Consider the following 57,671-nt stretch of genomic DNA (forward strand, 5'->3'; position numbering starts at 1 on the left):
AATGCCAAGTAAAATAAAGACCAGCGGAATCCACATAATTTTAAAATTCCGTGTCATTTCAATCCATTCTTTTTTAAACAAAATCGACCATTGCCTCATGACCTCACCACTTTCATAAATACATCTTCAAGGGACGATTGCCCGATTTTAAACGTCGAGACAGGTACCTTTTTTTGTACAATATCTTGCAGAATAGCAATTCTTGCAGCCTCGAGCTCTGTAACAATGATTGTTGCTGTAGTTCCCGCTATTGTCACGTCTTGAACTGTAGGGATCGTTGTTAAGCTATTTGCCCAGTCTGTGAGATTACTTTCTGACTCTATGATTATCACATCATGCTGGTGCTTTTTTCGCAGACCCACTAACGAATCACTTAGTGCCAGCTCCCCTTTTCGGATAATGACAATGTCATCACATACTTCTTCTGCATCATGAAGTACATGCGTGGAGAAAAGAATGGTCGTTTTCTTTTTTAATTCCCGCATCATTTCAATGACTTCGCGGCGACCAACAGGATCTAGCGCTGAAACGGGTTCATCAAGCATCACTAACTTCGGTTCATGAATCATCGCCTGCGCAATTCCAAGGCGCTGCTTCATCCCTCCTGAAAAACCACCAATCTTCTTTTTCTTTGCATCTGCTAGCCCCACTAATTCTAGTAATTCATCTGCCTTCTGCTGAGATTCCTTTTTCGATAAATGGGCAAGCTCCCCAACATAGACTAAAAATTCACTTGCCGACATCCAATTATAGAAAACAGGGTGCTGCGGAAGGTAGCCAATGTATTTCCGATTATCGCCGTTTTCCAAACCATCAAATGAAATTTTTCCAGAGGTCGGATGAAGGAGACCTGCAAGCATCCGTAGTGTCGTCGTTTTCCCCGCACCGTTCGGACCTAGTAGTGCCGTACAACTGCCTTTTTTTATCTCAAACGAAAGGTTATTTACCGCTGTTTCCGCTCCAAATCGTTTTACTAACTTATCAATTGAAACCAAAGACTCCGTCATCCTATCTCTTCCTTCCAATTACAAAATATAGAATGGGCCCAATCATACTGATAAAAAGAATGACAAACACCCACACTATTTTTGGTCCGTTTGTTTCTTCACTTCTAGCGAGGTCGATTAAAGCTGTCACCATTAAAATCAGCTGAATCACAATTACCGGTGCGATAAGTCCCCAATTAATCCCTTCAAGTCCAGTCATGATTGATCACGTCCCCTTTAAATGTTTTTGGCGAAGATAATACGTTTGAACTATAGAAATAGTTCACTAGAAAATTATTTATTTTTGGGACAGAGGGACTGGTACGTTGTCCCAACTAAAAAAGCAACCATTTCTCCATGGTTGCCGTCGGTTTAAATTTCATTATGTATACTTACAAAATAAGACTCTAGTAGTTGTTGAAGCTTATCATTAAGGCTGTAATATCCTTCGTCTGCTTTTTCAATCACTTGATAAAAAGGACCCTCATCGATTTCTCCATTTTCTAGTGCCATAAATGTATTCCACATTTCTTCTCCGTATTTTTGTAAAATAAAAGCGTAGTCTTGAGCTCCAATTTTGTTAAAAATCGTTGTTAACTCGTTGATGTATGTTGCTATGCCCACCTCAGAAATATACTCGTTCCACCAGTTGAGCAAGGCTTCATGCCCACCACTTTCAAGCTCTGAGTAGTATTGAAAAACGAGAAAACCTTCATTAAGAGTTTGGTTTTCCGATGGAAAATCAATTTCAGATAGTTTGTGAATGACCTCATTCCAAATTTCATCGGTACTTTTCAACTGTTTGTCCTCGTCTCTTTTTTTCCTATTATACCAAAAAAACCGACTACTCAATTGAGTAATCGGTTTGAAATATTAGCTAAAGTTGCCACCACAGGTTAGACTACTGTTTCTCCTGGCTTAGGCTTTTGCCATTCCGATTGAAGCATCAGTTGAACTTGCATTTTCCTCTTCGTCTGATTCTTCATCGTCAGCAGGAGTGCCTTCTTCATCTGCTGGCTTTTTATTGTCTTCTGGTTTCTCTTCTTCTTTTGGCTCTTCATCTTTTGCAGGCTGCTCATCTTCTTCTTTTGTTGCAGCTTCTTTGTCTTCTGCACTCTTCTCAAGTGAAGTTACAGATTGACCAAAGTGCTCAAGTGGATTTACAGCTACACCGTTGTTACGAATTTCAAAGTGAACGTGAATTCCTGCTTCTTGATCAAACTGATTTTCACCAGCATTTCCAAGAACTTCACCTTGTTCTACAACGTCACCTTTTGCCACTTTTAAGTCTGCAAGAGATTGATACATTGTCACAACACCATCAGAATGCTCAATTTCTACAACATTTCCGTGTAATGGATCTTTTTCAGCACGTGTTACTGTTCCAGCTAATGATGCAACTACTTCAAATGCTTCGCCATTTTTAGCGACGATGTCAATTCCTTTGTTCGGGGAATAAATATTGTTATAGACTACAAGAGCTGCTTCTTGCTTTTCTGCTGAAGCCTCTGCATCATAGAACTCCCTGAATACTTGGATTGCATCTTCGTCAATTACAGGCATCTTAAAGTTTCCTGCTCCTTGGTTTACTGGTACAGTTGGCTCATCACCAGTAGCTGTTCCCGGTTGATTCTCACCATATTTCAAATCATCCTCGGCTACCTCGTTATTGTTTGTGAACCATAAAACCGCGGTTAAGATTAGTGCTGCACTTACTAAATAGATTGCTGGAAATACCCAACGCTTTCTAAATAAACGTTGTAAACTTGTTTTTTGAGAAGTACGTTTCTTTTCTTCCTCTCTCATGTTTATCACCTCAGCAACCATTCTGAACAGATTCGCGGAATTATATACATTTTCAAAAAATTTTTTTCGATTATTTTTCGACAAAGGTATAAATATTATTCATAGTTTCGAATTTTTTTCAAAAAAGGGGTACAGTTGGACGTTGTGTTTTAAGGTTGGATATGGGTGTGGGTTGTGTTTCTGTAAGTAGTTTGTTTATGAAGACCTCTTTCTTTGCGGTGGGAGTGCTTTCGAGTATTCATTACCTTGATGAAGACCTCTTTCTTTGCGGAGGGAGTGCTTTCGGGTCTTCATATGCTTGATGAAGACCTCTTTCTTCGCGGTGGACCTGCTTTCGGGTCTTCATTACCTTGATGAGGACATCTTTCTTTGCGGAGGGAGTGCTTTCGGGTCTTCATATGCTTGATGAAGACCTCTTTCTTCGCGGTGGACCTGCTTTCGGGTCTTCATATGCTTGATGAAGACCTCATTATTTGCGGAGGGAGTGCTTTCGAGTCTTCATATGCTTGATGAAGACCTCTTTCTTCGCGGTGAACTTGCTTTCGGGTCTTCATATGCTTGATGAAGACCTCTTTCTTCGCGGTGGACCTACTTTCGGGTCTTCATTACCTTGATGAAGACCTCTTTCTTCGCGGTGGATCTGCTTTCGGGTCTTCATATGCTTGATGAAGACCTCTTTCTTCGCGGTGGACCTGCTTTCGGGTCTTCATTACCTTGATGAGGACCTCTTTCTTTGCGGAGGGATCTCTTTCAGGTCTTCATATGCTGGATGATGACCTCTTTCTTTACGGCGGACCTGCTTTCGAGTCTTCATTACCTTGATGAGGACATCTTTCTTTGCGGCGGACTTGCTTTCGGGTCTTCATAAGCTGGATGATGCCCTCTTTCTTTGCAGCGGACCTGCTTTCGAGTCTTCATTACCTTGATGAGGACATCTTTCTTTGCGGTGGACTTGTTTTCGGGTCTTCATTACCTTGATGAGGACATCTTTCTTTGCGGTGGACCTGCCTTCGAGTCTTCATTACCTTGATGAAGACCTCTTTCTTTACGGCGGACTTGCTTTCGAGTCTTAATAAGCTGGATGATGGCCTCTTTCTTTGCGGTGGACTTGCTTTCGGGTCTTCATTACCTTGATGATGACCTCTTTCTTTGCGGTGGACTTGCTTTCGGGTCTTCATTACCTTGATGATGACCTCTTTCTTTACGGCGGACTTGCTTTCGGGTCTTCAGTACCTTGATGAAGACCCTTTCTATGTAGTTGGCTCTCATTTAAGTCTTCATCAGCCCGATGAAGAGCATTCACATCGTCAACTCCTCTCCTTTTCCCCTTCATAACCACCATGAAGTGGATCCGCAACGCCTGCCTCTCTCCTTTTCTCCCTCATAACCTCCATGAAGAGGATTCACATCGTCTTCCTCTCTCCTTTTCCCCTTCATCACCCCCATGAAAAGGATTTACACCGCCATCACCTCACGCTCCCTTTCATAAACTCCCCCGGTCACTTTACTGCCAGACTTAACTCGCTAATCACCCAAAAACACAAACTACTTATCCCCCGCACATTCCCCAATGAATGCTATACTATGTGAGTACATTTCAAAAAGGAGAATCTTGCATGAAAGCTTTTTTACGGTTTCTACTATTAATCGCGCCATTTTTATATATGATGTTAATTTTTATTTTATCTAGTCTTCCCGCGGATGCGATAGTGAATACTCCGTACTCTTGGGATAGTGCTTTTAAAGAATCCCTACATTTAATCGAGTTCGGTATTCTTTATGGATTGTGGGTGTTGTTTTTCCTTGTTCGAGGTACGTTCACGGCCAAAACAAGTACTCTTGCCGCAATTCTTTCAATCGCTTATGGATTTAGTGACGAGCTTCATCAATACTTTGTTCCTTATCGTTCCGCTACTGTCATTGATTTGGTGAAAGACACGATCGGTGTGATCGTACTCTTTTATATCGTAAAAATCAGTTATTTTGGTGAGAAGCTTCCACGATTCAAAAAGTTGCTCCTTTGGGTGGAAAGGCTAAACAGCAAAAAAGCAGAGGGAAATTAATCCCTCTGCCTTATTTTTTCACCGTTAATTTATTTAAGAAGTTCTCTGTGGATGATATTTCGATGCCTTGGTAATAGTGTTTTACAATCTCCTTATAGTCCTTACCTTCTTTTGCCATACCGTCGGCTCCGAATTGGCTCATCCCAACTCCGTGGCCGAAGCCTTTCGTTTGAATGACGATAAGATCACCTTTACGTTCCCAGGTAAAGTCGCTAGAACGGAGACCTAGCTTTTCACGAACTTCTCTCCCTGTGAAGGTTTTTCCTCCAACTTCAACCGTAGCAACACGATTGGATTTTGTTCGTGCTGTAACTTTGCCAACATCTGGCGTTTCACTGAGTTTTATCCCTAACTTTTGTTCAAAGTCTGCGACTGGAATTTGAGTTTGCTGTAAGAATTTTTCTGTATTAACATCCCATGGACTTGGGACGCTTTTTAAATAAGGGTATTCATTTTTATAGTAATCCTCGGAATTTTCCGTATAGCCATTACTTGTTGAGAAAAATTGAGCATCAATCGGTGCATCATTATAGGTTAAAATTTGACCCTGTGTTTCTTTTACGGCTTGCGTAATTTTTTCGATTTTCCAGCTATAATCGCCTTTCCACTCTGCCTTTAATTCCTCAATGCTTTTATACACCTGATGACTTGTCGTGTCTGACACGTCTGCACCCTTAGGAACGCCTATTTTTTGTTCACTTAACATATGTCTCACTACATACGTTCTCGCTGCCAAGGCTTGTGCTTTCAAAGCCTCTAGCTCAAACTCTGCAGGCATTTCCTTTGCTAACACACCGACAACATATTCCTCAAGCGGCACATTCTCGATTTTCTGAGCACTTACGCGATGAACAGCAACCTCAACGGTTGGTCCTGAGGCAATTTGAGGTGGCTCTGGATTTGATTGTCGCTCTTCCGCTAGCTTCCCAGCATCCTTATTGGAGAACGGAATGACGAGCATTGATGGAATCAGTAGAATTAAGACAAAAAGGACGGAAACTAGTACAATGATTGGTCTAATTTGTTTCATGAATGCAAGCCTCCACTTTGAATGTATGCATGATCAAATAAAGTTAAACATGCACCTATATACCAATATCTATGGTAGTGGACAAGCTTTTATGACTCAAAATATATAAAAAATATCAGTATTCTATCATCTACCACATATAGTATAATTTTCCTAGATTGACCATCTTACTATTAAAGGGGAAACGAGAAGGATGAGCAAAAGTTTTATAAGTCGGATATGTCTTGCACTTGCGTTATTAATTACGGTTTACAATTTCTTTATTACGGATAACCCAGACTCGCGTGCGACAGGCGTCATTTTGTTACTTCTTATTATTTCGAACATCATTCCTGTGTTAAAGAAAGAAAATGTATAAAAATAAAAAAGCTAGAGATATTACCATTGTATGGGTAATGTCCCTAGCTTTTCTGTGGTTAATCAAAAGTTTACCTTTGCTTCTTCCACTAGGCTTTCAGTTGTTGCTTCATTAATGCGTTCAATGTCAGCACCTAATGCCGCAAGCTTTTGGTGGAAATCCACATAACCACGGTCTAAGTGCTTAAGTTCTGTTACACGAGTATAGCCATCTGCTACCAAACCGGAAAGAATAAGTGCCGCTGCAGCACGTAAGTCTGTTGCCGCTACTTCAGCTCCTTGAAGCTGAGATTCTCCGTTAATAATAACTGAACGGCCTTCAATTTTAATGTCACCATTCATGCGTCGGAATTCTTCGACATGCATGAAGCGATTTTCAAATACCGTTTCCGTGATCATACTTGTGCCTTGCGCACGAAGTAATAATGCCATCATTTGTGATTGCATATCGGTTGGGAAACCTGGGTGTGGCATCGTTTTGATATCCACAGCCTTTAATTTATCCGGACCAATAACACGTAAACCATCTTGTTCCTCAATGATGGTAACGCCCATTTCTTCCATTTTTGCAATTAGTGAACTAAGGTGTTCAGGTACTGCACCTCGAACGAGAACATTACCGCCTGTAATTGCACTAGCCACCATGAATGTTCCAGCTTCAATACGATCTGGAATAATATTGTGGTGTGCTCCATGTAGTTCTTTTACACCTTCAATACGAATGGTTCCTGTTCCTGCGCCTCTTACTTTTGCTCCCATCGCATTTAGGAAGTTGGCAAGATCTACAATCTCAGGTTCTTTCGCACAGTTTTCCATAGTGGTTATTCCGTCAGCTAGGGTAGCAGCCATCATGATGTTCTCAGTAGCTCCTACGCTCGGGAAGTCCATATATACCTTTGCTCCACGAAGTCTTCCTTTGACTTCTGCATCAATATATCCATTTCCAACTTTCACAACTGCGCCCATTGCTTCGAATCCTTTTAAGTGCTGATCAATCGGTCTTGAACCAATTGCACAACCACCTGGAAGAGCAACTCTCGCATGACCGTTACGTGCTAGCAACGATCCCATCACAAGTACAGATGCGCGCATTTTTCGTACATACTCAAAAGGTGCTTCCGTTTTTAGCTCTCTTGATGCATCGACAACGATTTGATTATTTGCAAAGGTAACATCTGCATTTAAAAAGCGCAATACCTCATTAATCGTATATACATCTGAGAGCGTGGGTACTTCATTTATCACACTTTTTCCATTGCTTGCTAATAAGGATGCAGCGATAACTGGCAAAACGGCATTTTTTGCGCCTTCTACTTTAACTGTGCCGTTTAGCTTACGACCGCCGCGGACGATGATTTTTTCCAAGGTATTCCCCTCCGCGTCCCATTTTCTATATATTCATATTCATTCAATACAATTGGTGTTCCATATCGACTGCGTTTAACGAACCCAATCTTGTTTATTTTCGTACTTTTAGTGGGAAACTTCATTCACACTGATGTAGTATATGCAATCACCCGGGCAAATGTCTCTATTTGGGGTGTAGTTGCATAATTACTTAACTATTGTAAAAATTGCATGCACCGCTATATGGCGCGCATATCAACTTTGTTTTTTAACCTCAAAAATTAAACAAAACCAATTTACATCATATCACTGAGCATTAATTGGCACAAGTGAAAATTGTGGGAATTTCGCACTATTTGTCGAAAAAATAGGTTAGTGAAAACTGCACATAATTCACATAGTACATGAGTACGAAAGGAACAACTTCTTTATGAGGGTTTGTCTTCTTTTTAAGACAGTTTTATAATTGCGGTAAACCATCTTACATAGTATGGATGACAATGACTTAATGGTTCCTTCATACCCTTTCCAATAAGCACCAATTTATTTCTCTTAAAGGATTGGAATACTACTACATGTTTTATTAAAAGCCATTCATTCACGATTTTAGATGACTTCCTCTCCTTACTAACATTTTTTCCAGTACGCTACTAGCAAATACGTGGAAAGTAGTGGAGAGCCTTAGTGTTAACTGACCTCGAAACTTCACTTCCAGATACTTCTTGAATAGATTTATGTTAAAGAATACTTGGTAATTGTTGTGACCAGAGGAGATAATCTAAGAAGAAATTGCTGACAGTCGATCCAATCGCAATTGTAATCAACACGAGTAGAACACGCACTTGAAATACATGATTCGGTTTCACCAAATGCTCGTACCGAATACTTTGTAGTGCCCACCACGTAACCGCAATAAAAATGAGATGAGAAATAATGCTGATAAGTGCTTGATACCCAAAACCAGCTAACATAAACCAATCACTCCCTACAAAAAAGGATATTTCAAAAATCACACCACTCCATTTTACCACTTCCCATGGTAGAAGTCCTCATAAACAAGTTGGAAAAAGGGTTTTTAATGTCTCGGCATGATTTTCCCCGCAAAAAAAGGACCATTCTTGAGTTCTCCACATTGATGGAGAACTGCAAGAACCGTCCCTTGGTACCTTACATTAACTAATAAAATCAGCGAAGCTATCGAATTGTTGAATGAATTCGAACGCGACTCCTGGAAAAATTCCGAAACCGATTGTTCCTATCACGGCCACAATTACTACAATTAATACCCCAATTGGTAGCTTAATTTTACTTTCATCCACTGCAGGTCTAAAAAACATCTGAGTCAAAATTCCAAAGTAATAAAAATACGATACCACTGTTGTCGCAATCATGACAGATGCTAGTACATAATGCGACGGAGTCATCATAAACGCTCCGATGAAAATCTCCAGCTTTCCAATGAAGCCTGCTGTCCCCGGGATTCCCGCTAACGATAGGATAAACACACCCAGTGCGACCGCTAAAATGGGTGAACGTTTATAGAGTCCAGCGAATTCACTAATATCTTCTGAGCCAGATCGGTGCGAGATTACTTGAAGAATCGCAAAGAATCCAAGACTCATGAAGAGATAAGCGACTAAATAGAACCAAATCGCATCTAACATAAAATAGGAGAAAGCGACAAATGCTACTAATACATATCCAGCGTGAGCGATACTTGAATATGCCATCATTCGCTTAATATTACGTTGTCTAAGCGCGATTGTGTTACCGATAATCATCGTTGCACCTGCTATAATCGCTAACAGGTCCTGCAGGTGGAATATGAGATACGGTGTTTCTCCATTGCCCGATGGGGCTTGCATAAACGCTGTTGCAACAATTCGTAAAATAATAACAAACCCCGCTGTCTTTGAGACAACACTCAAAAACGCTGTAACAGGAGTTGGTGCTCCTTGGTATACATCTGGTGCCCACATGTGGAATGGTGCCGCTGCAATTTTAAAAGAAAGCCCAACAACAATCATAAACAGTGCCAGAGCAACAAGGTAAATATGTTGCGGGTCCTGCAATCCACCAAAGGTCATAAAGATTTCTCTTAGATTGGAGGTTCCTGTTAGTCCGTACACATAACTGACCCCAAATAAGAAAATGGCGGTAGAAACCGTTCCGTTAATCACATATTTCATTGCGGATTCATTTGAAAGCTTATTGCGCTTGCGAAGTCCGGCTAAAATATAGGACGAAATCGAGAGCAGTTCCAAACCAACAAATAATGTAATCAAGTCAGAACTTGATGTCATAAACATCGTACCTAGCAGTGCCGTTAAGAGTAAATAATAAAACTCCCCACGATACCCGGTTACATCATTTGATTCATAGCTGATCGCAAGCAACAAAACAAGTCCTGTTCCTACTAATAAAATGAGTTTAAACGCGATTGCAAAAGAATCCAGTCGGAATGTATCGTACAAAATGGAGGTGACGTCAGTTCCAACTAAAGAAACCGTAAACCCAATTGCAATCAGGATCCCAACAATCCCAATCCAACCTAGAAGGCGTCGGTCCTTGTCTTTCCCCATAAATAAATCAAGTAACGAGAGAAGGGTTGCAACACCGAGGATGATAAATTCTGGTGCCATTACTCCCCAATTAAAGCTTAGTAACGTTTCTATATCCATCGGCTCACCCTCCTAACCCTAGCATGATAGTTTCCAGTGCAACCTGTAATGGCTGTGTAAGAACGTTCGGATAAACACCAATGACGACGATAAACGCAAGTAACACAGTTACCGGTACCATTTCAATTGGTCGTAAATCAAATGCCCCCTCATATGAATGGTTCGCCTTACCGTACGTCACATTTAATACGGCGCGAAGTAAATACACAGCTGTCATGATAATACCGATGGCTCCAACTGCTGCGAGAACTGGCATTTCCTTAAATAAACCAAGGAAGGCCATGAATTCACTAACAAACCCTGACATTCCAGGTAAACCAAGTGAAGCCAGCGCACCCGCTAGTAAAAATCCAGCTGTAAGTGGCATTACCTTGGCAAGTCCACCGAGTTTGTTTATATAGGATGTTCCCGTACGTTCATACATCACTCCGATTAAGAAGAATAAGAAAGCTGAAATTAAGCCGTGTGATACAACTTGGAATACCGCACCTTGAACTCCCGCTTCGTTCATGGCTCCAAGGCCAATTAACACAATCCCCATATGCGAAATACTTGAGTAGGCTAATACCATTTTCAAGTCTTTTTGGACAAAAGCTAAAAACGCTCCATATAAAAGGTTGATTACCCCAAGTACCGCAATAATTGGTGCAAGTGTGCTAAATTCAGTTGGGAAAAAGCCCATTCCAAAACGAATCAACCCGTATGCTCCAATTTTCAACAGGATTCCAGAGTGAATCATAACGATGGATGGAGGTGCTTGTACGTGAACCTTCAACATCCATGTATGCAGTGGAAAAATCGGTAATTTAATTCCAAAGCCAATGATGATGGCAATCAATAATCCTAGACGGAGGTCTTCAGAAAATTGACCAGGTATCGGCAAACTATCGGACGGAGCCGAAAAGATAGCCGTTAACGCCCCAATATTGGTTGTTCCAGCATTTGCAAATATAATCATGATGACGATTAACAAAATGGCGGAACCGATTCCGTTATAGATTAAAAAACTAAATGCTGCTTTTTCTTTTTCAAAGTAGCCCCATTTTCCAATCAGGAAGAAGGTTGAAATAAGTGTCATTTCAAAGAACACGAAGAATAAAATCAAGTTTCCTGCTGTGAACACTCCGAGCATGCCAAGTTCTAGTAAAAGGAATAGCATGAAATAGCCCTTTACTTCCTTTTTAATGTGAACAGAAGCAATCGCAGCGAGCGTTGAAATCACAGTTGTTAACAGGATCAGAACCAAGGTTAATCCATTAAGGTTCATTTCGTAATTAACTTCCCACGGGTTACCCTTCGGTAAAAAACCAAACCAATAGACAGATTCCTTAAACCTATCTAGGTCACCACCGCCTGTATAAAACCCATACACATAAAGGGCTAAGACGAGTGACGGAAGCGTAGCTAAGACTCCAACAAGCTTGATTGTTTTTTCCTCCGTTTTTGGTACAAAAGCAAGAACAGCAATACCTAAAATCGGGAAGAATACTAAAAGTGAAAGAAGGATTGAATTCATCTTAAGTACCCCCCTGTCAATGCCACAACAAGAAGTAAGATTGCTAATCCTACGAAAGCAACGGACGTGTACATTTGGACCTGGCCATTTTGAAGCTTAGCCCCCATCTTTCCGATTCCTTGTGTCGCCTGTGCAACTCCTTTTGCTATGCCCTCTACTAAAAATTCATCGACGTAACGTAGGAATAAGCTAAACACCTTTGTCACATAGACAACAGTCATTTTATAGAATTCATCGATAAAATACTTGTTATAGACAATGCTATACATGATTGGTGCTCTTGAACTGAAGAAGTCTCTTGAAATTGACTTCCTTTGATACATTGCATACGCAAGTAGTAGACCAAATAAGGAAGCAAATGTGGCAACAGCTACAATCCAACCCGGCCCTTCAAGATGACCTGGACCATAAAGATTTGTACCTTCTGTTAACCAATCCCCTAAAAAGGTCCCAAACCAAGGTGTGTTCACATATCCTGCTACAACGGCAAGAACCCCTAGAACAATCATTGGAATTGTCATCATACGTGGCGATTCCTGTACATTCGTTTGCTTTCCTCTTGATTTTCCAGTGAAAACCATGAAGAACAAGCGGAACATATAAAATGCTGTAAAGAATGCTGTAATAATTGCCAACCAGAACAAGACGTAATTACCTTGTACCCAAGTCGCAATTAAGATTTCATCCTTACTGAAAAAGCCTGAGAACAAAGGTACACCACTAATGGCAAGCGTTCCGATTAGGAACAATGGACCTGTGATACGGAGCTTTTTCCATAAGCCGCCCATTTCTTCAATGTTTTGAGTATGAACAGCATGAATCACACTACCGGCTGCTAAAAACAACAAGGCTTTAAAAAAGGCATGTGTCATTAAGTGGAAGACTCCTGCTACATAACCTGCCGATCCTAATGCAAGCATCATATAACCTAGCTGACTCACCGTTGAGTAGGCAAGAACCCGCTTAATGTCTTTTTGCGCTAGACCAATCGTAGCTGCAAAGATGGCGGTAATTCCACCGACAACGGCAACTGTCATCATCGCTGCACTACTTGCTGCAAACAACGGGAAAGTCGTTGCCACTAAGTAAACCCCAGCCGCAACCATCGTAGCTGCGTGGATTAAAGCCGAAACAGGTGTTGGACCTTCCATCGCATCCGGCAACCAGGTATGAAGTGGGAATTGACCTGATTTTCCGATGGCTCCCACAAAAATTAAAATAGCTGTTAATGTTATCATCGTGGATGAAATTTCCCCAGCTCCAACAGCATTAAAAATTTCGTCATACTCAAAACTGCCAACCTGCCAGAATAATAGAATCATCCCAATTAGTAAGCCAACATCCCCAATACGCGTCATGATAAACGCCTTTTTCGCTGCGGCTTTTGCTTCTTCTTTGTAAAAGTAGAATCCAATCAATAGGAACGAGCCGACCCCAACAAGCTCCCAAAAAATATACGTTTGCAGAAGGTTAGGCGAAATCACCAAGCCTAGCATCGCAAAGGTAAATAGTCCAAGGTACGCATAGAAGACCGGAAAGCGCTCATCACCATGCATGTACCCTTTGGAATACATATGTACTAAAAAGCTAACAAGTGATACTACCACTAGCATCAGTGCATTTAACTGATTGACTTCAAACCCCGCTGTTAAGTGAACATCCCCAATTGATAACCACGTGCTCTCATATTTGTATGTTGGATTCCCGAGTCGACTAATGAGAACCAACACCGAGTAGACGAATGATACAAACGTAAGCAGAATGCCGATATATGCACTCGACTCCTTCATTCGCTTACCGAATATAAGAAGGAACAAAAAAGAGATAAGCGGGAAAAGCGGTATGATCCATGCATTTTCCATCATCGTATCACAATCCCCTTCTTTGACTTACGGTTAAAACAAGCAGAATATCTGGTTCCACTCACCTTTACCGTGCTTAATCCAGTACGTTTTTTATCTAATGCTTCATCGTATTCATTTCATCAATGTTAACTGTGCGTCTATTCCGATACAACGCCATCAGGATAGCCAAACCAACCGCAAATTCCGCAGCAGCTATGGCAATCGTAAATAGCGCAAAGATTTGCCCTGTTATCCCCGGAACGACTCCGTACTTACTGAATGCTACAAAATTGATATTGACAGCATTCAGCATCAATTCAACAGAGATTAACACGATAACTGTATTTCTTTTTGTGAATGCGCCATAAAGACCAATGCAAAACAAAATGAGGGCTAGGATAAGGTAGGCTGCTAATGGAACTGAACTCATTCCTCATTCGCCCCCTCTTCTTTATCTTTTTTCGCTAAAATAATGGCACCGATTAACGCTACTAGTAACACAACAGATGTTAATTCAAATGGAATAACATACTTCGCATAAAGCTCAATTCCAATCTGTTCTGTATTATTCACATGAAGGTCAGTAGCCTGCTGGCCAAAGTCTAAGTCGTATATGCCGAGATAAACGGCAGTACCAAAAGCTAAAATTCCCCCGAGAACCATAAAAGTATGTCCGCGACTTACTTTTGGCTCGCTTGTATCATTATGTTTGGTCAGCATGATTCCGAAGAGCATTAAGATAGTGATGGCACCCGAGTATATCAAGACTTGCACAGCAGCAACGAATTCCGCATGAAGCAAGACGTACAAACCTGCGATACTAATGAAGGTGAATACTAGTGCGATAACCATGTGGATAACCTTTTGGAGGTTCAGCATTAACATACCGCCGCCAATCGCACTAATTGCTAGGACTATGAATGCTAAAAATTCCCCAGTCACGCCTTATTCTCCTTTCGCACGTTTGTATCGTTTTCGTCTAACCACTCAAGGTTCTTAAACAGGTCATCACGGCTGTATTCCGCAAGTTCAAAGTTGTTCGTCATGACAATGGCTTCAGTTGGACAAACCTCTGTGCACAGATCACATAGGATACAAATTTCAAAGTTTATGTCATAGGTATCAATGATTTTTCCTTTTTTAGTTGGGTCAGGATGTTTTTTCCCAGTTAACTGGATACAATCGGTTGGACAAATGTTGGCACATTGATTACATACGATACATTTTTCCGGATAAAACTTTTGAATACCACGAAAGCGATCAGGTAGTGGTAATGGTTCATTCGGATAATCATATGTGACTTTCTTATAGGTTAATTGACTAAGAGTGTATTTCATCCCTTTCAGTAAGCCAAACATATATTTGTCACCCCTTTATTTCAAAATTGGAACAATCTTGTTATAGGTGTATTCGTAATTTCCAGTCGTACATGTGAGTAAACGTATTAATAAAATAGTTCTTTGATTAAGGCTGATAAGAAGATGTTTGCTAGTGCGATTGGAAGTAGTACTTTCCAACCGAATTCCATCAATCTGTCCGCACGTAAACGCGGGAATGTAGAACGGAACCAGATTAATACAAAGATCACAAGGCTAAATTTCAAGGAGAACCAAACGGCACCTGGAATGAAGTCTAAGAAGAAAACAGGTTTCCAACCACCTAAGAAAAGAACGGTTGTTAAGGCTGCCATCGCAAACATATACACATACTCTGCGAGCATAAAAAAGGCCCATCTAAATCCTGAATACTCAATATGGAAACCAGCGACAATTTCTGATTCTGCTTCAGGTAAATCAAATGGAACACGGTTAAGCTCTGCAACAGATGCTATAAAAAAGACTATAAAGGCAATCGGCTGTGCAAAAATAAACCAAACCTTGTCCTGTGCTTCGACAATTTCAGAAAGATTTAAGCTTCCTGATAGTAAAATAACTCCGATGACGGACATCACCAGTGGAATCTCATAAGAAATCATTTGTGCTGCTGCACGCATTCCTCCCATAAGGGCATATTTGTTATTGGACGCCCAACCACCAGCTGCGATACCAATCGTTGTAAGTCCAGACACGGCAATGTAATAAAGTAACCCCACTCCAATATCTGCAAATTTATAGCTTTCCGTAAACGGTAATGCTGCCACCACCATGAAGGCCGGCGCAAATGCAAGCACTGGTGCTAGAATAAACAATGGACGATCGGCAACTTTCGGGATTACATCTTCTTTTATCAACAGTTTTAGGACGTCTGCTACAGTTTGTAACAATCCCCACCTGCCTCCAGTCTGATTTGGACCTTGACGCGCTTGCATAAATCCCATTACCTTACGTTCTGCAAGGATTGCATAGGTTACGAAGCCCAGAATGACAAACAGTAAGACGGTTGCTAGTAAAAAGAAAATACCAAAATTCAGCCAACTCGGAGGTGAACTTAGTAGGTTTTCCATCATTAGCCGTCAACCTCCCCGAGGACAATGTCGATTGCACCTAAGATTGCAATTAAGTTCGCCATATTTTCACCCTTCAATAATTTCGGGAGGATTTGGAGATTGTAGAATGAAGGACGTCTGAATTTCAAACGATAAGGTTCTTTTTTTCCATCACTCGAAATATAGCAGCCAATTTCTCCTCGCGGTGATTCTATCCTTACGTATGCTTCACCCTTTGGTGCTTTAATAATTTTTGGAACCTTCGCAAGTACCGGTCCCTCCTCTGGAAATTGTTCCACAGCTTGCTCGACAATTTTTAAAGATTCTTCAATCTCTTCCATGCGGCAGTGATAACGTGCCCATGCATCTCCACCATCTCTAGTTGGTACGTCAAAATCAAATCGATCGTAGATGGAGTAGGGTTCATCTTTTCTAAGGTCCCATTTTATACCTGTACACCGAAGATTCGTTCCACTTAAGGAGTAATTTAGTGCATCTTCCTTCGTATATTTACCAACGCCAATAACACGATCACGGAAGATCTCGTTGCCTGTTACAAGTTGATGATAGCCAGGAAGTTGGGATCTCATATAAGGAACAAACTCTTTTACCTTCTCAATCCAACCTTCAGGCGCATCCCATTTCACTCCGCCAACCCTCATATAGTTGAAGGTAAGCCTCGCTCCAGAAAGCTCATTTAGTAGATTAATAATCATTTCTCTTTCTCTAAACGCATAGAGAAACGGTGTTGTTGCTCCAATATCGAGTAAATACGTTCCCCACCAAACGAGGTGACTCGCAATTCGGCCTAGTTCCATTGCAAGAATTCGTAAATATTCAGCCCGTTCCGGAATTTCAATATCCATCATTGTTTCAACTGCGTGGCATAGCACATAGTTATTGGTCATTGCGGATAAATAATCCATGCGGTCTGTATATGGAATAATCTGTGTATATTGCAGATCCTCTGCAAGTTTTTCGGTACCACGATGCAAGTATCCAATTACGGGTGTAGCTTCTGTGATGACTTCTCCATCTATTTTTACAACGAGACGGAATACTCCGTGCGTACTTGGATGCTGTGGCCCTACATTTAGGAGCATTTCTTCTGTACGAATCATATGCTACACCTCCACATCAAACGGTTCATAGTCTTTTCTAAGTGGATGTCCTACCCAGTCATCTGGTAATAGAATTCGTGTTAGATTTGGGTGTCCTTCAAATTTTATTCCGAGTAAATCATAAGCTTCTCGCTCAGGCCAATTTGCCCCTTCCCATAAAGGCTGCAATGATGCGATTGTTGGCTCATCACGCTCAATTATTACTTTTAGCGCTACGGATTGACGTTTTTTATAGGAGAATAAATGAACATATACCTCCATATGCGTCTGGAAGTCTGTGCCATGCAATTCGGAAAGATAATCGAATCCAAGCTGTTCATTGTATTTTAAAAACTGTGCTACTTTAAAATATGTATCTGGCTTTGCAACTAGGGTTGGTACGTCCTTTGAAAGTGTATTAATATATGAATCTACCAAAACGTCATCACCTAAATGTTTAGTGATAACATCAACGTATTTATCCAAATAGGGTTGGTTTTGTGAAGGCTTTACTTCTTCTACTTCTTCCGTTGCCCCACCAGCACCAGCTGCTTTCGCCCTCGCTGCTGCCGCGGCCTTGGCCTTTGCCGCTGCGATTGCTTTTGCCTTTTCTTTGGCTGGATCGTCTGAACCTCCGCCAGCTTCCGCTTTTGCTTTTGCCGCTGCCGCCGCTTTTGCCTTAGCTGCTGCTACTGCCTTCGCTTTGGCTTTTGCTAGTTCATCATCGTCTGATCCCGCACCAGCCTTTTCTGCCGCCTTTTGCTTTGCCAACGCCGCTGCCTTGGCTTTCGCTGCTGCTACTGCTTTGGCCTTCGCCTTTGCTAGGTCATCGTCTCCAGCTTCTCCAGCAGCCTTTTGCTTCGCTAATGCGGCAGCCTTGGCTTTCGCTGCCGCTGCTGCTTTTGCCTTTGCCGCCGCTGTTGCTTTGGCTTTCGCTGTTGCTTTATCATCCGTATCTAATGATTCCGCAGATGCCGACTCCGATGCCTTTTGCTTCGCTATTGCGGCAGCCTTTGCCTTTGCCGCCGCTGCTGCTTTGGCTTTCGCTGTTGCTTTATCATCCGTATCTGATGTTTCAGCTGATGCCGACTCCGATGCCTTTTGCTTCGCTATTGCGACAGCCTTTGCCTTTGCCGCTGCTGCTGCTTTGGCTTTCGCTGTTGCTTTATCATCCGTATCTGATGTTTCAGTCGATGCGGACTCCGATGCCTTTTGCTTCGCTATTGCGGCCGCTTTCGCTTTCGCCGCCGCTGCTGCCTTGGCCTTCGCAATATCGATATTCTCTTCCTTGGATTCACCTTCACTTTTCGTTTCAGCCGCTTGTTTTTCAGCTAACCTCTTTTTCGCGGCTTCTTTCGCCCTCTCAGCCGCCTCTCGCTTAAGTTGTTCCAGGTCCTTCTCATCGCTCACGCTAAATCACCTTCTTCCCCGTTTTAGCCTCATAGCGAATCTTCTCTTTCAATTTATTAATCCCATAAATAAGCGCAGCTGGATTCGGCGGACAACCAGGGATGTACACATCAACCGGTACAATCTGATCAACACCTTTCACAACTGAATATGACTTCACATAAGGGCCCCCTGCCGTTGCACAAGAACCCATTGCAATTACCCATTTAGGCTCAGGCATCTGTTCATATAAACGCTTTAAAACCGGAGCCATCTTCTTCGTTACCGTACCTGACACAATCATACAATCCGACTGACGTGGAGACGTACGGAAAAAAGAACCAAAACGATCTAAATCATAGTGCGAAGAACCTGTCCCCATCATTTCAATCGCACAACAAGCCAGACCAAATGTAAGAGGCCACAACGAATTACTACGTGCCCAACCCTTCACTTGCTCCAGCGTCGTAAAAAATACATTTCTCTTTAACTCTTCCAACTCTAAATCTGAAATACCATCAATTTTTAAATCCATTTCAACACGCCCTTCTTCCAAGCATATACTAAGCCGATAACGAGCATAACAACGAAAATCAACATCTCAACTAATGCGAAAATTCCGAGTTTTTCGTAGGCAACAGCCCATGGATATAAAAATACAGTCTCAACATCAAAAATAACAAACAATAGCGCAAAAATATAATAGCGTACATTAAACTGTACACGAGAATCATGGAATGGCTCAATCCCACTCTCATACGTAGTAGCCTTCTCCGCACTCGGCGCATGTGGCCGCAACAACTTCCCCAGAAACAACGCCACAATCGGGAGTAAAATACCAAGCAACAAGAAGACAACAACAATCATGTAACTATTAAGATACTGATTCAACAAACCCTCCATGCAGCCCCCTCCAATATCCCCCAACATTTTATTGACAAAATATTAAAAATGTAACCGAATACATTATAGCACTTTTCCCAGCCAAGTGTCGACCAAACCCACCACTTATTCTACGAAATTCCCATTTCAGACAAATCAAGAAAAAATAGGCGGGAAAAGCTTGCTTTTCCAAGCCATTTTATCTTGATTTGACTGTTTCAGCCTATGGCTGAAATGATGAAACATTAGTTTCATCAAAATGGGAATTTCCTATTTTATTAGAATCAGTACTCCAGTTGGTCGACACTTGGCCCCCACCTCCTAGCCGAAATTGACGCAGACAATTTCGGCGTACTTCCTACTTACCATTCTACATCTAACCTTATCGACGTTACCCCATTCTCATTCAAACCACCCATCTTTTCCAAACTCATTCATAATACATAATTAGCAATCTCCTCATTCATCAAATTATTATTTCCGAATAAATAAAACTAGAACACCATTTAACCTAGGTTTTGTAGCACCTTCGAATTCGAATACTGCGGTACTCAAAATAATAGCCCGTAACGATGTTACGCCATCCCTTAAAATCCTAATTAAAATTCATTTAAACTATTTGAGATGTTACCTAACCTCAACCACTCTTCGGACTCAACCTCGCCTTTTTCCCTGGCCTCTGTCTGAAGTCCACTCGGCTTCAGACACCCTAAATTTATTGGTGCCCCTTTCTCAAACTCATCCAACAATATAAATTGTAGTAACGAAGTTACAAAATCACCTCGCTCACAAACCACAAAACAATCACACCAAGACCTACTCCCAACAAAAAACCTCACTATAAAACTTAAAAATTATTGTAACGAAATTACAAAAAAATATTTCCCAAATAATAATTACTCAGTTCGACTTCAATCCTCGCTCGAACCTAATTATCTAGTTTACTTCCAATTAAAAATCTCTAACTATGTAATCCATCATAAATAGCCCGTAACGAAGTTACGCTTACTCAATCTCATTCAACCCCACTCAAGTACCCCAACTGAATCCCCTACACCTCTCTTACCTGATTTATAACGCCTTAATAACGCCCTTTTTCTAAATTTCATTCAAGTCGTAACGAAGTTGAACAAAAATAAAATCCCTTTTCCACTATACTTATACCTATTGTCCATACCTAAAAAATATCATCCATACTTAAAGTTTATTGTCCATAAACGGAAATTATCAGCCAAAAATAAAAATTATCGCCCAAAAATGAAAAAAGGACTACTAATAATCTAGTAGTCCCAGCTCTAATTTACTCACCCAGTTCAATCGTTACCTCTAACTCCTCTAAAAAGTTGGGAGCCTTTTGTTTATAGGTCACAACTCGAATATCCTCCACCGCCACATTAGCCTCAAACTGAACCTCATATTGATTGACAGTTCCCTCAATTCGTTTAGGTGCTTGTTCGTCATAATAGGTCTTTCCCGTTTTGTCTTCTATTACGATTGAAGATGCCTGCCAGTACGCGTCTTCACCATTTGTTTCCACAAGTAAGATTACTGATCCATTCTCGCTTTTGATGTCTAATACCGTTATGTCCCCAATGTCACCTTGTGAAAGCGTCAAGTTTTCCCCATTCCAGTTCCCCTTTACCTCCTCAACCTTCTCATTACCTACTATTAAATATGGTTTAAACGTAAGAGAGCTCGGAACCTTTTCAAGAGGCTCAAAATAGTAATTCATTGTCTGCACTAACTTCCCGCCTTTTTCAGGACCTCCTCCGCCACCTCCACTTATAGGCTGAAGAACACGACCCTGATCATCAACTACCTGGTAATCCATCCACTCATATTTTTTATCCTCAAAAGTTTTTACATCCATCACTTGCCGAAATGCTATTTCTGTACTCGTTGGGTAGAATGTCACTTTATCAACATGCATCGTAAGATCCTCAGTTTCTACTGTCTGATTTACGAGAAACGAGCGATTTTCTCCTTGTTTTGTAACCAACAGTTCCACATTTAACGCTTTCTCTTTATGAGATTGTATGCCTAAGGTGAATTCATCAGGTAAATTCTCACCATGAACACGAACACTTATGATACCTGCATAATCTCCATTTTCCAGTTCCTCACCTTTAGCCCCCATCCCATAACTAACACCCTTTCCGTTGATGGTTAATCGTAAATCTGACAAAAAATCAACTGGTTTACCGTGCTTTTCTTGTGTATAGGATTCAATAAGATATCCAATATGAATTTGTGACCCATCATACAGACTCTCTGTAAAAGTAATCACCTGTCCATCAATCTCAACTTGCTGACCCAGTAAAGTAGTAAGTCCTTCTTTTTCTCCTTTTTGAGTACCAACATCTCCTACCATTTTAAAAATAGATCCGATGACCGGAACAGACCGCATCGTATCAGCCAATGTCGGTGACATAAAAGATACCCCAAATAAAAGGAAACCTACCAATAATACGGCTGCAGTAGAATAATAGAAACGAGGGAATGTCTTCTTTTTCGGAAGCGATTGAAGCGTTTCGTTTATACGCTTTTCCACGCTTTCAGGAACCTCTGGGTTTGCCCTCATACTTATTTGCTTTTCCCATTTTTCCATAATGATCCCTCCTCCTTTGAATCCCATAACTCCCGCATCTTTTCACGAGCACGGCGTAATCTTGTCTTAATCGTATTTTCTGGCACTTCATATATTTGCGCTAACTCCAAAATTGTAATTCCCTCGATATGAAATAGTTTCAATAATTGAGATTGAGCTTCTGGTAGTTTACTAAGCATTTGTTCTACCTCAACTTCCTCATATCCCTTTTCTTGTATATGAGGTTCCACCCACTCCTCCATGTTAATAACATTCTTTTTCTGTCTTACTAACTGATAACATTCATTCAAAACAATTCGGCACAGCCAACTTTTAAAATAGCCTGGCTCTCTTAATGTATCTATTTTTTGATAAGCTTTAATAATTGCCTCTTGAATCGCGTCAGCACAATCCTCATCGTTTGATAGTACTGTCTTCGCAACACGATATAACAATAGATGATGAGCCACTATTAACTTTTCAAAGGAAGACTTATTCCCACGTCGTGCCTTCTTCACCTCTTTTACAATATCCAAAATCCGCTCTCCTTTCTCAGGTCAACCTACTTCTAAGATACAAGAAAAGAACAAAAGGTTTCATCTAAAATAAAAAAGGATAGACGTTCAGGTGCTCCCCCTTACATCTATCCGGAATCTACAATTATTTAAAAGAAAATCAAAAGCAATATTCCAACGATAAAGCAATAATACGTAAAATAAACCAGTTTTCCGTGTTTCATAATACCCATAAACCATTTTAAAGCAAAATAAGTCATGACCAACGTTGCAATAAATGCCGTTAAATAAGGTACAGCCAGGTCTGCCTTATTCGGTTCATCCATAAAATCAGAAAAACCTAGGATGACTCCACCTAGACTTACTGGAATATACAGCATAAACGAAAATCGAAGTGCTGTCTCTTGTTTCATTCCAACTGCAATTGCTGAAATAATCGTTGCCCCTGAGCGGCTAATACCAGGAGTTAATGCTACAGCTTGTCCTAATCCTACGAGTAAAGCATCCTTAAAGGTTAGGTCACTGTCGTCTTTAACACCTTTCATATTACGGATGAGCCATAATGCGATTCCTGTTACAAATAACATAACAGCAATTGTGGTCATGCTAACATTATCTGCAATAAAATCACTCAATAGAACACCTAACACACCAGCCGGGATTGTTCCAATAACGACAAATAAAGCAAACCGAAAATCACTCTTATAACGCTCTTCTCTCGTTTTTAAAAAGTTAATCGTATTGACAATCAATCTTGCAATATCTTGTCTGTAAATAAAGACAATCGCAAATAATGATGCCGTGTTGGTTAAAATCGCAAACGTAAATCCTTGTTCACCTAAACCTAAAATTTCACTGGCAATCATTACATGTCCACTAGACGACACCGGAATTGGTTCTGTAAAACCTTGAACCAGTCCAATAATAATCATTTTTACTAGATAAATAAAATCTAAATCTCCCATAGTAACCTCCATCTATCATATATAAACCAACTAAACCATATTTTATAGACCCGAGTTTGATTATACACTTGTTATAGTTTATGACCAAGTTAAGATTTTCTTAAAATTATATCTTCCTGAAGCATCTCGTTTGCTCATATCCATCAACAATATACTCCCGAAACACAAAAATCCCCAGGGACATCAAGTCTCTGGGGATTTCGTTTCAAACAAATTAGTATTTGTTTTGTGTGATATTTAATCGATTGATGGCACGTTTTAAAGCGAGCTCAGCCCGTTTAAAATCTACATTATCTTGTTTCGCCTGCAAGCGTTGTTCTGCACGCTTTTTTGCTTCGCTAGCACGTTCAACGTCAATCTGCTCGGCTGTTTCAGCAGCTTGAGCAAGAATTGTTACTTGGTCAGGACGAACCTCGAGAAAGCCTCCACTTACAGCCACAAGTTCAGTGTTGCTTCCCTTCTTAAGTCTGACTGCCCCTACTTGAAGAGGAGCAACCATAGGAATATGTCCAGGTAAAATACCAAGCTCACCACTTTGCGCTCTGGCACTTACCATTTCCACATCAGCTTCATAAACTGGGCCATCAGGAGTCACGACATTGACTTTTACTGTCTTCATTTTATACCCTCCTAGGTCCCGTTAATTAGGCTTCAACACCCATGCGCTTTCCAGCTTCTACCGCTTCTTCAATTCGACCAACTAGACGGAACGCATCTTCAGGAAGATAATCGTATTTACCTTCTAGGATCTCTTTGAAGCCACGTACTGTTTCGCTAACAGGTACATAAGAACCTGGTTGACCAGTGAACTGTTCCGCAACGTGGAAGTTTTGAGATAAGAAGAATTGGATACGACGCGCACGGTGTACGGTTAACTTATCCTCATCACCTAACTCATCCATACCTAGGATTGCAATGATGTCTTGTAGTTCACGGTAACGTTGTAACGTTTGTTGTACTTGACGAGCGACTTCATAGTGCTCTTCTCCAACAACTTCTGGAGATAATGCACGAGAAGTAGATGCTAATGGATCCACCGCTGGGTAGATACCCATCTCAGAAAGTTTACGCTCAAGGTTAGTTGTTGCATCTAAGTGAGCAAACGTTGTTGCTGGAGCCGGGTCCGTATAGTCATCGGCAGGAACGTAAATCGCTTGGATTGACGTTACAGATCCAACGTTTGTTGAAGTAATACGTTCTTGTAATTTACCCATCTCAGTTGCTAGTGTTGGTTGGTAACCAACCGCAGATGGCATACGTCCAAGTAGGGCTGAAACTTCAGAACCTGCTTGAGTGAATCGGAAAATGTTATCAATGAAGAATAACACGTCTTGGCCTTGCTCATCACGGAAGAATTCCGCCATTGTAAGACCAGTTAGAGCTACACGCATACGTGCTCCTGGTGGTTCGTTCATTTGTCCGAATACCATCGCAGTTTTCGAAATAACTCCAGAATCTTTCATTTCGTAGTATAAGTCGTTCCCTTCACGAGTACGCTCACCTACACCGGCGAATACGGAAATACCACCGTGTTCTTGTGCGATGTTGTTAATAAGTTCTTGGATAAGAACCGTTTTACCAACTCCCGCACCACCGAATAGACCGATTTTACCACCTTTAATGTAAGGTGCTAGAAGGTCTACTACTTTAATACCAGTTTCAAGAATTTCAACCTCAGTTGAAAGTTGTTCAAATGTTGGTGCTTCTCTATGAATTGAATCACGACGTGCATCAGCAGGAACTGGTGCATCAAGGTCAATGTGTTCACCTAGTACGTTAAATACACGTCCAAGTGTCACATCTCCTACTGGTACTGAGATTGGCTTACCAGTATCAGTTACCTCTAATCCACGAACTACACCGTCAGTAGATGACATCGCAACTGTACGTACAGTGTCATCACCAAGGTGAAGCGCAACTTCTAATGTTAAGTTAATATTAACTTCATTTTCATTACGCGCAGTATGAGTAATTGTAAGGGCGTTATATATCTCTGGAAGATGGCCGCTGTCAAACTGTACGTCTACAACCGGACCCATAACTTGGGTAATACGTCCTTTTGTCATCGTTTTCCCTCCTATCTTGCTTTTGGCGGTCATTCAAAAATTTCCGCACACTTTGAATGCCTTAAAATACATGTTGAAGAATCTATTCTAATGCGGCTGCTCCGCCGACAATTTCTGTAATTTCTTGCGTAATTGCAGCCTGACGAGCACGGTTGTATGAAAGTGTAAGTGAATCGATAAGCTCTTTTGCATTGTCTGTCGCATTTTTCATCGCAGTCATACGAGCCGCGTGTTCACTTGCTTTTCCATCTAAAAGTGCTCCATAGATGAGACTTTCAGCATACTGAGGTAGTAATACCTCTAAAATCGCTTCTTGTGAAGGTTCAAATTCATAAGAAGTTTGTTTTTTGTTCTCAGCTAATTCCGTTAACGGTAATAGCTTTTTCTCAGTCACATCGTGTTGAATAGCACTTACAAAGTGGTTATACCACATGTAGAGTTCATCATACGTACCATCCGCAAACATGCTCACCGTGCTATTTGCAATATCCTTAATTTCTGCAAATGTAGGCTGATCAGATAAACCAGCGATTTCAAGAGATACAGAAATTCCTCTTTTCACAAAAAAGTCACGACCAACACGCCCGATTGCGATTACTGTAAATTCGTCATTGCTTTTATGACGTTTTTGCATCGCCTGGTACGCACCACGGATTACGTTACTGTTATAAGCACCGGCTAATCCACGGTCAGATGTGATAACGATATAAGCAGTCTTTTTTACAGGTCTTGAAAGGAGCATCGGATGGCTCACATCAGAGCTACCCATTGCAATATTCGAAACGACCTCTTGGATTTTTTCCATATATGGAACAAACGATTTTGCATTTGCTTCAGCACGGCTAAATTTAGACGCTGAAACCATCTGCATCGCTTTCGTAATTTGACTAGTTTTCTTTGTCGATGTGATTCTCGTTTTTATATCACGTAAGGATGCCAAAGGTTCTCACCACCTTTTCCTCGATTTATCAATCAAATGCGCCTAGGCGTATTTGCGCCCGATTTTTTTCGAGCTTGCTCGAAAAACTTCCTTTTAAAAATCGAGGCATCCGCCGGAGGCTTTAACTTTATTCAGTTGGAGTTTGAACCTCCACTGAATTGTACACTCTATTTGCATTCATCCCCGAATAAAAAGTAAGGAATTCTGCTGAATAAAGTTAAAAACTTTGGAACCGAGTCAACAAGCTTTATTCAGACAAGCGACGAGCTTCGAAAGCACGTCGCTCGAAAATTAAAGTTCTAATGTCCAGCTTCAGCTCCCAGCGACTAGCGAGACTTCCCTCACCCTCCGTACGATAAGCTCAACATCGAATCGCTTTGCTCTTCGTGTTTCCTTTATCTCCAGTAGGAACACAGACTAAGTTCGCCACGTCCTGTGGCAACGTCTGTGTAACCCACCTCGTGTGGGCCTCAGTCCGTACGTCGCTAACGGTCGCTTCCGCATTTCGTCTTTACTCAGAAACCGCAAAAGTCTTTTTGAAATCGTTGATTGCAGAAGCAAACACTTCATCTTCTGGAAGTTTACCAGTTGATTTGATGTGATCAAGGATTTCAGCTTTACGGTTATGTTCTAACCATACTAGGTATTCATCTTCAAAACGAGAGATGTCTTCTACTGGGATATCATCAATGAAACCACGAGTTAGTGCATATAGAATCGCAACTTGCTTTTCTACTGCTTGTGGTTTGTTTAAGCCTTGTTTTAGTACCTCAACAGTACGAGCTCCACGGTTAAGTTTTGCTTGAGTCGCCTTATCAAGATCTGAACCGAACTGAGCAAAAGCTTCTAGTTCACGGTAAGACGCAAGGTCTAGACGTAATGTACCAGATACCTTCTTCATCGCACTGATTTGGGCAGACCCACCAACACGTGATACCGATAAACCTGCGTTAACAGCAGGACGTACACCTGAGAAGAACAAATCAGATTGTAAGAAAATTTGTCCATCCGTAATCGAAATTACGTTTGTTGGAATGTACGCAGATACGTCACCAGCTTGTGTTTCGATAAATGGTAAAGCAGTGATTGAACCGCCACCTTTTTCATCAGAAAGCTTCGCAGCACGCTCAAGTAAACGAGAGTGTAGGTAGAATACATCCCCTGGATATGCTTCACGACCTGGAGGACGACGTAGTAATAATGAAAGTTCACGATATGCAGATGCTTGTTTTGTTAAGTCATCATAGATAACTAAAACGTGCTTACCGTTGTACATGAACTCTTCACCCATTGTTACACCAGCATATGGAGCTAAGAATAACATTGGAGCAGGTTGTGATGCAGAAGCAGTTACAACGATTGTGTAATCTAATGCACCGTTTTTACGTAATGTTTCAACAACACCACGAACTGTTGATTCTTTTTGACCAATCGCAACGTAAATACAAATCATATTTTCGTTCTTTTGGTTAAGAATTGTGTCGATCGCTACAGATGTTTTACCTGTTTGACGGTCACCGATGATTAACTCACGCTGACCACGACCGATTGGAATCAATGCGTCAATCGCTTTAATACCAGTTTGTAATGGTTCATGAACCGATTTACGATCCATGATTCCAGGAGCTGGACTTTCGATTGGACGAGTTTTTGTAGTTTCGATTGGACCTAGACCATCAACTGGTTGTCCTAGAGAGTTAACAACACGGCCGATCAATGCTTCACCAACTGGAACCTCCATGATACGTCCTGTACGACGTACTTCGTCACCTTCACGAATATCTGTGAAAGGACCAAGGATGATAATACCCACGTTGTTTTCTTCAAGGTTTTGTGCCATACCCATGACACCGTTTGAAAATTCAACGAGTTCTCCAGCCATGACATTGTCGAGGCCATGAGCACGTGCGATACCGTCACCGACACTGATAACTGTACCAACTTCGCTCACTTGTATTTCAGACTGATAGTTTTCAATTTGCTTTTTTATCAGCGCACTAATTTCTTCAGCTTTGATGCTCATGAATTTCACCCCTATCTTTTAACAATAAGTTCACGCTCTAAGCGATCTAACTTACCTTTTACACTTCCATCAAATATACGATTTCCGATTCGAAGCTTCACGCCACCAATCAGACTTGAATCTACAATGTTTTGAATACGTAAAGATGATTTTCCAACTTTCTTTGCAAATACACTTGAAATCCCTACTTCTTCAGTCTCTGTTAAAGGACGTACGGAGTAGACAGTTGCATCTGCAATTCCTCGTCTATCATTTGCAAGTAAAATGAAGTGATCTGCAACGTCAGCAATGATATCCTCACGATGACGGTCAATTAATAAATGCAATGTATTTAATGTCATCTGTGAAAAGCCTTGGAAAGCTTGAGTAACAATCGCTTTTTTACTATCAATTGAAAGCTTCGGATTTCTTAATACTGATTGGAAATCCTCGCTATTTAAAAACACTTGTTTAACGGTACGAATCTCATCTTCATACTTATCAAGTGCATTTTGTTCATTTGCTAATTGAAAAAGAGCTACTGCATATCGTTTTGCTACGATTCCTTTGCTCATCGCCCTTCTCCTACCTCTTGAATATATTCGTTAATTAACTTCTCTTGATCTTTAAGGCTAAGTTCCTTTTCAATCACTTTAGAAGCAACTAATACTGAAAGTGATGCAACTTGTTCGCGTAAAGCTGTAACAGCTTGTTCTTTTTCTTGAACGATTTCCTGTTTCGCAGCTTCCTTTAAACGGTTTGCTTCTTCACGAGCAGCAGTGATGATGCCTTCTTTCTGCTCTTCACCTAATTTACGTGCATTTTCGATTAACTCAGCAGCTTCTGTACGTGATTTTTTAAGTAACTCACGTTGTTCTTCTGCTAGTTTCTTCGCTTCTTGATGATTTTTCTCTGCAGAATCAATTTCATTCGCAACGTGTTCTTCACGTTGTTTCATGACGTTCATTAGTGGACCAAACGCATATTTACGAAGTAAGGCTAGTAAAATAATAAACGCAGCCAATTGGAAAAGGATGTCCCCTAGTGGTAGCGGTGACTCACCTGCGGCAGCACCTAAGACAAATAAATCTAACACCTATATTCACTCCTTTCAGAGTTCCAATGTCGTATGGAAGTCTATAATTAAAGGGTGAGGCTACAATGTAGTAAAATCCTCACACGCTATTTTTCATAATTTCATCTATACATAGGAATGGCGAAGGTTCTCACCTGAGACAACTTCGCCATTATTTGCTATTATCGTCCCATTACCATGAACGCAACAACTACGGCGATGATTGGAATCGCCTCAACTAATGCAACCCCGATGAACATAGTTGTTTGAAGGGCACCCTTTGCTTCTGGTTGACGAGCAATCCCCTCTACTGTACGACTTACGATCATTCCGTTACCAAAACCTGCACCTAGTGCTGCTAAACCTATTGCAATTGCTGCTGCTAATGCACCCATTATAAATTTCCTCCTTTAATTTGTATAAGAATTAATAGTTCTAAAAATGGATTGCCCAAAAAGTCTCATTCTGGACAAGGTATTTATGTTAATGGTCAGTGCTCACTTTGTGAGACATATAAACCATCGTTAACATTACAAAGATAAACGCTTGAATTGCACCAATAAATAAACTGAATCCTTGCCATGCAAGCATTGGTATTAGAGATAAAATTGTACCTATAATACCTCCAAAAATGCTACTACCATAACCACTTACTGCCATTCCTGCAATTAAACCTAGCAGAATTTCACCTGCATAGATATTACCGAATAGACGCAGTCCGAGAGTTAATGTATTCGCAAATTCTTCAATTATCTTTAGTGGGAACATAAATGGCATTGGCTTCAAGAATCCTTTACCGTATTCTTTGGCACCATGCATTTTAATACCGTAGTAGTGAGATAACCCAACTACCATAACTGCTAGTGTTAATGTGATAAGTGGATCCGCAGTTGGTGATTTCCACCATAATTCATGATTGACTGCAACTGCGAGTGGCAATCCTAACACGTTCGAAATGAAGATATACATTAACAATGTAATTCCTAATGTTAAGAATCGACCTCCCGTATTCCAGTCCATAGAACTTTTGATAATTCCTCGAACGAAGTCGATGACCCATTCCATAAAGTTCTGAGTACCGGTTGGCTTCATTGCAAGGGTACGAGTTCCAAGAACAGCGATAATGAAGACAATCACACTCGCAACTGTAATCATTAGAATGTTAGATAGGTTAAAATAAAGCCCAAATATTTCTCTTATAGGAGCTTCGTGACCCAAAGTATTCACCTCTCTTCCATATGCTTTAGCTCATGCGATTCTAGTATTCGAAGAGCTAATGCTTGTCGTCTATTTATGAAGTTTTTGAAAAAAGAAATCTATCATAATGACAAAATAAAATGTCATTAATCCAATAACCATACTACCTAGGTGAAACATTTCCGGAAACTCTAACACAATTAAAACTGCTAAACCAGCCGTTGCCATTCTTGACATCGTTCCTAGTGATCGGACTGCACGACCCTCGTCATAGGCTTTACTAAATTGCTTGTGTTTTTGAACCATCGAGAATAAAATATATAGACTCCCGAGTGTCCCGAGTATTAAACCTAAGAAGACCGATTTATATGCTGTAAATCCCCAGCCTAGCACATAGATTGCGAGTAAGTAGAGTATGTATTTACGATATCTCGTAAATGCTATGGATAAATCCTGCATATCAAATTAATCTCCTGAAAAAAAGTAGTTGACCAGGCGAAATGTCGCATAGACTCCAGTAGCTAGTCCCAATAGAAGGCCGATAATTAACAAAGTTGGTTCAGTGCCCAGCATTTGATCAAGCCATCTACCAGAGAATATACCTACTAAAATCGATCCTACCAAATTGGATAGAATACCAGTCATGAGCGCATAGGCTCGTATAGGATATTTTTCATTCTTACGCATCAGCATTCCTCACTTCTGCGTTAAATGCAGGTGTCAGAAAATACTTAATTTTTCAAGTGTTTCCTGCGTGTAAACCCTCTCATTTATACCCTTTGTAAGCATACAATAGGCACCCATTAATGTCAATTGTTTGACAGGAAAAAGTTCACCTTCTCACAAGGGTTCGTCACTCTCTAACTTCTGCTTACAAAAGGCGATTCTACCGTAATTTTATTAGTCCTATAATGGTAGTGCAAATCCAAAAATTCAAACATCGTTCACAAAACTTTCATATTTAAATAGCCTGAATTGCTCAAAATCTGACTTCAACTAAAAATCAGCAGAAGCATTTACTCCTGCTGATTATCTTTAGTGGCCGCCTATCATGGTATCTTCAAATGAAATTTCAGTTTCAAGGATTTCTTCCTTACCTGCCTTTTTTACAAAAATTACAGCTTTGTATATCCCATTTAAGTTTCTTTCTTTTCGATTCACTTTTTTCTCTATTAATCCTCTAGCAACATTTCGGTCCCAGTCCAGGAAAGCAACAAATCGGAGTGTGTCCGGATCATATAATACAATTCCATACTCTTCCGCTCCACCTGGTAAGTATAACTCGTACCTGAATACATCCTCTTGATCGCCTTTACCAAATTGAAAGCCCATGATGCGCGGATAGTCAGGCTCTTCTATCACATATAAATACGGGATGTGGTACTCCTTATCTCCTTCTTTTAAAAACAGGTTCCCATGATGGAGTCCAGCACCAATCGTGCTCGGGGTTATATCCATTCCAATCGTTATCACCTTTTTTTCTTTCGCCTTAACGGTAAAGGGCATCGGCAATTCCCATTGTATGCCCTTCGTTTTTTTTGGTATCTCAAAGGCGTATTCCTTTTCTTGGTCCGACTGATTATCCACCGTTACCTTTATCCGTTTTTTTGTACGTTTATCATGCTGGTGAAGCAATCCTGCGGAAAAAGAACCAGGGTAAATTAAGGTTTCTGAGTGTATCGCCTCGTGCAATTGAATGCGACCTGCTCCTTGTTCATACGGCTTATATAAGGTGCCATCCTCTTTTTCTAATAGACGTGCCGTGTTCATCAGAGCTGCTTTTATTTGGTCTGGATTCCAATCAGGATGGGCTTGCTTCAATAAAGCACTGGCTCCCGCCACATGAGGTGCCGCCATACTCGTCCCTTGCATTTCCTGGTATCCGTTTGGAATCGTACTGTCAATTGCAACACCTGGTGCAACAACGTCTGGCTTAATTGCCCATGTATGGGTAACAGGACCCCGCGAACTAAACTCGGCAATGGTATCCTTTACAGGTTGATACGTTGTCTTTACCACATTGTTTTGCTTTTTTGTTTGTTTTTTGAGCCATTCCCCATCTGACTGTGAAACAGATGCAACTGGTATGGGTAGTTCTTTTTCCAACGAACCTGAGAAGTTTCCAACTGTATTGTTGTAGATGAGGACCGCAATCGCCCCCTCTTCGTAAGCCCGGATTGCTTTTTGTGTAAACGTAATTTGGCCTCTTTCCATAAGCACAATTTTATTTTTAACCTTAGGGAAGTCCGGTTCCGTGCCAATCCCAGCTTTTACAATCTCGTACTTCTTTTGAAGTTTCCAGGGTACAGAACCTTGTAGTGGTTGCAGTTCGATCTTTTTATCCGAAAAGCCTACTGTTAAATAAGGCAATGTCATTGGAGGTGTAGACGCACCTACGGAGATTGCTTTTGAAGACGTTCCTGGTGAACCAACCGTCCAGACCATCGGGCCTGAGTTCCCACTGGATGTTACGGCAACAATCCCTTTTTCCGCCGCCTTATCTAAGGCTAGACTTGTTGGCCAGTCTGGTCCGTTGATGGTATTACCGAGTGATAAATTGATCACATCAACTTTATCCTCAATCGCCTTGTCTATGGCTGCTATGACTTGTTCCGACGTTCCCATTCCGCCAGGTCCAAGCGCGCGGTAGCCTACTATATCTGCTTCAGGTGCAACCCCTTTGATTTTTCCATTTGCTGCAATGATTCCAGCAACATGAGTGCCATGTGAGGTATTACGTCCTTGAATTCCCCTTGTTTCCATGGGGTCATCATCACCATCGACAAGGTCATAACCCCCTATATAATTTCTTCGTAAATCAGGATGTGTATAGTCCACTCCGGTATCAATGACCCCAACTTTTATACCCTTACCAGTTAGGCGATGATCTTTTTTATCAAAATGACTGCGAATTTCTTTACCACCAATAAATGGGACACTCTCTTCGACCGACACCTGATAGGTAGCAACAGGAGAGCTATGTTCAATTCCCGATTCCTTTTTTAACTGTTGGATATCTCGCTTCGTTCCCGTCAATGAAAAGCCTGGAAACACATGCTTATAGATGTGATTTATTTTAATAGAGGAAAAGTCTCGAGTTTTTTCTAGTAATGGTTCAAATTTGTTCTTGTTTGTGATGATAATCTCATGGACCACTTCATTCAAGTTCTCTTCAGGCAGCGGTGGCCTGTCTGGAAAACGGTGCGCATGAGCAGGAATGGTTGATAACAGGAGGGTAATACTCATACAAATTGCCACTAAAATTCTCACAAAAAAACCACCTCTTTGAGATAGCTTTTCTCAAAAGGTGGTTAAATATGTGAGGTGTCTAGTTACAGCGCCTAGAAACTCGAGAAACTTCTACTCCTCCTTCAGAGGCAAAAGACGCCTCTTTGTCGGAGTATCCAGTTTTCTCATTTCTGAGCAAGGCGCTTTCACTTTTCTATTTACTTTGTTCCGAATAGACGATCTCCTGCATCCCCTAGTCCTGGAACGATATAACCATGGTCATTCAGTTGCTCATCAAGCGCCGCAATATAAATATCTACATCTGGATGAGCTTCTTTCATTGCTTCTACACCCTCAGGCGCTGCAACTAAGCACATAAACTTTATGTTAGTTGCACCACGTTTTTTCAAGGCATTAATCGCTTCAACAGCTGAACCACCTGTTGCAAGCATCGGGTCTACGACAATAAACTCACGCTCTTGAACATCAGAAGGCATTTTAAAGTAGTACTCAACTGGCTGTAATGTTTCAGGGTCACGGTAAAGCCCCACATGACCTACTTTTGCAGCTGGGATTAAACGTAGTATTCCATCAACCATACCTAAACCAGCGCGAAGTATCGGTACAATTCCAATCTTTTTCCCAGATAAAACTTTTGATTTCGCCTTACTTACAGGAGTTTCAACCTCCACTTCCTCAAGCGGCATATCACGCGTAATCTCGAACGCCATTAAGCTAGCGACTTCATCAACTAACTCACGGAATTCCTTTGTACCAGTGTTTTTATCTCGTATGTATGTAAGCTTATGTTGAATTAGTGGGTGATCAAAAACGTACACTTTCCCCATCAGTCATCTCTCCTTTATTAAGTATGCTTCTTTTAGAATTTCCATCAGCTGTAAAAATAACACCACGAACTGTCTTTTTCACACTTCAATAAATTTTACAGAAAAAATAAGGCATGTTCAAGACGTAATTCAAAAATACACAGAATGGATAAAGTTCAGCTTTAAAAATAGGAAGAAACCAAACATCTTTAAAAATAACATTAAATTTTCAGATATTTCATTTACATTTTTATACAAAAGTGATATCATAATGATATAGAAAGTATATCGAAATGAGGTCGATTGCATGAATGAAAAACAGGTATGGAAGATTAATGGCTTTTTAGGAATTCTTATAATTGCTGTTTTTATCGCACTAGGTGTCATGATGCTGATTAACACTAAGATTGTATTCGGAATTCTATTTGTTGCTGCTGCGGTCATACTAGCCTCTGGAATCACAATTGTTCAACCTAATAATGCTGGTGTTGTCATCTTTTTCGGAAAATACCTTGGGACCATTCGCGACAGTGGGATGTTCTTGACGGTACCATTTTCTCTTCGCAGAACTGTGTCTTTACGTGTAAACAACTTTAATAGTAAAAGACTAAAGGTGAATGACGTGGAAGGAAATCCAATTGAAATCGCTGCTGTTGTCGTATACAAGGTTGTCGATTCAGCGAAGGCCGTCTTTGATGTTGATCATTACGAAGAGTTTGTTGAAATTCAAAGTGAAACCGCGATTCGTCATGTTGCAACTCGCTATCCATACGATACATTTGAAAATGTAGAGCTTACATTACGCGGAAACTCGGAAGAAATTTCAAATGAGTTAGCTGCCGAGTTACAGGAACGATTGAAAGTAGCTGGCGTTCAAGTTATAGAAGCTCGCCTTACTCACCTTGCTTATTCAACTGAAATTGCTCAAGCTATGCTACAACGTCAACAAGCTACAGCCATTATTGCAGCTCGCCAAAAAATCGTCGAAGGTGCTGTTGGAATGGCACAAATGGCCATTAAACAGTTAGAACAGGATAGAACGATTGAACTTGATGACGAGCGTAAGGTTCAAATGGTAAACAACTTACTTGTGGCGATTGTTTCTGAGAAATCCACCCAGCCTGTTATTAACGCAGGAACTCTCTACTAATGAGTGTTAACTATGTCTAAGAAAAAAAGCTTTCCATTGCGGCTAGACCCGGACCTCTACGAAATCCTACAAAAATGGGCCGCTGACGATTTCCGCAGTGTCAATAGCCATATCGAGTTTTTATTAAAAGAAGCAGCCAAAAAAGCTGGAAGAATCCCGAAAAATAAACAGTAATTGTGGAATGCGCTTAGACTTTGGTCTGGGCGCTTCTTTTGTGGTTGCGAGGTTTGGGATTGCGTGGTGATGAGTCGGTTATATAGGTTATGGGACAGTGATTACGATTTATGGGACATCGTTTCGATTTTATGGGACGCTAGCTTTAATATACGGGACAGTGCTCAGAATATATGGGACACTACGAGCTATATATGGGACAAACGACTACAGAATGAGTCTCCGGTAGCGCTTTTTTGCTCCCTAATCAAAAAAGCAGGACGCCCAATACGGGAGTCCTGCTCTAACCTCTTAGTATTCTGGATACAGTACAAATTTGCTAGTTAGTGATTCAACACGATTACTCGCTTCAGCTAACTTCGCTTCGTCTTCTGCATTCTTCAATGCAAATGCGATGATTGACGCAATTTCATCCATATCCTCTAAACCAAAGCCTCTGCTTGTAACAGCAGCTGTTCCAATACGGATACCACTTGTTACGAATGGGCTTTCTGGGTCAAATGGTATCGTGTTTTTGTTAACTGTGATACCGATATCGTCGAGTACCTTTTCAGCGACTTTACCAGTTAAACCTAGTGAACGAACATCGAGAAGTAATAAGTGATTGTCTGTTCCGCCAGATACTAGATCTAAACCTTCTTTTTGTAGGGATTCCGCTAATCTAGCAGCATTGTCTACAATGTTTTGTGTATATTGCTTGAATTCGTCAGATAGTGCTTCTCCGAATGCGACTGCCTTAGCAGCAATTACATGCATTAATGGACCACCTTGGATACCAGGGAAAATAGACTTGTCGATTTTCTTCGCGAATTCCTCTTTACAAAGAATCATTCCACCACGTGGACCGCGGAGTGTTTTATGAGTTGTAGTCGTAACGAAATCAGCATATGGAACTGGGTTTTCGTGAAGACCTGTTGCCACTAAACCTGCGATATGAGCCATATCAACCATTAAGTATGCGCCAACTTCATCCGCAATTTCTCTGAACTTTTTAAAGTCAATTGCACGCGGATATGCACTTGCTCCAGCAACGATAAGCTTTGGTTTATGCTCAACAGCTTTTGCTCGTACATCATCATAATTGATTTTGTGTGTTTCTGGATCTACTCCGTACTCCACGAAATTATATTGAATTCCACTGAAGTTTACCGGGCTACCGTGTGTTAAATGACCACCATGTGAAAGGTTCATCCCAAGGACAGTGTCACCCTGTTCTAAGATTGTAAAGTATACAGCCATATTTGCTTGGGCACCAGAGTGCGGCTGCACATTAACGTGTTCAGCGCCGAAGATTTCCTTTGCACGGTCTCTTGCAATGTTTTCTGCAACATCCACGTGTTCACAACCACCATAGTAACGACGGCCAGGGTACCCCTCAGCATATTTGTTTGTTAATACAGATCCCTGTGCTTCCATAACTGCTTCACTTACAAAGTTTTCAGAGGCAATCAGTTCAATTTTAGTACGTTGTCTTTTTAGTTCATCTTGAATTGATTGAAATACTTGTTGATCTTGCTCCGATAAATGTTTCATTGGAATCCTCCTTTATTCTATTTATGAATTATTCCGCTAATTTGAAAAATACCTTTCCATTGTAACACTTTTATTCGGTAGTAGGAAGAATAAGTTTATATTTTAAATGATACCAAAGTTGTTGTAAAATAAGGATTAATCTTGATAAAACGGCGTCACAACTAGTTTTGTTAGGTAATCATGGGGTTTGAAAGAATTTAGTTAAACACGAACATTTTAGAGATTTTAAGTATTAACGTTCATGTATATTGTAAAATAAAAAGGCTGTTTTTCTTAAATACCGTTGATTTACGCTACAGGCGGAAGCTTTCCGCGGGCGTGGCTTGAGCCTCCTCGTCGCTGACGCTCCTGTGGGGTCTCAAGTCTCACGCTTTTCCCGCAGGAGTCACCGCCTTCCGCTTCAATCAACTAGGGTTGCACTTCTATAAACAACAATTTTTTAGAAAAGAGCCAATAAAAAAAGACAAGGTTCTCACCCTGTCTCCACTTCATTCCGTCGTTCAAATCCAATAGTCGAATTCGCCAAACTGGATGTTTCTAAAACTTTTTTCGTCTTTTAATTTTAGAAGTTCCTTCACAGGTCCTTCCTGTTACAACTGCTCCGTATACTAAAAACTTATTTTCTATTTTGCGTGCAGCTCCTTTAACATATCTTATTTTCTTTTTTATTTGGGTAAACGGCTCGTTCGCCACCGATGAGTTTTGGTCGTACTTTCGCCATTGTTACGTGTGCACCGCCAAGTTCCTTTACCGAGCTACGGATAGGCACGGCAACATGCTTAAGATGCATTCCAATGAAGGTGTCACCAATGTCAATCCCGGCTTCTGCTTTAATAAACTCGACTACAACCGGATCATTGAAATGTTCGTAAGCATACGTCGCCATTGCACCACCAGCTGTACGAACGGGAACAACTGTAACTTGCTCGTAATTTTTATGTATAGCTGTTTCCCGTTCCACAACGATGGCACGATTTAAATGTTCACAGCACTGGAATGCGAGTTCCAATCCGATATTCTTTCGAAGAATGTCCAATTCGGTAAAAATCATCTCCGCCACTTCTTCTGATCCCGCTGTTCCGATTCTTTCGCCAATTACTTCACTCGTACTGCAGCCCACAACGAGGAGCTCACCTTTTTTCAAAGAGGCCTGCTCCGCATACTCAGTTAAGATTGTTTGGAGTTGCCCTCTCCAAAGCTCTAGATCTGCAACCATTATTTTACCTCCTTTAAGACAAATAAACGCCTGATTCAACAAGTCATCAGGCGTGTGTATTTCGTATATTACTCCCCAGATGGGTTGTTTTCATAAGTAGTAATTTTATTGACTCTGTTCTCGTGACGACCGCCTAAAAATTCCGTTGTAAGCCAAGCTTGTGCAATTTCACGCGCAAGTCCTGGTCCAATGACACGTTCGCCCATAGCAAGAATATTACTATTGTTATGCTCACGAGTCGCCTTTGCACTAAATACATCATGACAAAGGGCACAACGAATGCCTTGCACCTTGTTCGCAGCAATACTCATACCAATTCCAGTGCCACAGATTAAAATGCCACGGTCATACTCACCGTTTGCTACCTTCTTCGCAACAGGTAAGGCGTAATCCGGATAATCGACAGATGTTGAACATTCACATCCAAAATCATCATATTCAATCTTAAGTTCGTCCAATAAATTTTTAATTTCTTCACGCAATACTAAACCACCATGGTCAGAAGCTATTGCAACCTTCATTATAAATCCCCCTATAATTCGATTGCCTTGGCCAATTATTTCGCCAGAGACATACACTTTACTCTTATTATACCTAAAAAAGAACTCCCGAACCAAAACGGGGGCTTTTTCAACGAAGAAAAATTTAAAGGGTAAAACGTTGGATTGTCTTTTTTAACTCACTTGCTTGTGTAGCAAGCTCTTGTGCTAGCGCATCCACATCGCAAATGACACTCTCTTGATGTTGAGTGGCAGCACTTACTTCCTGCGCACCAGCAGATGTTTCTTCAGCAATCGCCGCTACCTCCTGAGACTGTAGCGATGTAGACTGAATTCGTTCCATTTGCTGTTCCACCAATTCTACGATTTGCTTAACTGCATCCGCCACCTCATGAACAGACGTATTCATCCCAGCAATGGCTTGTGATGTTAAGGCACCCTTTTTCGCCTCTTCATTAGCTACTGCAACCTGTTCGGTAATTTGAGATACCACGCTTTGGACCTCTTGCTGAATATTTTGGATTAACTCCGAAATACCTTGAACGGCCCTAGAGCTTTCATCTGCAAGCTTTCGTACTTCTTCTGCAACAACAGCAAAGCCTTTACCATGCTCGCCAGCTCGGGCTGCTTCAATAGAAGCATTTAATGCTAGTAAATTCGTTTGGCGAGCAATGTCACCTACAAGTGAAATAATATGTTCCACTTCTTTCGCATTCGTCTCAAGACGATTAACCGCTTCAAGCGAAACCTGATTATTATCAGCAAGCTTATTAATACCGACTATCAGTGATTCCACAATTTCTTTACCACTATTTAGTGAGTCCACCATTTCTACCGCTAAACCTTCTGAAGTTTTTGCATTTTGCTGGACATCTTCGGCAATTTTTATGACATCCTCTACAGACTCAGCTGTTTCTTGAATAGAAACCGCTGAGCTGTCAGCTCCACTCGATATTTCAGAAATGGTTCGACTAATACTTTGTGCTTGCTCTGAAGCAAGACTAGAGGCCTTTGTTATCTCAATCACCTTTTGATTGGTGGTTTCGAAATTGCCCTCGATGTTTTTTACCATTTCGCGAAGGTTTTGAAGCATTTTGTTAAACGCTACGCTTAAGCTGCGAATCTCGTCATCCGATTTAGAAACCGGAACATCCTCACGAATATCTCCATTTGCCGCATGAATGGCCACCTGCTCAAGCTTCTGGAGAGGCTTCGTAATAAACGATGCCGCAAAATAAGCAAGGATACCCGACCATATGATACCAAGAGCTAACGTACCAATCATAAACACTTCCTGGTTTATCATGTTATCTACAAAAGGATAGACAAAATAAATAAATATAGCAGATGTTGAATATGTAACCATCGCTAAAATGGTTGTAAATAAAACCAATTTTAACTTGAGACCAAATTTATAACGCCTTTTTCCCAACCGATTCTCCCCCTGAGTTTACCTATTTTAATTTAGCTAGTACTTGATCGATTAACGGCTCTAGTTCTGCATATGTTTCTCTATATATATCGACCGGTCCTCCAAAAGGATCGGAAACATCCCCGCTACTATTCACATATTCTTTTATCGTAAATACCTTGTCTTTTGATTCTGGGAAGCTTTGAAGAATTGCTTGTTTATGTTGATTGGTCATCGTTAATATACAAGTTGCCCATCCCACATGTTCTTTTGTTAGATAAGAAGAAGTATGAGTACACTCTATCCCATTTTCTTGTAAAACTTGTGCGGTATTTGCTGAAGCAGGACTACCATCACCGGCATAAATCCCCGCCGATTTCACTTCAATCTCATGACCAGCTTTGCTTCGTAATATTGATTCTGCCATTGGACTTCTACATGTATTCCCCGTACAAATAAATAAAACACGAATCATCTCATCACCCCTTGGTTGTCTATATGTTACTTTCGACCTACATGAATAGACATAATTCGATATAGTACCATTATAGCCACATTACTTTGAAAAATATAGATAGTAATTAAAAAAGAGCATGGGTTTTATCCATACTCTACTGACATTTCTATAGGCACTTGTCCACCTATTTACAATGGAATTAATAATTTTACACCGAAGACGAGAAGGATGCAGCCACCTAACACTTCACTATATGTACCAAGCCAATTCTGGACCTTTCGACCTAAAAGAAGACCTACCCATGATAAAATCATACTCACGATTCCAAACATGAGAATCACCATGATGGTCTTGGCTCCGTATATTCCTAATGAGAGACCAACTGAAAAACTATCTAGGCTCACGCTCAAGGCAAAAATAAATAACCCGAATCCAACCGGCGTTAACATGCTTTGCTGATCATCGTCCTTAAAGGAGGAAATAATCATTTGCAAACCTAAAAATAAGAGCAAACCACCGCCTAAATAGGTTGCGATTGCACCAAATGTATCTGATAAGAAGTGACCGATCATCATACCGGCCAAAGGCATCCACATATGAAAGAGACCAATGGTGATTCCGATTGTGAGGATTTGCTTGAGTCTTAATTGAATCAATCCCATTCCAAGCCCCACAGAAAATGCATCCATTCCTAAAGCAAATGCCATGATAAATAAGGTTATAATTTCTCCGAGAAATGCTGTAATATCCATCTTCTACCTCCTTGGACGTGCCTATTTCAACATATGCATGTACCAAACGAAATAGAAGAAGGATTTCCCAATTATTCTGTTATGATTCGATGACCAGCTGCCTTGGTGAGTCGGTTCATAAGGGCTTGGCCGATGCCTTCGCTTGGAAAGCTTTCACTAAAAATCACATCGACTCCACTTTCATCAAATTGACGTAATACGCCATATAGCCTGCTTGCTACGGTTTCCAATTGTTCACGTGAGCCACAGCTAATAACTCGATCTGCTTCATATTTATTTTCACGTTCCGTTGTCGTCAGAACTCCGACCTTCAGACCCTCATTTTGCTTTTCCTTTACAAGAGACTGAATAAACCCCTGTGATCCATTCACAATTGTCAGAGGAGCAGTTGGTGCATAATGCTTGTATTTCATGCCTGGTGATTTTGGGGCTTCGTTGTCTGTTAAGATTGCCTTGTCCACCTCAACCACTCCACAAACACTCTCAAGCTGTTCCTTTGTAATCCCACCTGGTCTGAGAATGATCGGAACTTCTCCAGAACAGTCTAGAACTGTTGATTCAAGGCCAACTCCTGTAGGTCCACCATCGAGTATTCCAGCAATTTTACCAGTCAAATCATCAGCCACATGCTTAGCAAGTGTGGGACTAGGTTTTCCTGAAAGATTCGCACTTGGTGCAGCAAGCGGAAGACCAGATGCTGTAATCAAAGCCAACGCAACTGGATGACTCGGCATCCGCACTGCTACTGTTTCAAGCCCTGCTGTTACCTTTTTCGAAACAGCATTTTCCTTTCTTTTTAAAACAAGGGTCAGCGGTCCTGGCCAGAACTTTTCAATCAATCGCTCCGCCTGCTCTGAAATATCCTCAGCAATCTTATATAATTGCCCCATTGTGGAGATGTGGACAATCAGTGGATTATCACTTGGACGACCTTTCGCTTCATAAATTTTCGCCACCGCATCATCAGACAAAGCATTCGCTCCAAGCCCATATACCGTCTCAGTAGGAAAGCCAACTACTTCGTTTGCTTGTAAAAGCGCTGCTGCTTCTATTATTTGTGGATAAGATTCTAAATTGTGTTGATGTTTATCCACAACCCAATGTTTTGTTTCCATATAACGCAACTCCTATGTAAAAATCCTTAAAATATCTAGCCTTATCATTAACTCAATATAAAAAAGTATAGGTTTAAAAAGATAGAAAAACACATGTTATCCACATTTTGTGGATAATAATGTGCAAAAAGTGGATAACTTTGTGGATATAACCAGTTTTCCCACATTTCACATCAGGAGGAAAATATCCATCCACAGCCCAAATTTTTCATCATGTTCCATACAGTATCACATTTAACCGCATTTTAACAACAAATCTTATCCACATTGTCCACAAAAATGGTAATAAAAAACCCCCGCTTGCGGACATTCCATCCACAAACAAGGGCTTGGCTATATTTTTAGTAGACGCTTTTCTCTCAAGACTCGTTGAAAAAACTTCTTTATTTTTCGATTTGAGATACCATGAACATAGGATCTGCCTTTTCAAGCAGATGTGTAATATGATTGGAATCTTTAATATGACCAGGCAGCTCTTGCTCCTCAACTTTTTCAAAGCCTAGCATCGTAAAAAATTGGATTGAGGCTTGTTTATTTGTCGCTAAATACAAACGGCTGAGTTCCTTATACTTAGCAAGTGAAAGTGCACTTTTGAATAAGGTTAATAAATTAGTTTGATCAACACCTGGAGTAATCACAAGTGAACGCAGCAGTCCATCCTTTTCAATTCTTTCAATCCCTAATGTAGCGATGATGTTTTGCTTTGCGTCTTCCATTAAAATAAAGTGATCGATAATGGACTCTATTCCATCTGCACTAACTTCAGCTTGTCCTAAAAATGCTCTTACTTTTTCAATATCTTGCTCAATTGCAGTTCTAATTTGCTTCATGTCCCCACCCCATCTTTCCTTATCTACTAACTACTCTATGAGGTGGCATACACATATAGAACCAAATGCTAGATTTAACTAAATAAAGATGTAAAAAATTCAACAAGGAAAAACTTCACTTCTACTTCTTCTTCCTCGCCCTCATTGGCTTTGTCTTCTTTGTCTTTCTTTTCTTTTTTGTCTTTCTCATCTTCTTTTTCGTCTTCTTCTACTACATCTTCAAGCGCAACATCTTTACCTTCTTCATCAGATGCCTCAATTGCGTCGCCAGTCGAGAAGTCTAAGAAACATAATGGTGGAAACAATACGCACCACCAGTTAGCTCCTTCTGCTTCACCTAATGTAATTAGAATCGCTTCGTACTCACCTGCTGGATATAAGAATTGACCATACAGCTTAGTCGGAAACTGAATATTCCTTCCGTAATCCACTGTATATGATTGGTTGCTGTTTTCTTCTTTTAACACGCTCGCAACGATCTTCTCGATTTCTGGAAGTCTCTCTTGAATTAGTTCTCTAGCAACCTCTACCGAAGTTAACTCTGCAACCCACTCTGTGATTTCTGCATTAACCTCATCACGGACCTTACGCTTTAACTCCTGGTCTTTGTCAGAATCACTATTCGCTAAAATGCGAAGTCGAATCGCTTCATCGGGAATTACCTGAAACCCTTCTGCACTTGTTTCTTTTATTAATAAATGGCTGTTCGCCCCAATTAACAGTAAAAAGATAAATGATACAATCGTAATTTGTTTATTCATTCTCTAGCACCATCCCTTCACAAACCATTCTCGCCAAGAAAATAGATTCTTAAACTAGCAATTTTAAAAAATCTATTAAACTACTTTTAAATAGGCATTTTTACTATTTTTGAAAAAACAAGTAAAGTTGGCTTTACAAAATGTCTAGTTGACTTTACAATGGAGACAGAAACAATTGGAGGATATTGTAAATGGAGATTAAAAACCGTGTGAAGGAGCTTCGTGCAAAGCATAGCCTCACTCAAGGCGTCCTTGCTGAAAAAGTCAATGTAACACGACAAACCATCGTTGCGTTGGAAAAGGGAAGCTACATCCCTTCACTACTACTCGCTATGAATATCGCACGAACATTTAGCTTGCCAATTGAGGAAATTTTTTATTTGGAGGAGGAATGAAGTTGAGTATTTTTCGTAACGTCTTGTATTCGATTATTTCAATTGCACTGATGGGATGGGCCCTTTCAACGATTTATTATGCGTATATGGGCTTTGCTACCATTGTAAAGACAAATCCTGAGCCACCTTGGATGATTGAAATAAACATGTTGCCTGTTTTCATTTCAATTATCGTTGGTATCATATTTGCAGCAATTACGTATCCACAGTTAAAAAAGAAACGTAAATCCTGGAAAAATGTATTTCTATTGCCCATCGAATTTGAAGAAGGTGACGAACGCGAAAAGGAATTAACCGGAAAAGCATGTCGTTCATCTTATATCATCATGTGGAAGACGTTCCCAATTATAACATCGCTGTTTTTTCTCTACCCATTCATCTCAGACACGGTACCTTACTACCCAATCATCTTATTATTGCTTTATCCGCTGATTCAAGTTACAGCTTATTTTGTATCATGGAAAAAGAACTACTAATCCGTGACAGACATGTATTTTGCCACAAAAAAGGGCTTGGTAGCTATACCAAGCCTTTTAAAACCCTATTTCAGCAAACACCATTCGGTCTTTCCCATTGATGTCGTTCACAACTTCTACTTTTGCATCTGGAAACGCTACGCGTAGCATTTCGGCAACTATTTCGCCTTGACCTATACCAACTTCAAAGGCCACAATCCCTCTTTCTTTTAAAACGAGAGGAATTTCCTCCATAAACCTCCGGTAAAAATCCAACCCGTCCTGACCACCCACAAGGGCACGGAGTGGTTCATGATCTTTCACCACTGTAGATAAGGTTGAAATGTCCTCTTCCGGAATATACGGCGGATTCGAAACCACTACATCAACCTTAACCCCTTCTTCTATCAACGGCTTTAATAAGTCACCTTCAATAAATCGCACCTTCGCACCCAAACGTTCCGCATTTTCCTGCGCGACATCGATAGAGGCCTTTGCTATATCCACTGTCATTACATCAAGTTGGCGGTTTTCAAGTGCAAGGCTAACTGATATCGCGCCACTTCCTGTGCCAACATCTACAACCTTAATACTCTCTGTTGCGGTGTATAAACCGTCAATCCTTGATAGCACTCCTTGAACAAGTTCCTCCGTCTCTGGCCTCGGGATCAAGACTTCTTCATTCACTAAAAACCGACGACCGTAAAACTCCTCATAACCCATAATGTGTTGAACAGGAATTCCAGCAACAGTCTCTCCAACAGCTATTACAAACTTTTCTTTTACATCAACATCGAGTTCTTCTCGTAGTTCGGCAAGCAGCTTCGACCGACTCATTCCAAGATAATGACACAACAGCAATTCCCCAATATTCTCGTCCCGACCATTTTCCCGTAAAAAAGAAGAAGCCCATTTGAGGGCTTCGTATATCTTTTGAAATTCCGCCATTATTCGGCTTGCTCCATTTTTCTTGCTTGGTCTTCCATAATTAGCGCCTCAATTACTTCATCAAGCTTTCCAGTTAGGATTTGATCAAGCTTTTGAATCGTTAACCCAATACGGTGATCTGTTACACGGTTTTGCGGGAAATTATACGTACGGATACGTTCTGAACGGTCACCAGTACCAACCGCTTGCTTACGGTTTTGGTCATATTCCGCTTGTACTTCACGTTGAAATTTATCATAGACACGAGCACGCAATACCTTCATTGCTTTTTCTTTGTTTTTAATTTGGGATTTCTCATCTTGACAAGAAACAACAGTTCCAGTTGGCAAATGCGTCAAACGAACCGCGGACATTGTCGTGTTAACACTTTGTCCCCCAGGTCCACTAGAAGCAAATGTATCTACACGAATGTCTTTATCATGAATTTCGACTTCAACTTCTTCTGCTTCAGGTAATACCGCAACAGTTGCTGTTGATGTATGGATACGTCCGCCTGATTCTGTTTCAGGAACACGTTGCACACGGTGTGCGCCATTCTCGAATTTCAATCTAGAATAAGCACCTTTTCCGCTTATCATAAAGATGATTTCTTTATATCCACCAACACCTGTTGAGTTTGAGTCCATAACTTCCGTCTTCCACCCTTGGTGTTCAGCAAAGCGACTATACATGCGGTAGAGGTCACCAGCAAATAGAGCAGCCTCATCTCCACCTGCAGCCCCACGGATTTCCATGATAACGTTCTTGTCATCATTCGGGTCCTTTGGTAGTAAAAGAACATGAAGACGCTCCTCAAGTTCCTCCATTTGGTCCTCGAGCTCATTTATTTCTTCTTTTACCATTTCGCGCATGTCAGCATCGAGCTTTTCCTCAAGCATCGCTCTAGCGTCAGTTAATTGTTCTTTAACCTCTTTGTACTCTCTATACTTCTCAACAGTTTCTTGTATATCTGATTGTTCTTTTGAATATTCACGTAGTTTAGTTGTGTCACTTACGATATCTGGGTCACTTAATAGTTCATTTAGTTTTTCATAACGAGCTTCAACAGCTTCTAAACGATCGAACACACTCTTCACCTCAAAATTTAGTCCATAACAGTATAATTATAGTATAGGGTACCCACATCGTCAAAGCAAATTACAATCAAAAGCGGCTTTCTCATGTCCGAATGCATTTCACGTACATCCTTGAACTTGGGTATTTCTAGGAGATAGCGTAACTGCAACATGCCTTTGCGGGTTCGTAGTTGGATAATATTAGGAAACTGCATACCTGTATAATGCCTTTTCATCCTCGCACTTGGATTTTTTTAGGAGATAGCGAACCTGCAACATGCCTTTTCGGGTTCGCATTTGGATAATATTAGGAAACAGTATACCTGTATAATGCCTTTTCATCCTCGCACTTGGATTTTTTTAGGAGATGGCGAACCTGCAACATGCCTTTGCGGGTTCGCACTTGGATAATATTAGGGAACAGCAATCATGTATAACTCATTTGCATCCTCGCACTTGGATATTTTTAGGAGACTGCGAACCTGTATCATGCCTTTGCGGGTTCACAATTGGATATTATTAGGAATCACCATTCCTGTATAACTCATTTGCATCCTCGTACTTGGATTTTTTTAGGAGATAGCGAACCTGCATCATGCCTTTACGGGTTCGCAATTGGATAATATTAGGAATTACCATTCCTGTATAACTCATTTGCATCCTCGGACTTGGGTATTTTTAGGAGATTTCGAACCTGCATCATGCCTTTCCGGGTTCGCATTTGGATAATATTGGGGAATACCATTCCTCGCACTTGGGTATTTTTAGGAGAAGGTGATCCTGCAAAAGGACACGTTTGCCGAATCACCATGTTACACCCCTAGCCATTATTCCTTCGATACCCATAAATCCACCTTTACAAAATAATGCGCTGTCGAATTACAGACTTTATGTAGGATTGGTTCTTTCTTTGGCGAAAAGGGACTAGTTTTGTCTACATGGAAGGATTTTGTAAATGAAAGGAGAACGTACTATATATATACAATCGGAAAAAATAATAGGGGGAGTGGTTGGTGTGAATACAGCAGAGTTTGCTAAAAAGTTGGGAGTTACAACAAAAACAGTTCGTAAATGGATTAAGCATTTTAATTTACAATGTGAAAAAAATGAATATGGCCACTATGTATTTGAAGAAACTGACCTTCCACTATTCGAAAGAATACGGAATCAAGTGAAATCTGGGGTTCCTTCTGATAAAATCGAATTAACACCACCAGAGCCTAGGAAGGGGACCGCACGGAAGATGGTACAAGCTTCAGATAAAACACTATCAGATAAATTAAACACGATCATGGAACGGATTAAGGAAAATGAGAAAGAGATAGAGAAAAAAGCAAGTGATGTTGTATCGTATCAACTTCTCCAGCATCGTAAAGAAATTGACGAACTCCAAAAAAGGATGCAGAAAATGGAGGCGTACATCGAGAGGCTTGAGCAAGAAAAAGAGGAACTACAAAAACAAACAGCCATCACACTCGAAAAAGTCGAGGGGTCCAGGAAACGCAAAAGAGTACTCGGATTCCTATTTTAAAGATCAGGTAGTCCACCTGGTCTTTTTATTATGCCGAAAAAATAAAAGCACCCCAATAGGAGCGCCTTACAGTTTCATTGTATCCTTTTGTGCAACTTGTTGTGCCAACGGCTTTCCAGGTACTTCGTGATGATGACGGCAACGTGGTTCGTAAGATTCTGACGCACCTACTAAAATGACCGGATCATCAAAAGATGCAGGTTGTCCATTGATTAAACGCTGGGTTCTGCTTGAAGGTGAGCCACATACAGAACATACAGCTTGTAATTTTGTCACTGACTCCGCTAATGACAGAAGCTCTGGAACCTTTCCGAACGGTTCGCCACGGAAATCTTGATCTAACCCCGCCACAATCACACGATGACCACGGTTTGCTAGGGTTTGAACAACTTCTACAATATGATCATCAAAAAATTGCACTTCATCAATAGCTACCACATCTGTTTCTGCAGAAACTTCTTCTAATATCGCTGCAGATGTTGAAACTGGTTTTGCGACAAAGGATGTCCCATTATGAGATACAACAGATTTATCACTATAACGATTATCAATTTGAGGCTTAAATACCTGAACGGATTGTCTTGCAAACTCTGTACGACGTACACGTCGAATCAGTTCTTCGGATTTTCCTGAAAACATGCTTCCACAGATAACTTCAAGCCAGCCACTTTGCTTCATAATATACATGGAACTGGGTCCTTCCTTTCCTCGGGTTGTTTCTATTGAGTCAACTTGTTGACTGTAGGTTTGAGGATTATTAGTAAGAGGTTAAAATCATATAATTGCGAGAAAAAATAGGTTTAGTAGCAAAAAAAACAGGCAAGAAGAATAAACTTGCCTGTTTTTGGCTGTTCAAACCGGTATTATTTAATACCGTATTTTTTGTTGAATTTATCTACACGTCCACCTGCATCAGCGAATTTTTGACGGCCTGTATAGAATGGGTGACACTCTGAGCAAACCTCAACGCGTACTTCCTCTTTTACAGAACCAGTTTCAAATTCATTTCCACAAGCACATTTCACCATAACTTTTTTATAGTTTGGATGAATTCCTGATTTCATTCGTCTCATCTCCTTCCGCCCTGAATCATTGATCGAAACAGAGTTACGTTTTAGACATGTTTTTCAAATATCTAAAACGCACATGTTGAAATTATAACAAGTGAATCCATGAATTGCAACTTAATCCTGCTGTTAAAAATCGTTAATTCGCATTAATTTTTCCAAGCCGATTCCAATTGCAAATCCATGTTCTCTTAAGCTTCCGGTCGACTATTGCTTCTTCTTGCAGCTGCTGCTTTCTTCTCAGCTTCAAGCATCTCAAAGAATTCTGCATTTGTCTTAGTTTGCTTAAGTCTGCGTAAAAATTTCTCTGCAAAATCTGGTGAATCTGACATTGCTTTACGAATCGCCCAAATTTTGTCAAGTTTACCTTTTTCAATAAGAAGCTCTTCTTTTCTTGTACCAGAACGACGAATGTCAATTGCTGGGAAGATTCGACGTTCAGCTAGAGAACGATCGAGGTGAAGCTCCATATTACCTGTACCTTTGAACTCCTCATAGATTACATCATCCATACGTGATCCTGTGTCCACAAGGGCTGTTGCTAAGATTGTTAAACTTCCACCTTCTTCGATATTTCTAGCAGCACCGAAGAAACGTTTTGGACGGTGGAATGCAGCAGGGTCAATCCCTCCAGATAACGTACGTCCACTTGGTGGAATAACAAGGTTATATGCTCTTGCTAGACGAGTAATACTATCCATAAGAATGATTACATCACGTTTATGCTCCACAAGACGCATTGCTCTTTCCAACACAAGCTCTGCAACTTTAATATGGTTTTCTGGTACTTCATCAAATGTAGAACTTACAACATCACCAGCTACAGAGCGCTCAATATCTGTAACCTCTTCTGGACGCTCATCAATTAATAAGACGATTAATTCTGCTTCAGGATGGTTTGTTGTAATGCTATTAGCGATTTCCTTAATAAGCATGGTTTTACCAGCTTTTGGTGGCGCCACGATTAGACCACGCTGACCAAAACCTACTGGTGCCAAAATGTCCATAATTCTAGTTGAAATATGATTTGGCTTTGTTTCTAACACAACTTGGCGATCAGGATAGAGAGGTGTTAGACCTGGGAAATGAACACGTTCTTTAGCTGATTCTGGATCGTCACCGTTAACAGCTTCAACGTGTAGTAGTCCGTAATAGCGCTCGTTTTCCTTTGGAGGACGTACTTTACCTGATACTTTGTCCCCGTTCCTTAAGTCAAAACGACGAATTTGAGAAGCAGAGATATAGATATCCTCTGAAGATGGAGAATAGTTAATAGGGCGTAAGAATCCGAATCCTTCCGACTGGATAATCTCAAGAACACCCTCCATAAATAAAAGGCCATCCTGCTCAGCGCGAGCTTTTAAAATCGCAAAAATTAATTCTTTCTTCGTTAATTTACTATAGTAGGAAACCTTAAATTCACGTGCTAATTCATATAGTTCTTTTAGCTTCATGTTTTCCAAGCTAGAAATTGTAATACTCATTCGTACACCACTCTTTGTTTTTTATATATTTTCTTTAAAAGAAACTCTACTTCTCGTAAATGCTCTCCAACTGACGATTTTTATGATTGGCTCATTCGTCCTATAAGAGTCTTATATCTTAACATCCAAAAGAAAAATCACTATATGATATTTAGATGTATAGTAAGGATAGAATGAAAAAGAAGCATTATGAGGGTTGCATAGAAGTTTTCACCGCGGGACTCATAGTTTCGATAGGGAAGTTGAATCCCTTAATTGAATTGGAATAGAAGAAGACCATTGATTGCCTTCCCCTATTTTACCCTATTCTCGTGTTTTTAATCAATACCCTTATTTTAATAGAGTATTGCACGTAAGCCTTCTTATCAGTAAGAGCGAGTACTAAACTCGCTGCTACATTATTTGATTACTAAGTTAGGCTTTTTCCTTAGGCTGTGTCTACCATCTATGAATCTCACAGTTCCAGACTTTGCACGCATAACGAGAGAATGAGTAGTCCCAATTGACCCCTTAAATTGAACGCCCCGTAAAAGTTCTCCATCTGTTACACCAGTTGCAGCAAAAATGGCGTCATCTCCGGTTACTAAGTCTTCCATGCGTAAAACCCTAGAGACATCAAGTCCCATTTTTATGCAACGTGCAAGTTCTTCATCGTTCTGCGGTACAAGTTTCCCTTGGATTTCCCCACCTAAGCACTTTAAGGCGACAGCTGAGAGCACACCTTCTGGAGCACCACCAGATCCAAATAAAATGTCTACGCCTGTATGGTCGAATGCCGTATTGATTGCTCCCGCAACATCTCCATCATTGATTAACTTTATACGCGCACCTGCTTCACGAAGTTGTGAAATGATATGTTCATGCCTTGGGCGATTTAAGACCGTTGCTACTACATCTTCAATATCCTTATTTTTCGCTCTCGCCACGGCTTTTAGGTTATCGATAATTGGGGCATCGATATCTATTAGTCCTACTGCTTCTGGGCCAACGGCAATTTTATCCATGTACATATCAGGGGCATGTAATAAATTTCCGTTGTCTGCTACTGCGAGTACTGATAGCGCATTCCAACCACCGGAAGCTACAATATTGGTTCCTTCTAATGGGTCAACTGCAACGTCTACTCTAGGACCGTAACCGTTTCCAAGTTTTTCGCCAATATAGAGCATTGGAGCTTCGTCCATCTCTCCTTCACCAATGACAACTTGTCCCTTCATTGGGATTGTGTCGAACACATCTCTCATTGCAGCGGTTGCTGCTCCATCTGCTTCATCCTTTTTGCCACGCCCCATCCATCTGGCTGATGCTAATGCTGCTGCTTCGGTAACACGTACAAGTTCCATTGATAAACTTCTTTCCATGATCCTTCCCCCTAGCGCAATTAGTCTCTTTTTAAAATATGGCTGTTTTCACAAACTTTGTTGTTTATATACCGTTGATTTCCGCTGCAGGTGGATGCTTTTTCGCTTCAATCAACAAAGGTTTTTCTTAATATCTATACTTTTAGTTGGGGTCTCACCCTTAACATAACATAAAAGCGTTTTCTCTCTACTTTTCTTATTAAGGATACATGAAAACTCCCACTTTTTGTAGTGGGAGCTTGGAATTTTTATTCAATTATGGCTAACTGTGGCTAGCGACAATAAATGAAACTAAATGCCGCCATCGCTTTTCTATGAATTTTGGAGTTGCTCGATTTCTTCTTCTGTTAGCTTTTCTCTCCAGATGGTTGCGCCAAGTCCGGTCAGTTTTTCTTCCAGATGGCTGTAACCACGGTCGATATGTTCGAGTCCAGTAATTTCGGTTACGCCCTCTGCCATTAGGCCAGCAACTACAAGCGCAGCCCCTGCACGTAAATCACTTGCTTTTACTTTGGCACCCTGCAATTGGACTGGTCCGCTGACAATTGCCGAGCGACCTTCTACTTTAATTTGTGCATTCATTCGTCGAAGCTCATCGATATGTTTAAATCTAGCACCATATATTGTATCTGTCACAACACCCGTTCCGCTAGCTCTCGTGAGTAACGAAGTGAAAGGTTGCTGTAAATCAGTTGGGAATCCTGGATATACCAGTGTTTTGATATCCACTGATTTTAAATCTTTATTGCCTGCAACCCAGATTTGATCATCACTTGTTTCAACAGCAACACCCATTTCACGAAACTTCGCGATTAAGGATTCCAAGTGAAGTGGGATTACATTATCAATTAGAACCCCTTCACCCATTGCAGCACCAATAATCATATATGTACCGGCTTCGATACGGTCTGGGATAATTGTATGGCGGCAACCTTGTAAGGAATCAACACCATCAATACGGATGACGTCGGTTCCAGCTCCTTTGATTTTTGCTCCCATACTTGTTAATAAGGTTGCAACATCAATAATCTCTGGCTCTTTTGCGGCATTTTCAATAATTGTTTGCCCTTTTGCACGTACTGCAGCCAACATAATATTAATTGTTGCTCCAACACTAACAACATCAAGGTAAATGCGAGCACCTCTTAACTCATCCGCACGAAGATATATCGCACCTTGTTCATTGGTTACTTGTGCCCCAAGTGCTTCAAAACCTTTAATATGCTGGTCAATCGGTCTTGGTCCTAAGTGACATCCACCTGGTAAACCGATAACCGCTTTTTTGAACCGACCAAGCATTGCTCCCATTAAATAATAGGATGCACGAAGCTTTTTAACTTTACCGTTTGGAAGTGGCATTGACACAAAGTTAGATGGGTCAACGTAAATTTCCTCTTTATTAATCGAGACATGCCCACCAATTTCTTCAAGCAAATCACCTAGGATTTGCACATCTGAAATATCTGGTAGACCTTCGATAGTTACTGGCGTCTCAGCTAGGATTGTTGCTGGAATGAGGGCTACTGCACTGTTCTTCGCCCCGCTAATTTTAACTGATCCTTTTAATGGATAACCGCCTGCTATTTTTAGTTTTTCCATATGTGGCTCCCTTCTAGCGAAGATGACGGTTTTGTAAGGGAAACATTAGATGCCACTGATATAACCTGTCCTGCTAACATTGGTAAGGCAATCTTTTTCCCTTGTTACGTTACATGTATGTAACGGCACTTCACTCGAATTGGTATATTTTAACACAAACTTACTGCAAGATTGTACAAGTATTATTTATTAGTTTACACGAAAAACTAAATATCATATATCATTTTATTACTTTTTCAAAAAACAAGCAAATTCACCTAGTAGGTTTCATTCTTTAGGATGTAACTCATACTTCGAAAGTCGTAGTGCTATCTTTTAACTTTATTCAGAGATAACGTTTTCTAGTTGAGGTGTTTCATGATGAAGGTCTTTTTGTTCAGTAAAAAGAGGGTTTCAAACTATCTACTGGGTAAGTTACACAAATCAGCCCCTTCCATATCATTATTAGTATTGATTCTCTGTAATTACCCCGTTACTCCCAAGTTTGCAAGGATAGAATAACCTTGCGCTTTTCTTATTGTCCAGCTCCAGGCGCCATCGGCTCTCTGGTCATAAGCCAAACGCTTCGGAAGGTAAAATACACCTTCTGTCAGCGCTCGTCTTATGCTTGTCGCCGATTGACGGGCGCCTTGCGCTTTTCTTATTATAACGCAAGAAAACCGTTATCTCCAAATTACGCTATGAATAACTGGAAATAAACGGTTTATCTATATGTATCGAAGACAGTCCTTCGATCTATTTAATTAGACGTTGGTACATGTAAAAAGGTTACTTACGCTTTACCTGAAGAACCAAATTCACGCATTTTGCCTTTTACAGTTTCACGAATTGCATCACGAGCAGGTCCTAGGTATTTACGTGGATCATACTCTTCTGTCTTAACAGCAAGTGTTTCACGAACTGCTTTTGCTGAAGCAATTTGATTTTCTGTGTTTACATTGATTTTAGCTGTTCCAAGAGAGATTGATTTTTGGATATCTTTTGTTGGAATTCCAGTTCCACCGTGAAGTACAAGTGGTAAACCAGTTTTCTGACCGATTTCCTCCATCTCTTTGAAACCAAGGTTTGGTTCACCTTTGTAAGGACCGTGAACAGAACCTAAAGCAGGTGCTAAGCAATCAATGCCAGTACGGTTTACAAGCTCAACACACTCGTTAACGTCTGCATAGATAACACCTTCAGCTATTACGTCATCTTCTTGTCCACCAACAGTTCCTAACTCAGCTTCAACAGATACTCCGTGGAAGTGTGCAAGTTCAACTACTTTAGACGTAATTTCGATGTTCTCTTCAAATGGATGATGAGAAGCATCAATCATTACAGATGTAAATCCAGCGTGAATCGCTTTTGCACAATTCTCAAAAGAAGAACCGTGATCTAGATGGATTGCAACTGGTACTGTGATATTGGATTCTTCCATGATCGCTTTAACCATTGCAACAACAACTTTAAATCCACCCATATAACGGCCAGCACCTTCAGAAACACCTAGGATAACTGGTGAATTTTCTTCTTGTGCAGCCTGTAAAATCGCTTGTGTAAACTCAAGATTGTTTAAGTTAAATTGGCCTACTGCATAACCTTCTGCTTTTGCTTTTTCAAGCATTTCTTTCATTGAAACCAAAGGCATGTGAATTTCCTCCTTTTTGTACCGTTTTATTGTGTTGGCTAGGGATATATCCCTAAACACATAGAACCACAGCAACACGAATTACCGGGCAATTGTATACCATTCCAAAAATCTCGTATCACCTAATAGAATGACCGAAACAAAATCATAATATGTAAATTTCATTAGATAATCATACACAAAAAACACACAAAAATGCCTTTTGTGTTAAGGAATAGCAACAATACAGTACTTAGCATATCACAAGATTTTGATTTCGCAATAGACCATTTTTTCTCATCATTTTAGTGAAACGTTTTCATTCTATTAACAACGCGTTTTTGTATTTTTTATGTTTTTTATTCAGATTTCAATGGGATATTCGCTCTAACCGCCTCACGCAGCTCGTCAATATCAAACGGCTTCGCAAAATGAGTAATTGCTCCTAAATCCTTTGCTTCTTGAATCATGTCCAACTCACCATAAGCCGTCATGATGATTACACGTATTTCTTGATCAATCTTTTTTAGTCTTTTTAGAATTTCAATCCCATCCATACCAGGGATCTTCATATCTAGCAAGACTAGGTCTGGAGAGTGTTTTTGAACAATATCAATTGCTTGTACTCCATTAGCTGCTTGGAATGTCTTGTAACCTTCTTTTTGAAAAACTTCATTTAACAGTATTCGTATTCCGTATTGATCGTCAACAATCAAGATCTTCTCTGACATTCTAAAAAAACCCCCCTTAAAATAGATAAAAAAATCAAATAATTGCATTAACTTTTTATTAAAATATTATATCATTCTTCAATTTTATTCTAGTAAAAGTAACAATTTTCCTTCTTTTTATCCAGAAAACTTTAAATTCGATGTACGAAATTTACCAATCGACAAATTTCGCTACAATTTCTTATTTTTTTCGTATAACGTTATAATGTTCATATTAGATAATTTGAAACAAGATAGAGAGGTTTTATATTTATGTTAAAGATTTTTACTACCCAACTTCAAGGACAGTTTAAACGAATAATGGAACAAGAAGAAATGAATATGGAGGATGGCGCAAGGATACTTGCTCAGTCAGTGATTAGTGGGGGTACAATCTATGTCCACGGGTTTGGTGAAATGGTAGCCATTACAACTGAGGCATTGGAAGGCGCTGAACCTTTACAATCTGCCAAGGCTTTATTTACTAAAGAAAAAATGAATGAAATTGGTGATATTGATTCCGTTCTTTTGATTACCCGATTGTCGACCGATGAAGAAGCAATTGCACTTGCAGAGGATCTTCGTGGCAAAGGAGTCCAAACGGTTGCGATTTCTGCACTGGTAAAAACAGAAGGTGAGCGTACCCTAAACGAGATCGTCGATATTCATATTGATAGCAAGCTACAAAAACCGCTCATCCCTGACGACGACGGCACTCGTTTCGGATTCC

Annotated in this window: 61 protein-coding genes (2 of these 61 only partly in view); 8 read left to right on the plus strand and 53 right to left on the minus strand. The window is 40.5% G+C overall.

The features are described 5' to 3' along the window. From CZ490_RS16225 to CZ490_RS22945, 6 genes are all read right to left on the minus strand, one after another. A protein-coding gene (locus CZ490_RS16225; RefSeq protein ID WP_077619878.1) for an ABC-2 transporter permease crosses the window boundary here: on the minus strand, nucleotides 1-99 show its 5' portion. Its footprint begins 681 nt before the window's first position; 99 of the gene's 780 nt are visible here — the first part of the coding sequence; its start codon is at nucleotides 97-99; the stop codon falls past the left edge of the window. Beyond that, nucleotides 96-1,007, minus strand: a complete 912-nt coding sequence (locus CZ490_RS16230; RefSeq protein WP_077619879.1) for an ABC transporter ATP-binding protein — start codon at nucleotides 1,005-1,007, stop codon at nucleotides 96-98. Before CZ490_RS16230 ends, CZ490_RS16225 begins: the two co-directional genes overlap by 4 nt. A 1-nt stretch (nucleotide 1,008) precedes the next feature. Further along, nucleotides 1,009-1,206, minus strand: a complete 198-nt coding sequence (locus CZ490_RS16235; RefSeq protein ID WP_077619880.1) for a PLDc N-terminal domain-containing protein — start codon at nucleotides 1,204-1,206, stop codon at nucleotides 1,009-1,011. A gap of 152 nt (nucleotides 1,207-1,358) precedes the next feature. After that, the gene (locus CZ490_RS16240) at nucleotides 1,359-1,784 is read right to left on the minus strand and encodes a DMP19 family protein (RefSeq protein WP_234987251.1); all 426 of its coding nucleotides are present in this window, start codon (nucleotides 1,782-1,784) and stop codon (nucleotides 1,359-1,361) included. A 120-nt stretch (nucleotides 1,785-1,904) separates the two neighbouring features. After that, on the minus strand, nucleotides 1,905-2,792 hold the full coding sequence (locus CZ490_RS16245) for a stage II sporulation protein SpoIIQ (protein WP_077619882.1): 888 nt from the start codon (nucleotides 2,790-2,792) through the stop codon (nucleotides 1,905-1,907). Nucleotides 2,793-3,993: 1,201 nt separating this feature from the next. Beyond that, nucleotides 3,994-4,125: a hypothetical protein gene (locus CZ490_RS22945; RefSeq protein ID WP_268762143.1), complete on the minus strand. Its 132-nt coding sequence runs from the start codon at nucleotides 4,123-4,125 to the stop codon at nucleotides 3,994-3,996. 283 nt (nucleotides 4,126-4,408) lie between these two features. Between CZ490_RS22945 and CZ490_RS16255 the strand changes: the two genes are divergently transcribed. Further along, nucleotides 4,409-4,855, plus strand: a complete 447-nt coding sequence (locus CZ490_RS16255) for a VanZ family protein (RefSeq protein ID WP_077619884.1) — start codon at nucleotides 4,409-4,411, stop codon at nucleotides 4,853-4,855. Nucleotides 4,856-4,865: 10 nt separating this feature from the next. Here CZ490_RS16255 and spoIID read toward each other — a convergent pair whose 3' ends face one another. Then, nucleotides 4,866-5,885, minus strand: coding sequence for a stage II sporulation protein D (gene spoIID / locus CZ490_RS16260; protein WP_077619885.1), 1,020 nt, complete (start codon nucleotides 5,883-5,885; stop codon nucleotides 4,866-4,868). A 193-nt stretch (nucleotides 5,886-6,078) separates the two neighbouring features. Here spoIID and CZ490_RS22415 point away from each other — a divergent pair, with 193 nt between their 5' ends. After that, nucleotides 6,079-6,243 carry a hypothetical protein gene (locus CZ490_RS22415; protein ID WP_159439980.1) on the plus strand — a complete coding sequence of 55 codons (165 nt, stop codon included), beginning with the start codon at nucleotides 6,079-6,081 and terminating at the stop codon, nucleotides 6,241-6,243. A 62-nt stretch (nucleotides 6,244-6,305) separates the two neighbouring features. On the opposite strand, the gene murA is transcribed toward CZ490_RS22415, so the two are convergent. From murA to upp, 28 genes are all read right to left on the minus strand, one after another. Further along, a complete protein-coding gene (gene murA, locus CZ490_RS16265; protein WP_077619886.1) occupies nucleotides 6,306-7,607 on the minus strand; it encodes a UDP-N-acetylglucosamine 1-carboxyvinyltransferase in 1,302 nt (433 codons plus the stop codon). A gap of 719 nt (nucleotides 7,608-8,326) precedes the next feature. Next, complete coding sequence (locus tag CZ490_RS16270) at nucleotides 8,327-8,560, minus strand: DUF1146 family protein (RefSeq protein WP_077619887.1); 234 nt, start codon at nucleotides 8,558-8,560, stop codon at nucleotides 8,327-8,329. Nucleotides 8,561-8,761: 201 nt separating this feature from the next. Then, nucleotides 8,762-10,270, minus strand: coding sequence for an NADH-quinone oxidoreductase subunit NuoN (gene nuoN / locus CZ490_RS16275; RefSeq protein ID WP_077619888.1), 1,509 nt, complete (start codon nucleotides 10,268-10,270; stop codon nucleotides 8,762-8,764). A gap of 4 nt (nucleotides 10,271-10,274) precedes the next feature. Continuing rightward, nucleotides 10,275-11,786, minus strand: a complete 1,512-nt coding sequence (locus CZ490_RS16280) for a complex I subunit 4 family protein (protein WP_077619889.1) — start codon at nucleotides 11,784-11,786, stop codon at nucleotides 10,275-10,277. Beyond that, nucleotides 11,783-13,651: an NADH-quinone oxidoreductase subunit L gene (nuoL, locus tag CZ490_RS16285; RefSeq protein WP_077619890.1), complete on the minus strand. Its 1,869-nt coding sequence runs from the start codon at nucleotides 13,649-13,651 to the stop codon at nucleotides 11,783-11,785. Before nuoL ends, CZ490_RS16280 begins: the two co-directional genes overlap by 4 nt. A gap of 94 nt (nucleotides 13,652-13,745) precedes the next feature. Next, the gene (nuoK, locus tag CZ490_RS16290) at nucleotides 13,746-14,060 is read right to left on the minus strand and encodes an NADH-quinone oxidoreductase subunit NuoK (protein ID WP_077619891.1); all 315 of its coding nucleotides are present in this window, start codon (nucleotides 14,058-14,060) and stop codon (nucleotides 13,746-13,748) included. After that, entirely contained in the window at nucleotides 14,057-14,572 is a 516-nt protein-coding gene (locus tag CZ490_RS16295) for an NADH-quinone oxidoreductase subunit J (protein WP_077619892.1), read from the minus strand. The genes nuoK and CZ490_RS16295 overlap by 4 nt, the downstream gene beginning before the upstream one ends. Next, the gene (gene nuoI / locus CZ490_RS16300; protein WP_077619893.1) at nucleotides 14,569-14,988 is read right to left on the minus strand and encodes an NADH-quinone oxidoreductase subunit NuoI; all 420 of its coding nucleotides are present in this window, start codon (nucleotides 14,986-14,988) and stop codon (nucleotides 14,569-14,571) included. Before nuoI ends, CZ490_RS16295 begins: the two co-directional genes overlap by 4 nt. A gap of 86 nt (nucleotides 14,989-15,074) precedes the next feature. Then, complete coding sequence (gene nuoH / locus CZ490_RS16305; protein WP_077619894.1) at nucleotides 15,075-16,076, minus strand: NADH-quinone oxidoreductase subunit NuoH; 1,002 nt, start codon at nucleotides 16,074-16,076, stop codon at nucleotides 15,075-15,077. Then, nucleotides 16,076-17,176, minus strand: a complete 1,101-nt coding sequence (locus CZ490_RS16310; protein ID WP_077619895.1) for an NADH-quinone oxidoreductase subunit D — start codon at nucleotides 17,174-17,176, stop codon at nucleotides 16,076-16,078. The genes nuoH and CZ490_RS16310 overlap by 1 nt, the downstream gene beginning before the upstream one ends. Nucleotides 17,177-17,179: 3 nt before the next feature. After that, nucleotides 17,180-18,565: an NADH-quinone oxidoreductase subunit C gene (locus CZ490_RS16315; RefSeq protein ID WP_077619896.1), complete on the minus strand. Its 1,386-nt coding sequence runs from the start codon at nucleotides 18,563-18,565 to the stop codon at nucleotides 17,180-17,182. 1 nt (nucleotide 18,566) lies between these two features. Next, nucleotides 18,567-19,079: a NuoB/complex I 20 kDa subunit family protein gene (locus tag CZ490_RS16320; protein WP_077619897.1), complete on the minus strand. Its 513-nt coding sequence runs from the start codon at nucleotides 19,077-19,079 to the stop codon at nucleotides 18,567-18,569. Next, a complete protein-coding gene (locus CZ490_RS16325) occupies nucleotides 19,070-19,447 on the minus strand; it encodes an NADH-quinone oxidoreductase subunit A (RefSeq protein ID WP_077619898.1) in 378 nt (125 codons plus the stop codon). The genes CZ490_RS16320 and CZ490_RS16325 overlap by 10 nt, the downstream gene beginning before the upstream one ends. 1,279 nt (nucleotides 19,448-20,726) lie before the next feature. After that, a complete protein-coding gene (locus tag CZ490_RS16335; RefSeq protein WP_159439981.1) occupies nucleotides 20,727-22,034 on the minus strand; it encodes a DUF4179 domain-containing protein in 1,308 nt (435 codons plus the stop codon). Beyond that, a complete protein-coding gene (locus CZ490_RS16340; protein ID WP_077619901.1) occupies nucleotides 22,010-22,549 on the minus strand; it encodes an RNA polymerase sigma factor in 540 nt (179 codons plus the stop codon). Before CZ490_RS16340 ends, CZ490_RS16335 begins: the two co-directional genes overlap by 25 nt. A 128-nt stretch (nucleotides 22,550-22,677) precedes the next feature. After that, nucleotides 22,678-23,493, minus strand: coding sequence for an undecaprenyl-diphosphate phosphatase (locus tag CZ490_RS16345; protein ID WP_077619902.1), 816 nt, complete (start codon nucleotides 23,491-23,493; stop codon nucleotides 22,678-22,680). Between the two features lie 214 nt (nucleotides 23,494-23,707). Continuing rightward, a complete protein-coding gene (locus tag CZ490_RS16350; protein WP_077619903.1) occupies nucleotides 23,708-24,112 on the minus strand; it encodes a F0F1 ATP synthase subunit epsilon in 405 nt (134 codons plus the stop codon). Nucleotides 24,113-24,137: 25 nt separating this feature from the next. Next, on the minus strand, nucleotides 24,138-25,559 hold the full coding sequence (atpD, locus tag CZ490_RS16355) for a F0F1 ATP synthase subunit beta (RefSeq protein WP_077619904.1): 1,422 nt from the start codon (nucleotides 25,557-25,559) through the stop codon (nucleotides 24,138-24,140). A gap of 82 nt (nucleotides 25,560-25,641) precedes the next feature. Beyond that, on the minus strand, nucleotides 25,642-26,499 hold the full coding sequence (locus CZ490_RS16360; RefSeq protein WP_077619905.1) for a F0F1 ATP synthase subunit gamma: 858 nt from the start codon (nucleotides 26,497-26,499) through the stop codon (nucleotides 25,642-25,644). A gap of 511 nt (nucleotides 26,500-27,010) precedes the next feature. Next, the gene (gene atpA, locus CZ490_RS16365) at nucleotides 27,011-28,522 is read right to left on the minus strand and encodes a F0F1 ATP synthase subunit alpha (RefSeq protein WP_077619906.1); all 1,512 of its coding nucleotides are present in this window, start codon (nucleotides 28,520-28,522) and stop codon (nucleotides 27,011-27,013) included. A gap of 11 nt (nucleotides 28,523-28,533) precedes the next feature. Continuing rightward, nucleotides 28,534-29,076 carry a F0F1 ATP synthase subunit delta gene (locus CZ490_RS16370; RefSeq protein WP_077619907.1) on the minus strand — a complete coding sequence of 181 codons (543 nt, stop codon included), beginning with the start codon at nucleotides 29,074-29,076 and terminating at the stop codon, nucleotides 28,534-28,536. Beyond that, complete coding sequence (atpF, locus tag CZ490_RS16375; protein WP_077619908.1) at nucleotides 29,073-29,597, minus strand: F0F1 ATP synthase subunit B; 525 nt, start codon at nucleotides 29,595-29,597, stop codon at nucleotides 29,073-29,075. The genes CZ490_RS16370 and atpF overlap by 4 nt, the downstream gene beginning before the upstream one ends. A 161-nt stretch (nucleotides 29,598-29,758) precedes the next feature. After that, the gene (gene atpE, locus CZ490_RS16380; protein WP_077619909.1) at nucleotides 29,759-29,971 is read right to left on the minus strand and encodes a F0F1 ATP synthase subunit C; all 213 of its coding nucleotides are present in this window, start codon (nucleotides 29,969-29,971) and stop codon (nucleotides 29,759-29,761) included. 88 nt (nucleotides 29,972-30,059) lie between these two features. Further along, nucleotides 30,060-30,794, minus strand: a complete 735-nt coding sequence (gene atpB / locus CZ490_RS16385) for a F0F1 ATP synthase subunit A (RefSeq protein ID WP_077619910.1) — start codon at nucleotides 30,792-30,794, stop codon at nucleotides 30,060-30,062. Between the two features lie 69 nt (nucleotides 30,795-30,863). Further along, the gene (locus tag CZ490_RS16390) at nucleotides 30,864-31,232 is read right to left on the minus strand and encodes an ATP synthase subunit I (RefSeq protein ID WP_077619911.1); all 369 of its coding nucleotides are present in this window, start codon (nucleotides 31,230-31,232) and stop codon (nucleotides 30,864-30,866) included. Between the two features lie 6 nt (nucleotides 31,233-31,238). Next, nucleotides 31,239-31,460 carry an AtpZ/AtpI family protein gene (locus tag CZ490_RS16395; RefSeq protein WP_077619912.1) on the minus strand — a complete coding sequence of 74 codons (222 nt, stop codon included), beginning with the start codon at nucleotides 31,458-31,460 and terminating at the stop codon, nucleotides 31,239-31,241. A gap of 348 nt (nucleotides 31,461-31,808) precedes the next feature. Further along, on the minus strand, nucleotides 31,809-34,043 hold the full coding sequence (locus tag CZ490_RS16400; protein ID WP_234987252.1) for a S8 family serine peptidase: 2,235 nt from the start codon (nucleotides 34,041-34,043) through the stop codon (nucleotides 31,809-31,811). Nucleotides 34,044-34,219: 176 nt separating this feature from the next. Continuing rightward, on the minus strand, nucleotides 34,220-34,849 hold the full coding sequence (upp, locus tag CZ490_RS16405) for a uracil phosphoribosyltransferase (protein WP_077619913.1): 630 nt from the start codon (nucleotides 34,847-34,849) through the stop codon (nucleotides 34,220-34,222). A gap of 286 nt (nucleotides 34,850-35,135) precedes the next feature. Here upp and CZ490_RS16410 point away from each other — a divergent pair, with 286 nt between their 5' ends. Further along, the gene (locus CZ490_RS16410) at nucleotides 35,136-35,978 is read left to right on the plus strand and encodes an SPFH domain-containing protein (RefSeq protein WP_077619914.1); all 843 of its coding nucleotides are present in this window, start codon (nucleotides 35,136-35,138) and stop codon (nucleotides 35,976-35,978) included. A 12-nt stretch (nucleotides 35,979-35,990) separates the two neighbouring features. Beyond that, nucleotides 35,991-36,152 carry a type II toxin-antitoxin system antitoxin gene (locus CZ490_RS16415; RefSeq protein WP_077619915.1) on the plus strand — a complete coding sequence of 54 codons (162 nt, stop codon included), beginning with the start codon at nucleotides 35,991-35,993 and terminating at the stop codon, nucleotides 36,150-36,152. A 291-nt stretch (nucleotides 36,153-36,443) separates the two neighbouring features. Here CZ490_RS16415 and CZ490_RS16420 read toward each other — a convergent pair whose 3' ends face one another. From CZ490_RS16420 to spoIIR, 9 genes are all read right to left on the minus strand, one after another. Further along, nucleotides 36,444-37,685: a serine hydroxymethyltransferase gene (locus tag CZ490_RS16420; RefSeq protein ID WP_077619916.1), complete on the minus strand. Its 1,242-nt coding sequence runs from the start codon at nucleotides 37,683-37,685 to the stop codon at nucleotides 36,444-36,446. Nucleotides 37,686-38,328: 643 nt separating this feature from the next. Continuing rightward, nucleotides 38,329-38,901 carry a TIGR01440 family protein gene (locus CZ490_RS16425; protein ID WP_077619917.1) on the minus strand — a complete coding sequence of 191 codons (573 nt, stop codon included), beginning with the start codon at nucleotides 38,899-38,901 and terminating at the stop codon, nucleotides 38,329-38,331. Between the two features lie 68 nt (nucleotides 38,902-38,969). Next, the gene (gene rpiB, locus CZ490_RS16430) at nucleotides 38,970-39,422 is read right to left on the minus strand and encodes a ribose 5-phosphate isomerase B (RefSeq protein WP_077619918.1); all 453 of its coding nucleotides are present in this window, start codon (nucleotides 39,420-39,422) and stop codon (nucleotides 38,970-38,972) included. Nucleotides 39,423-39,546: 124 nt separating this feature from the next. Beyond that, on the minus strand, nucleotides 39,547-40,833 hold the full coding sequence (locus CZ490_RS16435) for a methyl-accepting chemotaxis protein (RefSeq protein ID WP_200801596.1): 1,287 nt from the start codon (nucleotides 40,831-40,833) through the stop codon (nucleotides 39,547-39,549). Between the two features lie 22 nt (nucleotides 40,834-40,855). Continuing rightward, nucleotides 40,856-41,287, minus strand: coding sequence for a low molecular weight protein arginine phosphatase (locus tag CZ490_RS16440; protein ID WP_077619919.1), 432 nt, complete (start codon nucleotides 41,285-41,287; stop codon nucleotides 40,856-40,858). 170 nt (nucleotides 41,288-41,457) lie between these two features. Beyond that, nucleotides 41,458-42,021 carry a manganese efflux pump MntP gene (locus CZ490_RS16445; RefSeq protein WP_200801597.1) on the minus strand — a complete coding sequence of 188 codons (564 nt, stop codon included), beginning with the start codon at nucleotides 42,019-42,021 and terminating at the stop codon, nucleotides 41,458-41,460. Between the two features lie 71 nt (nucleotides 42,022-42,092). Then, the gene (locus CZ490_RS16450) at nucleotides 42,093-43,136 is read right to left on the minus strand and encodes an L-threonylcarbamoyladenylate synthase (protein WP_077619920.1); all 1,044 of its coding nucleotides are present in this window, start codon (nucleotides 43,134-43,136) and stop codon (nucleotides 42,093-42,095) included. Nucleotides 43,137-43,519: 383 nt separating this feature from the next. After that, nucleotides 43,520-43,966 (minus strand): GNAT family N-acetyltransferase, encoded by a 447-nt coding sequence (locus CZ490_RS16455; RefSeq protein WP_077619921.1) that lies wholly within the window; start codon nucleotides 43,964-43,966, stop codon nucleotides 43,520-43,522. Nucleotides 43,967-44,040: 74 nt separating this feature from the next. After that, nucleotides 44,041-44,727, minus strand: a complete 687-nt coding sequence (gene spoIIR, locus CZ490_RS16460) for a stage II sporulation protein R (protein ID WP_077619922.1) — start codon at nucleotides 44,725-44,727, stop codon at nucleotides 44,041-44,043. Nucleotides 44,728-44,918: 191 nt separating this feature from the next. Here spoIIR and CZ490_RS16465 point away from each other — a divergent pair, with 191 nt between their 5' ends. Both CZ490_RS16465 and CZ490_RS16470 read left to right on the plus strand, forming a co-directional pair. Next, complete coding sequence (locus tag CZ490_RS16465; RefSeq protein WP_077619923.1) at nucleotides 44,919-45,122, plus strand: helix-turn-helix transcriptional regulator; 204 nt, start codon at nucleotides 44,919-44,921, stop codon at nucleotides 45,120-45,122. Continuing rightward, nucleotides 45,119-45,598, plus strand: coding sequence for a hypothetical protein (locus CZ490_RS16470; protein WP_234987253.1), 480 nt, complete (start codon nucleotides 45,119-45,121; stop codon nucleotides 45,596-45,598). The genes CZ490_RS16465 and CZ490_RS16470 overlap by 4 nt, the downstream gene beginning before the upstream one ends. A gap of 57 nt (nucleotides 45,599-45,655) precedes the next feature. Here CZ490_RS16470 and prmC read toward each other — a convergent pair whose 3' ends face one another. Then, nucleotides 45,656-46,525 (minus strand): peptide chain release factor N(5)-glutamine methyltransferase, encoded by an 870-nt coding sequence (gene prmC, locus CZ490_RS16475; RefSeq protein ID WP_077619925.1) that lies wholly within the window; start codon nucleotides 46,523-46,525, stop codon nucleotides 45,656-45,658. After that, nucleotides 46,525-47,601 carry a peptide chain release factor 1 gene (gene prfA, locus CZ490_RS16480; protein ID WP_142255396.1) on the minus strand — a complete coding sequence of 359 codons (1,077 nt, stop codon included), beginning with the start codon at nucleotides 47,599-47,601 and terminating at the stop codon, nucleotides 46,525-46,527. The genes prmC and prfA overlap by 1 nt, the downstream gene beginning before the upstream one ends. Before the next feature lie 994 nt (nucleotides 47,602-48,595). On the opposite strand from prfA, the gene CZ490_RS16490 reads away from it, so the two are divergent. Further along, the gene (locus CZ490_RS16490) at nucleotides 48,596-49,111 is read left to right on the plus strand and encodes a MerR family transcriptional regulator (RefSeq protein WP_159439982.1); all 516 of its coding nucleotides are present in this window, start codon (nucleotides 48,596-48,598) and stop codon (nucleotides 49,109-49,111) included. Nucleotides 49,112-49,177: 66 nt separating this feature from the next. Here the strand turns inward: CZ490_RS16490 and CZ490_RS16495 are convergent, their stop codons facing one another. The 7 genes from CZ490_RS16495 to CZ490_RS16525 all read right to left on the minus strand — a co-directional run bounded on the left by CZ490_RS16495 (nucleotide 49,178) and on the right by CZ490_RS16525 (nucleotide 56,962). Beyond that, complete coding sequence (locus CZ490_RS16495; RefSeq protein ID WP_077619929.1) at nucleotides 49,178-49,798, minus strand: thymidine kinase; 621 nt, start codon at nucleotides 49,796-49,798, stop codon at nucleotides 49,178-49,180. A gap of 176 nt (nucleotides 49,799-49,974) precedes the next feature. Then, nucleotides 49,975-50,175, minus strand: a complete 201-nt coding sequence (gene rpmE / locus CZ490_RS16500) for a 50S ribosomal protein L31 (RefSeq protein WP_077619930.1) — start codon at nucleotides 50,173-50,175, stop codon at nucleotides 49,975-49,977. Between the two features lie 194 nt (nucleotides 50,176-50,369). Continuing rightward, nucleotides 50,370-51,662, minus strand: a complete 1,293-nt coding sequence (gene rho / locus CZ490_RS16505; protein WP_077619931.1) for a transcription termination factor Rho — start codon at nucleotides 51,660-51,662, stop codon at nucleotides 50,370-50,372. 398 nt (nucleotides 51,663-52,060) lie between these two features. Then, complete coding sequence (gene glpX, locus CZ490_RS16510; protein ID WP_077619932.1) at nucleotides 52,061-53,023, minus strand: class II fructose-bisphosphatase; 963 nt, start codon at nucleotides 53,021-53,023, stop codon at nucleotides 52,061-52,063. Nucleotides 53,024-53,335: 312 nt separating this feature from the next. Then, nucleotides 53,336-54,622, minus strand: a complete 1,287-nt coding sequence (locus CZ490_RS16515) for a UDP-N-acetylglucosamine 1-carboxyvinyltransferase (protein ID WP_077619933.1) — start codon at nucleotides 54,620-54,622, stop codon at nucleotides 53,336-53,338. Between the two features lie 772 nt (nucleotides 54,623-55,394). Then, nucleotides 55,395-56,252 (minus strand): class II fructose-bisphosphate aldolase, encoded by an 858-nt coding sequence (locus CZ490_RS16520; RefSeq protein ID WP_077619934.1) that lies wholly within the window; start codon nucleotides 56,250-56,252, stop codon nucleotides 55,395-55,397. A 338-nt stretch (nucleotides 56,253-56,590) separates the two neighbouring features. Further along, the gene (locus CZ490_RS16525; protein WP_077619935.1) at nucleotides 56,591-56,962 is read right to left on the minus strand and encodes a response regulator; all 372 of its coding nucleotides are present in this window, start codon (nucleotides 56,960-56,962) and stop codon (nucleotides 56,591-56,593) included. Between the two features lie 252 nt (nucleotides 56,963-57,214). Here CZ490_RS16525 and CZ490_RS16530 point away from each other — a divergent pair, with 252 nt between their 5' ends. Next, on the plus strand, nucleotides 57,215-57,671 hold the 5' portion of the coding sequence (locus CZ490_RS16530) for a DUF2529 domain-containing protein (protein WP_077619936.1). The gene runs 77 nt beyond the window's last position; 457 of the gene's 534 nt are visible here — the first part of the coding sequence; the start codon lies at nucleotides 57,215-57,217; its stop codon lies off the right edge, out of view.

This window comes from Litchfieldia sinesaloumensis (assembly GCF_900156865.1).
Lineage (GTDB): Bacteria > Bacillota > Bacilli > Bacillales > Bacillaceae_L > Ferdinandcohnia > Ferdinandcohnia sinesaloumensis.

Coding starts and splice junctions, on each gene's coding strand:
- CZ490_RS16230 (WP_077619879.1), bottom strand. CDS start 1,007: ATGACGGAGTCTTTGGTTTCAATTGATAAGTTAGTAAAACGATTTGGA.
- CZ490_RS16235 (WP_077619880.1), bottom strand. CDS start 1,206: ATGACTGGACTTGAAGGGATTAATTGGGGACTTATCGCACCGGTAATT.
- CZ490_RS16245 (WP_077619882.1), bottom strand. CDS start 2,792: ATGAGAGAGGAAGAAAAGAAACGTACTTCTCAAAAAACAAGTTTACAA.
- CZ490_RS22945 (WP_268762143.1), bottom strand. CDS start 4,125: ATGAAGGGGAAAAGGAGAGGAGTTGACGATGTGAATGCTCTTCATCGG.
- CZ490_RS16255 (WP_077619884.1), top strand. CDS start 4,409: ATGAAAGCTTTTTTACGGTTTCTACTATTAATCGCGCCATTTTTATAT.
- spoIID (WP_077619885.1), bottom strand. CDS start 5,885: ATGAAACAAATTAGACCAATCATTGTACTAGTTTCCGTCCTTTTTGTC.
- CZ490_RS22415 (WP_159439980.1), top strand. CDS start 6,079: ATGAGCAAAAGTTTTATAAGTCGGATATGTCTTGCACTTGCGTTATTA.
- CZ490_RS16270 (WP_077619887.1), bottom strand. CDS start 8,560: ATGTTAGCTGGTTTTGGGTATCAAGCACTTATCAGCATTATTTCTCAT.
- nuoN (WP_077619888.1), bottom strand. CDS start 10,270: ATGGATATAGAAACGTTACTAAGCTTTAATTGGGGAGTAATGGCACCA.
- CZ490_RS16280 (WP_077619889.1), bottom strand. CDS start 11,786: ATGAATTCAATCCTTCTTTCACTTTTAGTATTCTTCCCGATTTTAGGT.
- nuoL (WP_077619890.1), bottom strand. CDS start 13,651: ATGATGGAAAATGCATGGATCATACCGCTTTTCCCGCTTATCTCTTTT.
- nuoK (WP_077619891.1), bottom strand. CDS start 14,060: ATGAGTTCAGTTCCATTAGCAGCCTACCTTATCCTAGCCCTCATTTTG.
- nuoI (WP_077619893.1), bottom strand. CDS start 14,988: ATGTTTGGCTTACTGAAAGGGATGAAATACACTCTTAGTCAATTAACC.
- nuoH (WP_077619894.1), bottom strand. CDS start 16,076: ATGATGGAAAACCTACTAAGTTCACCTCCGAGTTGGCTGAATTTTGGT.
- CZ490_RS16310 (WP_077619895.1), bottom strand. CDS start 17,176: ATGATTCGTACAGAAGAAATGCTCCTAAATGTAGGGCCACAGCATCCA.
- CZ490_RS16320 (WP_077619897.1), bottom strand. CDS start 19,079: ATGGATTTAAAAATTGATGGTATTTCAGATTTAGAGTTGGAAGAGTTA.
- CZ490_RS16325 (WP_077619898.1), bottom strand. CDS start 19,447: ATGGAGGGTTTGTTGAATCAGTATCTTAATAGTTACATGATTGTTGTT.
- CZ490_RS16335 (WP_159439981.1), bottom strand. CDS start 22,034: ATGGAAAAATGGGAAAAGCAAATAAGTATGAGGGCAAACCCAGAGGTT.
- CZ490_RS16345 (WP_077619902.1), bottom strand. CDS start 23,493: ATGGGAGATTTAGATTTTATTTATCTAGTAAAAATGATTATTATTGGA.
- CZ490_RS16350 (WP_077619903.1), bottom strand. CDS start 24,112: ATGAAGACAGTAAAAGTCAATGTCGTGACTCCTGATGGCCCAGTTTAT.
- atpD (WP_077619904.1), bottom strand. CDS start 25,559: ATGACAAAAGGACGTATTACCCAAGTTATGGGTCCGGTTGTAGACGTA.
- atpA (WP_077619906.1), bottom strand. CDS start 28,522: ATGAGCATCAAAGCTGAAGAAATTAGTGCGCTGATAAAAAAGCAAATT.
- CZ490_RS16370 (WP_077619907.1), bottom strand. CDS start 29,076: ATGAGCAAAGGAATCGTAGCAAAACGATATGCAGTAGCTCTTTTTCAA.
- atpE (WP_077619909.1), bottom strand. CDS start 29,971: ATGGGTGCATTAGCAGCAGCAATTGCAATAGGTTTAGCAGCACTAGGT.
- CZ490_RS16390 (WP_077619911.1), bottom strand. CDS start 31,232: ATGCAGGATTTATCCATAGCATTTACGAGATATCGTAAATACATACTC.
- CZ490_RS16395 (WP_077619912.1), bottom strand. CDS start 31,460: ATGCGTAAGAATGAAAAATATCCTATACGAGCCTATGCGCTCATGACT.
- upp (WP_077619913.1), bottom strand. CDS start 34,849: ATGGGGAAAGTGTACGTTTTTGATCACCCACTAATTCAACATAAGCTT.
- CZ490_RS16410 (WP_077619914.1), top strand. CDS start 35,136: ATGAATGAAAAACAGGTATGGAAGATTAATGGCTTTTTAGGAATTCTT.
- CZ490_RS16415 (WP_077619915.1), top strand. CDS start 35,991: ATGTCTAAGAAAAAAAGCTTTCCATTGCGGCTAGACCCGGACCTCTAC.
- CZ490_RS16420 (WP_077619916.1), bottom strand. CDS start 37,685: ATGAAACATTTATCGGAGCAAGATCAACAAGTATTTCAATCAATTCAA.
- CZ490_RS16425 (WP_077619917.1), bottom strand. CDS start 38,901: ATGGTTGCAGATCTAGAGCTTTGGAGAGGGCAACTCCAAACAATCTTA.
- rpiB (WP_077619918.1), bottom strand. CDS start 39,422: ATGAAGGTTGCAATAGCTTCTGACCATGGTGGTTTAGTATTGCGTGAA.
- CZ490_RS16440 (WP_077619919.1), bottom strand. CDS start 41,287: ATGATTCGTGTTTTATTTATTTGTACGGGGAATACATGTAGAAGTCCA.
- CZ490_RS16445 (WP_200801597.1), bottom strand. CDS start 42,021: ATGGATATTACAGCATTTCTCGGAGAAATTATAACCTTATTTATCATG.
- CZ490_RS16450 (WP_077619920.1), bottom strand. CDS start 43,136: ATGGAAACAAAACATTGGGTTGTGGATAAACATCAACACAATTTAGAA.
- CZ490_RS16455 (WP_077619921.1), bottom strand. CDS start 43,966: ATGAAGCAAATTAGAACTGCAATTGAGCAAGATATTGAAAAAGTAAGA.
- spoIIR (WP_077619922.1), bottom strand. CDS start 44,727: ATGAATAAACAAATTACGATTGTATCATTTATCTTTTTACTGTTAATT.
- CZ490_RS16465 (WP_077619923.1), top strand. CDS start 44,919: ATGGAGATTAAAAACCGTGTGAAGGAGCTTCGTGCAAAGCATAGCCTC.
- CZ490_RS16470 (WP_234987253.1), top strand. CDS start 45,119: ATGAAGTTGAGTATTTTTCGTAACGTCTTGTATTCGATTATTTCAATT.
- prmC (WP_077619925.1), bottom strand. CDS start 46,525: ATGGCGGAATTTCAAAAGATATACGAAGCCCTCAAATGGGCTTCTTCT.
- CZ490_RS16495 (WP_077619929.1), bottom strand. CDS start 49,798: ATGTATATTATGAAGCAAAGTGGCTGGCTTGAAGTTATCTGTGGAAGC.
- rpmE (WP_077619930.1), bottom strand. CDS start 50,175: ATGAAATCAGGAATTCATCCAAACTATAAAAAAGTTATGGTGAAATGT.
- rho (WP_077619931.1), bottom strand. CDS start 51,662: ATGAGTATTACAATTTCTAGCTTGGAAAACATGAAGCTAAAAGAACTA.
- glpX (WP_077619932.1), bottom strand. CDS start 53,023: ATGGAAAGAAGTTTATCAATGGAACTTGTACGTGTTACCGAAGCAGCA.
- CZ490_RS16515 (WP_077619933.1), bottom strand. CDS start 54,622: ATGGAAAAACTAAAAATAGCAGGCGGTTATCCATTAAAAGGATCAGTT.
- CZ490_RS16520 (WP_077619934.1), bottom strand. CDS start 56,252: ATGCCTTTGGTTTCAATGAAAGAAATGCTTGAAAAAGCAAAAGCAGAA.
- CZ490_RS16525 (WP_077619935.1), bottom strand. CDS start 56,962: ATGTCAGAGAAGATCTTGATTGTTGACGATCAATACGGAATACGAATA.